Annotated in this window: 54 protein-coding genes and 2 tRNA genes; 19 read left to right on the top strand and 37 right to left on the bottom strand. The window is 75.3% G+C overall.

Annotated elements, in window-relative coordinates; translation table 11 throughout:
• Positions 1–58 precede the first annotated feature (58 nt).
• From orn to ACI8AF_RS11360, 4 genes are all read left to right on the top strand, one after another.
• A complete protein-coding gene (gene orn, locus ACI8AF_RS11375; RefSeq protein ID WP_456539813.1) occupies positions 59–718 on the top strand; it encodes an oligoribonuclease in 660 nt (219 codons plus the stop codon).
• Between the two features lie 58 nt (positions 719–776).
• Positions 777–852: transfer RNA gene (locus ACI8AF_RS11370), tRNA-His, on the top strand.
• A 664-nt stretch (positions 853–1,516) separates the two neighbouring features.
• The gene (locus ACI8AF_RS11365) at positions 1,517–2,869 is read left to right on the top strand and encodes an ANTAR domain-containing protein (RefSeq protein WP_456539812.1); all 1,353 of its coding nucleotides are present in this window, start codon (positions 1,517–1,519) and stop codon (positions 2,867–2,869) included.
• Positions 2,870–3,059: 190 nt separating this feature from the next.
• A complete protein-coding gene (locus ACI8AF_RS11360) occupies positions 3,060–3,338 on the top strand; it encodes a hypothetical protein (protein ID WP_456539811.1) in 279 nt (92 codons plus the stop codon).
• Positions 3,339–3,760: 422 nt separating this feature from the next.
• On the opposite strand, the gene ACI8AF_RS11355 is transcribed toward ACI8AF_RS11360, so the two are convergent.
• From ACI8AF_RS11355 to ACI8AF_RS11340, 4 genes are all read right to left on the bottom strand, one after another.
• Positions 3,761–4,735, bottom strand: a complete 975-nt coding sequence (locus tag ACI8AF_RS11355; RefSeq protein WP_456539810.1) for a helix-turn-helix transcriptional regulator — start codon at positions 4,733–4,735, stop codon at positions 3,761–3,763.
• A 34-nt stretch (positions 4,736–4,769) separates the two neighbouring features.
• Positions 4,770–6,182, bottom strand: a complete 1,413-nt coding sequence (locus ACI8AF_RS11350; RefSeq protein WP_456539809.1) for an AraC family transcriptional regulator — start codon at positions 6,180–6,182, stop codon at positions 4,770–4,772.
• A 289-nt stretch (positions 6,183–6,471) separates the two neighbouring features.
• Positions 6,472–7,749 (bottom strand): MFS transporter, encoded by a 1,278-nt coding sequence (locus ACI8AF_RS11345; protein WP_456539808.1) that lies wholly within the window; start codon positions 7,747–7,749, stop codon positions 6,472–6,474.
• Complete coding sequence (locus ACI8AF_RS11340; protein WP_456539807.1) at positions 7,742–8,791, bottom strand: AraC family transcriptional regulator; 1,050 nt, start codon at positions 8,789–8,791, stop codon at positions 7,742–7,744. The genes ACI8AF_RS11345 and ACI8AF_RS11340 overlap by 8 nt, the downstream gene beginning before the upstream one ends.
• Positions 8,792–8,995: 204 nt before the next feature.
• Between ACI8AF_RS11340 and ACI8AF_RS11335 the strand changes: the two genes are divergently transcribed.
• From ACI8AF_RS11335 to ACI8AF_RS11325, 3 genes are all read left to right on the top strand, one after another.
• The gene (locus tag ACI8AF_RS11335) at positions 8,996–9,226 is read left to right on the top strand and encodes a response regulator transcription factor (protein WP_456539806.1); all 231 of its coding nucleotides are present in this window, start codon (positions 8,996–8,998) and stop codon (positions 9,224–9,226) included.
• A gap of 176 nt (positions 9,227–9,402) precedes the next feature.
• Positions 9,403–11,910 carry an AAA family ATPase gene (locus tag ACI8AF_RS11330; protein ID WP_456539805.1) on the top strand — a complete coding sequence of 836 codons (2,508 nt, stop codon included), beginning with the start codon at positions 9,403–9,405 and terminating at the stop codon, positions 11,908–11,910.
• 7 nt (positions 11,911–11,917) lie between these two features.
• Positions 11,918–12,136, top strand: coding sequence for a response regulator transcription factor (locus ACI8AF_RS11325; RefSeq protein WP_456539804.1), 219 nt, complete (start codon positions 11,918–11,920; stop codon positions 12,134–12,136).
• 22 nt (positions 12,137–12,158) lie between these two features.
• Here ACI8AF_RS11325 and ACI8AF_RS11320 read toward each other — a convergent pair whose 3' ends face one another.
• Entirely contained in the window at positions 12,159–13,313 is a 1,155-nt protein-coding gene (locus ACI8AF_RS11320; protein ID WP_456539803.1) for an AI-2E family transporter, read from the bottom strand.
• 245 nt (positions 13,314–13,558) lie between these two features.
• Between ACI8AF_RS11320 and ACI8AF_RS11315 the strand changes: the two genes are divergently transcribed.
• The gene (locus ACI8AF_RS11315) at positions 13,559–15,187 is read left to right on the top strand and encodes a M20/M25/M40 family metallo-hydrolase (protein WP_456539802.1); all 1,629 of its coding nucleotides are present in this window, start codon (positions 13,559–13,561) and stop codon (positions 15,185–15,187) included.
• Positions 15,188–15,248: 61 nt separating this feature from the next.
• Here the strand turns inward: ACI8AF_RS11315 and ACI8AF_RS11310 are convergent, their stop codons facing one another.
• Genes ACI8AF_RS11310 through ACI8AF_RS11295 form a run of 4 tightly spaced genes read right to left on the bottom strand, consistent with a single transcriptional unit; the run spans position 15,249 to position 16,859 of the window.
• Positions 15,249–15,572: a YciI family protein gene (locus ACI8AF_RS11310; protein ID WP_456539801.1), complete on the bottom strand. Its 324-nt coding sequence runs from the start codon at positions 15,570–15,572 to the stop codon at positions 15,249–15,251.
• On the bottom strand, positions 15,569–16,093 hold the full coding sequence (locus tag ACI8AF_RS11305) for an SRPBCC domain-containing protein (protein ID WP_456539800.1): 525 nt from the start codon (positions 16,091–16,093) through the stop codon (positions 15,569–15,571). Before ACI8AF_RS11305 ends, ACI8AF_RS11310 begins: the two co-directional genes overlap by 4 nt.
• Positions 16,090–16,497 (bottom strand): ArsR/SmtB family transcription factor, encoded by a 408-nt coding sequence (locus ACI8AF_RS11300; protein ID WP_456539799.1) that lies wholly within the window; start codon positions 16,495–16,497, stop codon positions 16,090–16,092. The genes ACI8AF_RS11305 and ACI8AF_RS11300 overlap by 4 nt, the downstream gene beginning before the upstream one ends.
• Positions 16,498–16,502: 5 nt before the next feature.
• Positions 16,503–16,859 carry a VOC family protein gene (locus tag ACI8AF_RS11295; RefSeq protein WP_456539798.1) on the bottom strand — a complete coding sequence of 119 codons (357 nt, stop codon included), beginning with the start codon at positions 16,857–16,859 and terminating at the stop codon, positions 16,503–16,505.
• A 171-nt stretch (positions 16,860–17,030) separates the two neighbouring features.
• Between ACI8AF_RS11295 and ACI8AF_RS11290 the strand changes: the two genes are divergently transcribed.
• Both ACI8AF_RS11290 and nagA read left to right on the top strand, forming a co-directional pair.
• Positions 17,031–18,479, top strand: a complete 1,449-nt coding sequence (locus ACI8AF_RS11290; RefSeq protein WP_456539797.1) for a glycoside hydrolase family 3 N-terminal domain-containing protein — start codon at positions 17,031–17,033, stop codon at positions 18,477–18,479.
• Positions 18,476–19,612 carry an N-acetylglucosamine-6-phosphate deacetylase gene (gene nagA / locus ACI8AF_RS11285; protein ID WP_456539796.1) on the top strand — a complete coding sequence of 379 codons (1,137 nt, stop codon included), beginning with the start codon at positions 18,476–18,478 and terminating at the stop codon, positions 19,610–19,612. The genes ACI8AF_RS11290 and nagA overlap by 4 nt, the downstream gene beginning before the upstream one ends.
• Here nagA and nagB read toward each other — a convergent pair.
• The 7 genes from nagB to ACI8AF_RS11250 all read right to left on the bottom strand — a co-directional run bounded on the left by nagB (position 19,587) and on the right by ACI8AF_RS11250 (position 26,552).
• Positions 19,587–20,369, bottom strand: coding sequence for a glucosamine-6-phosphate deaminase (gene nagB / locus ACI8AF_RS11280; protein WP_456539795.1), 783 nt, complete (start codon positions 20,367–20,369; stop codon positions 19,587–19,589). The two genes, nagA and nagB, sit on opposite strands and share 26 nt — an antisense overlap.
• 1 nt (position 20,370) lies before the next feature.
• Positions 20,371–21,312 (bottom strand): ROK family protein, encoded by a 942-nt coding sequence (locus ACI8AF_RS11275; RefSeq protein WP_456539794.1) that lies wholly within the window; start codon positions 21,310–21,312, stop codon positions 20,371–20,373.
• Positions 21,309–22,160 carry a carbohydrate ABC transporter permease gene (locus tag ACI8AF_RS11270; protein ID WP_456539793.1) on the bottom strand — a complete coding sequence of 284 codons (852 nt, stop codon included), beginning with the start codon at positions 22,158–22,160 and terminating at the stop codon, positions 21,309–21,311. The genes ACI8AF_RS11275 and ACI8AF_RS11270 overlap by 4 nt, the downstream gene beginning before the upstream one ends.
• Positions 22,157–23,152 carry a carbohydrate ABC transporter permease gene (locus ACI8AF_RS11265; RefSeq protein WP_456539792.1) on the bottom strand — a complete coding sequence of 332 codons (996 nt, stop codon included), beginning with the start codon at positions 23,150–23,152 and terminating at the stop codon, positions 22,157–22,159. The genes ACI8AF_RS11270 and ACI8AF_RS11265 overlap by 4 nt, the downstream gene beginning before the upstream one ends.
• A 68-nt stretch (positions 23,153–23,220) precedes the next feature.
• A complete protein-coding gene (locus ACI8AF_RS11260; protein WP_456539791.1) occupies positions 23,221–24,552 on the bottom strand; it encodes an extracellular solute-binding protein in 1,332 nt (443 codons plus the stop codon).
• Positions 24,553–24,647: 95 nt separating this feature from the next.
• Positions 24,648–25,826 (bottom strand): ROK family transcriptional regulator, encoded by a 1,179-nt coding sequence (locus ACI8AF_RS11255; RefSeq protein WP_456539790.1) that lies wholly within the window; start codon positions 25,824–25,826, stop codon positions 24,648–24,650.
• Positions 25,827–25,910: 84 nt separating this feature from the next.
• Positions 25,911–26,552: a hypothetical protein gene (locus tag ACI8AF_RS11250; protein WP_456539789.1), complete on the bottom strand. Its 642-nt coding sequence runs from the start codon at positions 26,550–26,552 to the stop codon at positions 25,911–25,913.
• A gap of 165 nt (positions 26,553–26,717) precedes the next feature.
• Between ACI8AF_RS11250 and ACI8AF_RS11245 the strand changes: the two genes are divergently transcribed.
• On the top strand, positions 26,718–26,960 hold the full coding sequence (locus ACI8AF_RS11245; protein WP_456539788.1) for a hypothetical protein: 243 nt from the start codon (positions 26,718–26,720) through the stop codon (positions 26,958–26,960).
• Between the two features lie 84 nt (positions 26,961–27,044).
• On the opposite strand, the gene ACI8AF_RS11240 is transcribed toward ACI8AF_RS11245, so the two are convergent.
• The 13 genes from ACI8AF_RS11240 to ACI8AF_RS11180 form a co-directional block, all read right to left on the bottom strand.
• Positions 27,045–27,326, bottom strand: coding sequence for a ubiquitin-like small modifier protein 1 (locus ACI8AF_RS11240; RefSeq protein ID WP_456539787.1), 282 nt, complete (start codon positions 27,324–27,326; stop codon positions 27,045–27,047).
• Complete coding sequence (locus ACI8AF_RS11235; RefSeq protein ID WP_456539786.1) at positions 27,323–28,402, bottom strand: WD40/YVTN/BNR-like repeat-containing protein; 1,080 nt, start codon at positions 28,400–28,402, stop codon at positions 27,323–27,325. The genes ACI8AF_RS11240 and ACI8AF_RS11235 overlap by 4 nt, the downstream gene beginning before the upstream one ends.
• A gap of 55 nt (positions 28,403–28,457) precedes the next feature.
• Positions 28,458–28,895: a hypothetical protein gene (locus tag ACI8AF_RS11230; protein ID WP_456539785.1), complete on the bottom strand. Its 438-nt coding sequence runs from the start codon at positions 28,893–28,895 to the stop codon at positions 28,458–28,460.
• A 61-nt stretch (positions 28,896–28,956) separates the two neighbouring features.
• A complete protein-coding gene (locus ACI8AF_RS11225; protein ID WP_456539784.1) occupies positions 28,957–29,769 on the bottom strand; it encodes an N-acyl homoserine lactonase family protein in 813 nt (270 codons plus the stop codon).
• Between the two features lie 65 nt (positions 29,770–29,834).
• The gene (locus tag ACI8AF_RS11220) at positions 29,835–31,403 is read right to left on the bottom strand and encodes an ABC transporter substrate-binding protein (protein ID WP_456539783.1); all 1,569 of its coding nucleotides are present in this window, start codon (positions 31,401–31,403) and stop codon (positions 29,835–29,837) included.
• Entirely contained in the window at positions 31,400–32,041 is a 642-nt protein-coding gene (locus tag ACI8AF_RS11215; protein WP_456539782.1) for a cysteine hydrolase family protein, read from the bottom strand. Before ACI8AF_RS11215 ends, ACI8AF_RS11220 begins: the two co-directional genes overlap by 4 nt.
• Before the next feature lie 26 nt (positions 32,042–32,067).
• Positions 32,068–33,204 carry an agmatinase gene (gene speB, locus ACI8AF_RS11210; protein ID WP_456539781.1) on the bottom strand — a complete coding sequence of 379 codons (1,137 nt, stop codon included), beginning with the start codon at positions 33,202–33,204 and terminating at the stop codon, positions 32,068–32,070.
• 8 nt (positions 33,205–33,212) lie between these two features.
• Positions 33,213–34,208: an ABC transporter permease gene (locus ACI8AF_RS11205; protein ID WP_456539780.1), complete on the bottom strand. Its 996-nt coding sequence runs from the start codon at positions 34,206–34,208 to the stop codon at positions 33,213–33,215.
• 13 nt (positions 34,209–34,221) lie between these two features.
• Complete coding sequence (locus tag ACI8AF_RS11200) at positions 34,222–35,088, bottom strand: ABC transporter permease (protein WP_456539779.1); 867 nt, start codon at positions 35,086–35,088, stop codon at positions 34,222–34,224.
• Between the two features lies 1 nt (position 35,089).
• The gene (locus tag ACI8AF_RS11195; RefSeq protein WP_456539778.1) at positions 35,090–37,117 is read right to left on the bottom strand and encodes a dipeptide ABC transporter ATP-binding protein; all 2,028 of its coding nucleotides are present in this window, start codon (positions 37,115–37,117) and stop codon (positions 35,090–35,092) included.
• A 278-nt stretch (positions 37,118–37,395) separates the two neighbouring features.
• The gene (locus tag ACI8AF_RS11190; protein WP_456539777.1) at positions 37,396–38,433 is read right to left on the bottom strand and encodes an isopenicillin N synthase family dioxygenase; all 1,038 of its coding nucleotides are present in this window, start codon (positions 38,431–38,433) and stop codon (positions 37,396–37,398) included.
• Positions 38,430–39,110 carry a hypothetical protein gene (locus ACI8AF_RS11185; RefSeq protein WP_456539776.1) on the bottom strand — a complete coding sequence of 227 codons (681 nt, stop codon included), beginning with the start codon at positions 39,108–39,110 and terminating at the stop codon, positions 38,430–38,432. Before ACI8AF_RS11185 ends, ACI8AF_RS11190 begins: the two co-directional genes overlap by 4 nt.
• A 138-nt stretch (positions 39,111–39,248) precedes the next feature.
• A complete protein-coding gene (locus ACI8AF_RS11180; RefSeq protein WP_456539775.1) occupies positions 39,249–40,466 on the bottom strand; it encodes an Ig-like domain-containing protein in 1,218 nt (405 codons plus the stop codon).
• Positions 40,467–40,636: 170 nt separating this feature from the next.
• On the opposite strand from ACI8AF_RS11180, the gene ACI8AF_RS11175 reads away from it, so the two are divergent.
• Together ACI8AF_RS11175 and ACI8AF_RS11170 are read left to right on the top strand one after the other, a co-directional pair.
• Positions 40,637–40,709: transfer RNA gene (locus ACI8AF_RS11175), tRNA-Lys, on the top strand.
• Positions 40,710–40,858: 149 nt separating this feature from the next.
• Entirely contained in the window at positions 40,859–41,017 is a 159-nt protein-coding gene (locus tag ACI8AF_RS11170) for a hypothetical protein (RefSeq protein WP_456539774.1), read from the top strand.
• Between the two features lie 12 nt (positions 41,018–41,029).
• Here the strand turns inward: ACI8AF_RS11170 and ACI8AF_RS11165 are convergent, their stop codons facing one another.
• Positions 41,030–42,151, bottom strand: coding sequence for an NDMA-dependent alcohol dehydrogenase (locus ACI8AF_RS11165; RefSeq protein ID WP_456539773.1), 1,122 nt, complete (start codon positions 42,149–42,151; stop codon positions 41,030–41,032).
• 321 nt (positions 42,152–42,472) lie between these two features.
• Complete coding sequence (locus ACI8AF_RS11160) at positions 42,473–42,682, bottom strand: LuxR C-terminal-related transcriptional regulator (RefSeq protein ID WP_456539772.1); 210 nt, start codon at positions 42,680–42,682, stop codon at positions 42,473–42,475.
• A 136-nt stretch (positions 42,683–42,818) separates the two neighbouring features.
• Here ACI8AF_RS11160 and ACI8AF_RS11155 point away from each other — a divergent pair, with 136 nt between their 5' ends.
• Positions 42,819–43,847: an AraC family transcriptional regulator gene (locus tag ACI8AF_RS11155; protein WP_456539771.1), complete on the top strand. Its 1,029-nt coding sequence runs from the start codon at positions 42,819–42,821 to the stop codon at positions 43,845–43,847.
• 62 nt (positions 43,848–43,909) lie between these two features.
• Positions 43,910–45,253, top strand: a complete 1,344-nt coding sequence (locus ACI8AF_RS11150) for a diacylglycerol/lipid kinase family protein (protein ID WP_456539770.1) — start codon at positions 43,910–43,912, stop codon at positions 45,251–45,253.
• On the opposite strand, the gene ACI8AF_RS11145 is transcribed toward ACI8AF_RS11150, so the two are convergent.
• From ACI8AF_RS11145 to ACI8AF_RS11130, 4 genes are all read right to left on the bottom strand, one after another.
• On the bottom strand, positions 45,211–46,911 hold the full coding sequence (locus tag ACI8AF_RS11145) for a SulP family inorganic anion transporter (protein WP_456539769.1): 1,701 nt from the start codon (positions 46,909–46,911) through the stop codon (positions 45,211–45,213). The genes ACI8AF_RS11150 and ACI8AF_RS11145 overlap by 43 nt on opposite strands.
• Complete coding sequence (locus tag ACI8AF_RS11140; protein WP_456539768.1) at positions 46,908–47,111, bottom strand: three-helix bundle dimerization domain-containing protein; 204 nt, start codon at positions 47,109–47,111, stop codon at positions 46,908–46,910. The genes ACI8AF_RS11145 and ACI8AF_RS11140 overlap by 4 nt, the downstream gene beginning before the upstream one ends.
• 87 nt (positions 47,112–47,198) lie before the next feature.
• Complete coding sequence (locus ACI8AF_RS11135) at positions 47,199–47,864, bottom strand: CPBP family intramembrane glutamic endopeptidase (RefSeq protein WP_456539767.1); 666 nt, start codon at positions 47,862–47,864, stop codon at positions 47,199–47,201.
• Positions 47,861–49,579: an alpha/beta hydrolase gene (locus ACI8AF_RS11130; RefSeq protein WP_456539766.1), complete on the bottom strand. Its 1,719-nt coding sequence runs from the start codon at positions 49,577–49,579 to the stop codon at positions 47,861–47,863. Before ACI8AF_RS11130 ends, ACI8AF_RS11135 begins: the two co-directional genes overlap by 4 nt.
• Before the next feature lie 105 nt (positions 49,580–49,684).
• Here ACI8AF_RS11130 and ACI8AF_RS11125 point away from each other — a divergent pair, with 105 nt between their 5' ends.
• Together ACI8AF_RS11125 and ACI8AF_RS11120 are read left to right on the top strand one after the other, a co-directional pair.
• Positions 49,685–51,625 carry an alpha/beta-hydrolase family protein gene (locus ACI8AF_RS11125; RefSeq protein ID WP_456539765.1) on the top strand — a complete coding sequence of 647 codons (1,941 nt, stop codon included), beginning with the start codon at positions 49,685–49,687 and terminating at the stop codon, positions 51,623–51,625.
• 9 nt (positions 51,626–51,634) lie between these two features.
• Positions 51,635–52,126 carry a hypothetical protein gene (locus ACI8AF_RS11120; RefSeq protein WP_456539764.1) on the top strand — a complete coding sequence of 164 codons (492 nt, stop codon included), beginning with the start codon at positions 51,635–51,637 and terminating at the stop codon, positions 52,124–52,126.
• Positions 52,127–52,148: 22 nt separating this feature from the next.
• Here ACI8AF_RS11120 and ACI8AF_RS11115 read toward each other — a convergent pair whose 3' ends face one another.
• Entirely contained in the window at positions 52,149–52,991 is an 843-nt protein-coding gene (locus tag ACI8AF_RS11115; protein ID WP_456539763.1) for a class II glutamine amidotransferase, read from the bottom strand.
• 34 nt (positions 52,992–53,025) lie between these two features.
• Positions 53,026–53,673: a hypothetical protein gene (locus ACI8AF_RS11110; protein WP_456539762.1), complete on the bottom strand. Its 648-nt coding sequence runs from the start codon at positions 53,671–53,673 to the stop codon at positions 53,026–53,028.
• A gap of 113 nt (positions 53,674–53,786) precedes the next feature.
• On the opposite strand from ACI8AF_RS11110, the gene ACI8AF_RS11105 reads away from it, so the two are divergent.
• Positions 53,787–54,101: a hypothetical protein gene (locus tag ACI8AF_RS11105; RefSeq protein ID WP_456539761.1), complete on the top strand. Its 315-nt coding sequence runs from the start codon at positions 53,787–53,789 to the stop codon at positions 54,099–54,101.
• Entirely contained in the window at positions 54,098–55,177 is a 1,080-nt protein-coding gene (locus tag ACI8AF_RS11100) for a glutamate decarboxylase (protein ID WP_456539881.1), read from the top strand. The genes ACI8AF_RS11105 and ACI8AF_RS11100 overlap by 4 nt, the downstream gene beginning before the upstream one ends.
• Positions 55,178–55,326: the final 149 nt, after the last annotated feature.

Below are 55,326 nucleotides of genomic sequence, written 5' to 3'. Positions count from 1 at the left end.
GGCAGGTGGTGCGCTAGAGGCGGGCGAGCGGTTCCGGCGGTGCGTAGTCTCGCTCCACGTGGCTGACAGCGCGGGACACCTGGTCTGGATCGACTGCGAGATGACCGGGCTGGACCTCGGCAAGGACAAGCTGATCGAGGTCGCCGTCCTGGTCACCGACTCCGAGCTCAACCCCCTCGACCCCGGTCTCGACCTGGTCATCAGCGCCCCCGACGACGTCCTCGACGGGATGACCGAGGTCGTCGCCGAGATGCACGCGAAGTCGGGGCTCACCGACGCCGTCCGCGCCTCGACCCTCCCCCTCGCCGAGGCCGAGCAGCATCTGCTCGCCTACATCAAGCGGTTCGTGCCCGAGCGGCGCAGCGCGCCGCTGTGCGGCAACTCGATCGGCACCGACCGCGGCTTCCTCGCCCGAGACATGCCCGAGCTCGACGACCACCTGCACTACCGGATGGTCGACGTCTCCTCGCTCAAGGAGCTCGCCCGCCGCTGGTTCCCGCGGGTGTACTTCGCCCAGCCGCCCAAGGGCCTGGCCCACCGGGCGCTGGCCGACATCATCGAGTCGGTCCGCGAGCTGGCCTACTACCGCCGGACGCTGTTCGTGCCGCTGCCGGGGCCCACCACCGACCAGGCGCAGGGCGCGGCGGCGGAGGTGGTCGGTTCCTACGCCGGCCTGCTGGCCGCCGGCGAGGCCCGGGAGGCCGCGTCGGAGGGCTGAGTGCCTCCGGTATCCTTGCCCCTGGATCCCCGTCAGGCCCCGGCCGCGCGAGGACGTGGTGGGTGTAGCTCAGTTGGTAGAGCACCAGGTTGTGGTCCTGGGTGTCGCGGGTTCAAGTCCCGTCACTCACCCCACGCGGTGGAGGCCCTGGTCAGTTCGCTGACCAGGGCCTTCATCCGTTCCGGCGCCGTCCGCGACGGCAATCGGGACGCCGCTGCCCCCTTCCCTGGGGGCAGGTCTCCCGGTCCAGCTCGCCGGTGAGCGCGATCCGCCCGGCCGGGATGTCGAGAGCCACCAGCAGTCCGGTCACCGACGGCGTAGGCCGGGTGGGCAGGGCTTCCGGTGGGGCGGTGAGGATCATCGTCGGCGGCACGGCCCGTCCTCGACTCGAACGCGCGCCGCGACCATCGCCCAGGCACCCAGCGACCATCGCCGAGGCATCCCAGTCCGCAGCGTCACGCACGGAGCGGGCCGGGCCTTCGACCCATCCTCACGGTAGCCCTCTGGCCGGGGCGGCGCCCGCGGCCGCTCAGGTCGGCCGCATCGCGCGGGGCACCGGCGGGCACGGCCCACGCTGCGCCGGTATGCGATGCCCGACCGAGGTGGCCGGTCCCCGCGCCGCCTCCACCGGCGGTGCTCCGGCGCCGGTGAGCCGGTGCGGCCGGCGAGCCGCCGATGCGCCGAGTCGCCGGGTCGATGCGGTGGGCTCGACGGCGCTCTCCGCATCGGCACCGGCGGCCGTACGCTGCGGTGGCGCGCGAGCTCCGCGCGGACATCCCGCCTCGCGGGGAGGGCACCGTGGCCGAACCGCCGACGCAGGTGGACTCCGCCGTCATCGCCGCCGCGCTGGGACGGCTCCGGGGCGCTCCGCCGGCACGGGAGGAGCAGCTGTCGGAGGCGCTGGGCGAGCTCGAGGTCGCCTACGAGGAGCTGCGGGTCGCCGAGGAGGAGCTGCGCACCCAGCAGGAAACGATCGCAGAGCTCCTGGCCACCGACCAGCGGCGCCGGGAACACCAACTGGCCGACACGCTGCCGGTAGCACTGCTGCAGACCGACGCCGATGGGCGGATCCTGCACGGCAACCCCGCCGCGGCGCAGCTGCTCGGCCTGCCCGCGGCCCGGCTGGCCCGACGGGTGCTGCTCGCCTCGGTCGAGCTGGCCGACCGCGGCCCGCTGCGCCGGGCGCTGTCGGTGCTGGCCACCGGCGAGCGCGGCGAGGTCCAGGTCGACGTCACCTTCCACGGCCGCGACGGGCGGGCCCGGCCGGTTCGGCTGTTCGGCTGGCCGGAGGGCACCTCGCCGGGGTCGGCGGTGCTGCGCTGGCTGGGCATCGAGGCGCCTGCCACCGGCAGCCCGGCCGCGCTGTCCCCGGCCGGTGAGGCGGCGGCCACCGAGCCGGTGGCCGCGGAGCCGGCGGCCGGCGAAGCCGGCGGCGCGGGGATGGCGATGGCCCAGGCGTTCGCCGAGCTGGTCCTGCTGCCGCTGGACGCCGGGGACGAGCAGCGGCTGCTGCACCGGATCGTCACCGTCGTCCGCGGCGCGGTACCCGGCGCCACCGCGCTGAGCATCAACGTCGGCCCGCCGATGGAACCGCAACTGCTGGCCAGCGACGACACCGTCGCCCAAGTCTTCGACGGCCACCAGATGGTCGCCGGGGAGGGCCCCTGCCAGGACGCCTACGAGCAGCGGGCCGTCGTCGTCACCACCGACGTCACCACCGACGACCGCTGGCCGCGGCTGCGCGGCCAGCTCACCGACGCCGGCGTGCGCAGCGTGCTGGCCGTGCCGGCCCAGCTGCCCGACCAGCGGTGGATGGTCCTCAACGTCTACAGCGACCGCCCGGGCGTGTTCACCGGCGGCAGCGTCCGGCTGGGTGAGATGGTCGCCGCGGCGGTCGCCGCGATCCTGCGGGAGGTCGCCGAGCGGGCCGCTCTTTCACAGCTGGCGGCCAACCTGGAACGGGCGCTGACCTCCCGGGCGGTCATCGACCAGGCCAAAGGGGTGCTGATCGCCCGCACCGGCGGCTCGGCCGACGACGCGTTCGACCGGCTGTCCCGGCTCAGCCAGGCGCTCAACGTCAAGCTCCGCGACCTGGCCCCGATGGTGGTCGCCGGCCACCCGGACGTGCTGACCATCCTCGACCGCATCTGACTGGGCCGCAGGCCGCCTCCGTCTTCCCCACCTCGCCGAGTCCCCGGCACTGAGCGCTGTGGCGCGGCCTCGCCCGAGTCGGCGGCCTCGTCCGACGTCGGCGGCGTGCTTCGTTTCCGGGCGAGTCCGCGCGGTGTGCCGTTCGCCTCAAGGGATAGCCGGCCGGTGGTCGGCCGCGCACGCTCACCCCATGACGGCGGCACCCCAGCGGTCCCCGCTCAGCTGTCGGCGGACTGCGGCCGGGCGCCAGTCCGTCGAGGCGATCCGGGCGGCCGCCGCGACCGCCGCGCTGGTGGCACTGACCTACGAACACGTCGCGTTCACCGCGGAGCACGCCGCCGGCACCGCCGATGCACCCCAGCGGTACCGCGACCGGGCGGCGTGGGTGCGCCGGCTCGCGGCTGAGGAACGCCGGGAGGCGCTGCACACGTGGGCGCGGGCAGCTGCGCTGGAGGCCGCCGTCGACTGACCCCCGGGGTCGCCGGGACGCGAACCGACACCCCCACGGTGCGCAGCGAGCACCCCCATCCGTGGCCCGTGCCGGCGGCCGGCCGTTGAGTGGCAGCCGGTGCCGAGCGCGGCCGGCGTGCGAGCGCGGCCGGTGCTCCAACCAGTGGGCGTCGCCCAGGGCAGGTGCGCCCGGCTGCGCTCGGCACCGTCGAGGGACGGGGCCGGAGAAACCGGGTGGGTGCGATGAGCGAGTGCCGGATGCCGGGCGAGCGTCCCGGCTGGCCGTCAGCCGTCCGGCCGGCCGCCCGCCACGCCGAGGCCGAGCGGGCCCACCGGCGTGCGCGCGAACTCGCTGCCGAGGCCGGCGCCTGCCAGCAGCGGGCAGAGGTGTTGCGCCGGGGCGTGGAGGCCCGCCGGCTGCGGGCGGCCGGCGGCCACCGCTCAGGTGCGCAGGGTGGAGCTGGGGGTCACCCCGTAGGCAGCGCGGTAGTGCGCGGTGAACCGGCTGGGCGTGAACCCCCAGCGGGCGGCGACGGCAGTGACGGTCACTCCGTCCCCGGGGGTGGCGTCGCGTAGCTGACGGTGCGCCTGGGCCAGCCGCACCTGGCGCAGGTAGGCGGTCGGGGTGGTGTCCAGGTGCCGGCGGAAGGCCAGCTGCACCGCCCGCGGGGTGACGTAGGCGGCGCGGGCGATGTCGGCGACGCTGATGTCGAGGTCGGGGTGCGAGTCGATGAACTCGGTCGCGCGCCGCAGCGTGCCGGGGTGGGCGTCGAGGCTGTCGGCGGCCGCCGGCTCGGCGACGGCGGTGTTCGGGAAGATCGTCAGGGCGGTGGCCGCGAGGAGCCGCGCGGCCGGCCCGAGCAGCAGCGGCGACGCGGCGGTCTCGGGCTCGGCGAGCAGGTCGTCGACGAACCGGGTGGTCCGGCGCCACCGTCCGTCGCCGCCGTCGACGGGCCGCAGGGACAGCAGCTCCCACGACGAGCCGTCCTGCGCGGGGTCAATGCCGGCCACCTCGGTGAGCAGGGAGGCCGGCAGGCCGACCGTGTGCAGGTGCAGGGCGTGGGATCGGGCCACCAGGTCCTTCATGTGGGGGTGGTTGCCGATGCCGACGTCTCCGGGCCGGAAGCCGTGGCCGGCCTTGCCGCTGTCGTAGACCATGCTCCCGTCGAGGACGGTGTTGATCATGACGTCGTCCTGGCCCGTGGCCTCGAAGACGAGATCGGACGCCAGCCGGAAGTTGACGAGGGTGAGCGCTCCGGCCTGTACCTGGTCGAGGGCCACCAGCGGGCCGGTGTCAGGAAAGCCGCCCAGCCGCAGCCGTGCCCCGTAGGCGCGGTCGAGGAAGTCGCTGGCCTCCATCCGGTCGGCCGTGGCGAACCGGAAGCGCCGCGGTGGGATGGGGGTCCCGGTGGCCATGACGCGTTCCTCCGATGGGCTCATGCCCCGGCGCTCAGGTGCGCAGGGTGTGGCTGGGCAGGACACCGTAGGCGGCGCGGTAGGCGACGGTGAACCGGTCGGGCCTGGCGAACCCCCAGCGCCGGGCGATCGCCGCGACGGTGTCGCCGGTGGTGGGGTCGGCGGCCTGCAGCTCCCGGTGCGCGCACTCCAGCCGCACCCGCCGCAGGTACGCCGTCGGGCTCAGCCCGAGGTGGCGGGCGAAGGCCAGCTGCAGCGCGCGCGGACCGACTCCGGCGGCGCGGGCGATGTCGGTGACGGTGATCGGCAGCGAGGCGTGCCCGTCGACGAACGCCACCGCCCGGCGCAGCACCGCCGGCGCCACCGCACCGGGGCCGGGGAGGTGGTCCGAGGTCATGGAGGTGTTCGGGAACGTCGCCAGCGCGGTCGCGGCCATCAGTTCGGCCAGCTGCGCGGCGACCAGCGGATGGGTCACGCCGGAGGTGGGGTCGGTGACCTGCTGGTGGACGAAGCGCATGAGCCCGAGCCAGGTGCGGCGCATCGGCTCGGACACCGGGCTCGTCCCGTCGAACCGCAGACCGGCCGCGGGTACGCCCAGCTGTTCCTCGGCTACCCGCTCCACCACCGCCAGCGGCAGCCGCACGGTGCTCATGTCCACGTCGTCCCAGTCGTTGGCGAACGGCACGCCGGTCGGGCACCGGAACAGCACACCGGGCCGCATGGCGACCTGCTCCCGGCCGACGAGGTACCGGCTCGCCCCGGCCACCGGACTCGCCACCATGAAGACGTCCAGCGGGGGCACCGCGCAGCGCAGGGCCGCCGAGAAGCGCAGACGGTCAGCGCCCAGGTCCCCGGCCGCTGCGAAGCGGATCTGGCACGAGAACGACCGGTCGACCCCGGAGAACCCGAGCGGGCGCTCCAGCCGGTACAGCTCGGTCAGCACGGCCTGGGCCACGTCCGGCTCGCGGGTGGACAACTCGAAGGTGTCGACGGGCACGATTCGGCTCCTGCGGTTCCCGCTCGTGGGCCGTGGCTGACCCGCCGGCGGCAGCACCGGCTCCGCCGACGCTAGCCCGCAACCCGTCAGGAGCGAAGGCCTCGCCGGGTGGAGCCCCTGTCCGCGCAGACCGATGCTGGCCCACCTGTCGAGTACGTCGTCGGTGAGCGGCTGCGCCGCGTCCGGCGCCGCGGAGTGCGCGTCGGCGGCCGCAGCCCGCTTCGCCTGACGCTCCGTCATGAGCTCCGGCAGCATCTGGCCGATCGCCAGGATGTCGTCCCAGGTGAACCACACCCCGCGCTGCTGGACGCCGTCGGGGTCGCCGCTGCGCTGGTGCGGGATGCACCGGGCGGTGACCCACCTCTTCGGCCAGGTCTCCTTGATGTTCAGGATCTGCGACACCTCGGCCCGGTCGTAGCGGCGGAGGGTGGCGAGTTGCTCGTCGATCACCCGCGGACCTGTCCGGCGGCCCGCACCGGGGGCAATCACCGGCGGGTGCTCACCTGCCCCGGTGGCACCGGGACGGGCCGGCTCGGGCTCCCCTGCCGTCGCTGCAGGCACTCGGGCGCTGGGGGGCGGATCGGGGGGCAACTGACCGCTCCGGACCGGTCGAGACCGCTCAGGACCGCTCCACGACGTCCGAGGAAACGCATAGCCTGCGCATTCGTCGGGCCACCAGGCCCGGGACCGGCCTCACTCGCGGGTTCGACTCCCGTCACTCACCGCATGCCGGCGGGGGTCAGGTGGCGGGGGCGACGCCGCGCCCGCCGGCGGCGTGGGCGCGACGCCCGACGAGGAGGACGCCGACGGCCAGGACCGAGACCACCGGCGCCCACCGCAGCGCGGCGGGCAGGCCGAGCCGGTCGGCGAGGGCGCCGGTGACCACCGGGCCGGCGGCCAGACCGAGCAGGTTGTTCGCCATCGCGAGCACGCCGAGAGCGCTGGCGCGCACCGACGCGGGGGCCATCTGCGCCACCAGGGCACCGGCCGGTCCGACGGTGCCGGCGGTGAATAACGCCCCCGCGCCGATCAGGACCAGCTGCGCCGGCCCGGCAGGCAGGGAGAAGCCCGCGCCGAGGAGGACCAGCGACGTCGCGGCGTAGCAGATGGCGCTCGTCCAGCGGCGCGCGGACCGGGTGCGACCGAGCCGGTCGGTGAGCAGTCCGCAGGCGATCATGCCGACGCCCATGAGCAGCAGCAGGGCGGCGGCGAGCCCGGCGGCGGTGCCGGCCGGCAGCGCGTAGGCCCGCTGGAGGTAGCTCGGCAACCACGCGACCAGGGATCCGGCGAGGAACAGCTGCAGCCCGCTGCCCAGGTAGACCCAGAGCACGGCCGGAGGGGACAGCACCGCGGACAGCGGCGCCCGCGCGCGCCCGCCCGCCGGGCCGTCGGCCGGATCGGGCTGGGCGTGGCGGGCGAGCCGGTCGTCGGTGACCAGCACCTTGAAGGCGATGAGCAGCACGAGGCCGATCGCGGCCATCGCCGCGACGGCCGGGCGCCAGCCGAAGCGCGCGGCCAGCACCCCGCCGAGGAAGATCCCGAGGACGGCGCCGAACGAGCCGCCGGCGGTGAACGCCCCCGCCAGGACGGCGCGCCGGTGGGAGGGGAAGACCGCCAGCACCATGGCCAGGCCGACGCTGCCGTAGGCGGCCTCGCCGACGCCGACGAGCACGCGGGCGCCGAGCAGCTGCCCGTACCCGGCGGCCAGTGCGGACCCCAGCGTGGCCAGGCTCCACAGCCCGGCCATGAGCAGGACGGCGCGGCGGTGGCCGCGGCGGTCGGCCAGCACCGACAGCGGGACGGTGAGCAGCGCGACGGTGAGCGCGACCACGCTGCTGAGCGCGCCGAGCTCGGTGTCGTTCAGCGCCCACTCGGCCTTGAGGAGCGGGAAGACCGCCACGAAGACCTGCCGGCACATGAAGTCCGACAGCAGCAGGGCGAACGCCAGCGCGAAGACCGCCCACGGGAACGCCGACCGGCCCGCCCCGGTTGCCGGCGGGTCGGCGGCGTCAGCCACGATCCCCGACCTCGTCCCGCAGCGACGGGCGGGGCAGCGGTCCCGGATGCGTGCGCTGGCGCCACTCGGTGGCGGTGGTGCCGAACTGCCCGCGGAACCAGACGGAGAACGCGCTGGGGGTGGCGAAGCCGAGCAGGTGCGCGATCCGGGCCAGCGAGTAGGTGTCGTTCGCCAGGTACCGCTCGGCCCACCGGGCGCGGGTGGCCTGCACGATCGTCGAGAATGTCTCGCCGTCCTCGGCCAGGTGCCGTCGCAGCGTGCGCGGTGGGACGTTGAGCGAGCGGCTGACGTGCACCAGCGAGCAGCGGCCGGTGGGCAGCAGGACCTCCACGATCGAGCGGACCTGCTCGGACGGGCCGGCCGGCCGGGGGGCGGGCACGGTCTCGAGCAGCCGGCGGGCGTAGGCCCGCATGTTCGGGTCGGCGGTCACCGTGGGCAGGTCCAGGTCGCGCGCCGGGAAGACCACGCCGGTGAACGGCTGGTCGAACCGCAGGCCCGGGCCGAACACCTGGTGGTAGCGGCCGGGATCGGCCGGCGGGCCGTGGGCGAACACCACCGACAGCGGCTGCCAGTCGGCCCGCGCAAGGCCGCGGATGACGTTGACCACGACGGCGGTGGTGCCGTCGAGGAACTGCCGGACGGGGACCGGCGCGCCGAAGTCCAGCCAGACCTGCACCGTGGCCAGCCCGTCGGCCTCGACGAGCCGCAGGTCCATGACGCCGGTGTAGGCGCGCTCGTAGCGGATCAGCAGGTCCAGCGCGCTGCGCAGGTCGAGCTCCTCCCGCACCACCACGCTGAGCGGTCCGAGCGCCGAGAGCCGCCGGTAGCCCACCATCCGGAGGGCGAAGTCCTCGCGGCCGGACTCCGCCGCCGAGCGCTCCAGCAGCCGGGCCACCGGGACCGCGGGGATCCACCGGTCCTGGTCGGCCAGCGCGTCGAGGTCCAGCCCCTCCTCGGCCATCAGCCGTGCCGGGTCCAGGCCCACGGAGCGGGCCACTTCCGGGTAGCCGGTCAGCGCGGCGTAGCGGACGAGGCGGTCCACCCCGGCTCCTCCCGCTGGTGGCCCGGATGCGCAAGCGGAGCGGCCGCATCGGGAAAGCGGTCCGACCTGCGACTTCCTACCGTGGCGGCACCCCGGACCGCGCCGCCCGAGCCGGCCGCCGGTTCCCGGGGTGCTGCAGAGGATCCCTCGCACCGGACCGGGAGCGGCCGGCACCGGCGCGGGCGCGAGGAACGGAGCGCACCGATGCACGACCCGCCCGCGGACGGCCACCACGACCGGAGGCCGGTCCTCTCCGCCCGGGATCTCGACGCGCTGCGCCTGATGGCCGCGGGCCGGTCGACCGCGCAGATCGCCGCGGCCCTGTCGGTCTCCCCGAACACCGCGCGCACCCGCATCCACCGCCTCCGCGCCAAGCTGGGCGCCACCGACCGGAAGCACGTGGTCCCCCGCGCACGAGACCTCGGGCTGCTCTGACCGTCCCACCCCCGAGGGCCTGGCCACCGGTCCAGGGTCTCCTGCCCCGCGTCCACCGCCCTGTGTCGAATCGACTCGGTTGTGGCCGAGATTACAGGGCACCGCCTGACCGCACTCCCCTTCGAGCAGCGCCCGTCGCAACGGCCGTCCGGTGCGGCGGGCAGTGGAGCCGACCGATGTCCCGACCGCCTGATCCGACCGGCGGGGCGCGCCGCCCCCGGCCCGAGCACCACGTCGCCGACCGGACGGGGAGCGTGCTGCTGCCGAGCAAGCTCTCCCCACCGCAGCTGGGCTTCCCACCGCTGCTCCGACCGCGGCTCCTGCAGGCGCTGACCCACGGGGTGGCGACCACGCCGGTGACCCTGGTGGCCGGACCCGCCGGTTCGGGCAAGTCCGTCCTCGCGGCCTCGTGGCTGCGGGAGCAGCAGGGCGGCCGCGTGGCCTGGCTGTCGCTGGACGCCGGCGACGACGACCCCGCCGCCTTCCGGGCGCACCTCGTGGCGGCGCTGCGGCAGACCGGGGTGGACCTGGCCGGGGCGGGCCCGGCCGGACTCATCCCGGGGGCCTGGCCGTCGCAGGTGGCCGCGGCGCTGACCGCGCGAGCGCAGCCGGTGGTGCTCGTCCTGGACGCCGCCGACAGCCTCACCGACCGTGAGCTGATCCGCGACCTCGACCTGCTCGTGCGGCACGCCGGCGCGCGGCTGCGGCTGGTGCTGTGCGCCCGCGCCGACCCGCTGCTGCCGCTGCACCGCTACCGGCTCGACGACCGGCTCACCGAGATCCGCACCGACGCGCTCGCCTTCACCGCGGAGGAGACCGGGAGGTTGCTCGCCTCGCTGGGCGTTCCCGTGCCGGCCGAGGTCGCCGCGGCGCTCCAGCGACGCACCGAGGGGTGGGCGGCCGCCCTGCGGCTGGCCGCTTCCGCTCTCGCCCGGGGCACGGAGCCCGACCGGCTGCTGGCGTCGCTCGCCGCCGACGAGGGCAGCGTCGCCCAGTACCTGGTCACGGAGGTGCTCGAGCGGCAGCCGGCCGGCGTCCGCAGGTTCCTGCTCCGGATCAGCGTCACCGACCAGCTGTGGCCCGACCTGGTGGACCGGCTGGCCGGTCGGTCCGGCAGCGGTCGCGTGCTGACGCCGCTCGCAGCGGCGAACGCCTTCGTCGAGCGGGCACCGGGCGCTCCCGGTGGCTTCCGCATCCACAGCCTCTTCCGAGAACTGCTCCAGGCGCAGCTGGCCCACGAGGACCCCGGTGCGTACGCCGCCGGACACCGGACGTGCGCGGCCCGGTACGCCGCGGCCGGCGACCTGCCGGCCGCGGTGGACCACGCTCTCGCCGCCGGCGACGAGGCGCTCGCGGCCCGTCTGCTCGTGGACGACCTGGCCGTCGCCCGCCTGCTCGGCGAGGGCGCGGGCGCCGCACCGCGACCGGCAGCCGCCGGCGGGCCCGATGCGGCGGTGCTGCGCGCGGCCGCGGCGCTCGGCGGGCACCGGCCGGCCGAGGCCGCGGACGTGGGCACGGCCGCCGCTGCCGCCGGCGATCCCCGCACCCGCCCCGCGCTGCGGGCCTGCGCGGCGGTCGTCTGCGCCGTCGCGGCGGCCGCCGGCCCCGTCCCCTCCCCGGTGCGCGCCGCCGCGCAGGCCGCGGAGACCCTGGTCGCGGACCTGCCCGCCGCGCGGGCCCTGGAGCGGTCGCAGCTCGCCGCCGTGCTGGCCACCGGCCACGCCACCGCCCTGCTGCACAGCGACGCGCCCGAACGAGCGCTGCGCGACGCGGTCGGCCGCGCCCTGACCGCCGGACTGGCCGCGGACGCCCCGGGGCCGAGCGCCCGCTGCCTGGCCGAGCTGGCCCTGAGGGAGGCGCTGGCCGGGCGGCTGCGCCGGGCGGCGCAGCTGGCGGCCGATCACCAGGCGCTCGCCGACGGACGCCGGGTGCCGGAGGCCGACCGGGCCGCCGCCGCTGCCGTGGCCGCCGCCTGGGTCCACCTCGACCGGCACGAGCTGGCCCCGGCCCACCGCTGGCTCGCCCGGGCCGCGCAGCGCGCCGGCGACGCCGTCGTCACCGGCCCGCTGCGTGCCGTGCTGGAGCCGGCTGCGGCGCACCCGCGGCGAGCTCGACGCCGCCGCGCGCCTCCTCGGACCGTCGCTCGACCTGCCGGGGGTCCCGGGCTGGGTGCGCGAGCACGTCCTCGCCGAAGCCGTTCGGCTCCACCTCGCGCGCCGCGACGGCCCGACGGCGCTGGCCCTGCTCGCCCGACTGCCTGCGGAGGTCCCGCGCGCGGCGGTCCTGCGGTCCACCGCCGCGGCGTGCGGCCTCCTCTCCGACGACGGGGGCGTCGCCGACGGGCGGCCCGACACCGGCGGCCCGCTGCCGCTCGGGCTTGCGGTCGAGGACGCCGTGGCCCGCGCCTGCTGGTCCGCCGCCGTCGGCCGGACCCCCATCGCCGTCGCCACGCTCGAGCAGGCCCTGCGGACGGCGGCGCCGGAACGACTGCGGCGGCCGTTCCTCGACGCGCCCGCGCAGCTGCGGCCGCTGATGCGCGCCCATCCCGCGCTGGCCGCCGCAGGCGCCTGGCTGAACCCCACCGCAGCGGCGATCCCCGCGCCGCGCCGTCCTCCCGATCACGCCGTCGGGTCGGCCGCGCCGGCGCGGCCACCGGCGGCTGTCGCCGAGCTCAGCTCGCGTGAGCTCCAGGTGCTGCAGCACCTGGCCGAGATGCTGTCCACCGCCGAGATCGCCGCCGCGCTGTTCGTCTCGATCAACACCGTGCGCACGCACGTCCGCGCCATCCTGCGCAAGCTCGGCGTCACCCGCCGCAACGAGGCCGTCCGCCGGGCCCGCGAGCTGCACCTGCTCGAGCCCGCGCACGCGGCCACCGCGGGGACCGGCGTCCCGGCCCGCACGGCGGGGTGACGGTCGCCGGGCTGCCGGGCGTTCACTCGCGGGCCGGCGTCGGTTCCCCGCTCTCCGCGGGAGCCCCGGTCGGCGGCTCGGCGGGGGACTCCGCCGTCCTCGGCCGGTGCGTGCGGCGGGTGCGCGGTGGTCGCCCTCCCGACACCCCGGCGAGCAGCACCGCCGCCCAGCGGCGCTCGGGGTCCTGCACGACGAGCACGGCGTGCACGAAGAGGGTGAGCGGGACCGCCAGGACGGCGCCCATCGGCCCCAGGACGAGGGTCCAGACGATGACCGACAGGAAGGTCAGGGTGACCGAGAGGCCGACCGTGTCGCCGACCACCACCGGCTGGACCACCGACTGCAGGACGAAGTTCGCCAGCGAGTAGATGAGCACGACGAGCAGCGCCGTGCCGGGGCCGTCCACCAGGAGCGCGAGCAGGGTCGGCGGGGCCAGCCCCAGGAAGAACCCGATGTTGGGCACGTAGTTGGTGAGGAACGACAGCAGCCCCCACAGCAGCGCCAGCGGGATGCCGAGGACCAGCAGTGCGATCGTGTCGACCACGGCCACGGCGAAGCCGAACACCGTCGTCACCACCAGGTAGCTCCGGGTGTTCCGCGCGAACTCGCCGAGCGCCGCGCGCAGCCGGCTCGTGCCGGGCACCTGGGCGAGCCGCTCGGGCAGCCCGGCACCCTCGACGGACATGAACAGCGCCGTCGCCAGCACGAGGACGAACGCGCCGAGCCACCCGACCACGGTCCCGAGGAACCCGCCCACCACGTCGACGACGTCGCTCAGCTGGATCGACGAGAGCGCCTGCTCCACCTGGTCGCGGCCGATCCCCGCCGAGCTCAGGGCCGACCGGAGGCCGTCGAGCATCTTGTCCCACTCGTCGGCGTACTGCGGCAGCACGGTCGCCAGCTGGCCGACCGAGACGACGACGGCGAGCGAGAAGGCGATGAGGCCGCCGTCGACGACGAGCACCACCGCCGCGACCGCGAGGCCGCGCCGCACCCCCCGTCGGGCCAGCACGCCGACGAGCGGCTGCGCCACGACGGTGAGCACGAACGCGAGCAGGACCGGCGCCAGGACCGGCGCCCCGGCCCGGATGCCCCACACGGCGACGGCGGCTCCGGCCACGCCCAGCACGACGGTGAGCCACAGCGGGAGGGCGCGCCGGACCTCGGGGTCGGTCATCCCCCCACGCTGGACGACGCCGCGCCCCTCGGCGTCGTCTCCCGCGGGTGAGCGACGGGTCAGGACGCCACCGACACGCCGGGGCGGCGCGAACGTGACCTGCGCCGTTCAGGAATTTCACCCGCACCCCTTGAGCTTCCTCACAGCCGGCGCACAGGATGACGGCGTTCCTCCGGCGACAGCCTCCGGAAGAACGGGGGCGGAAGGGGGCTGCCCGCCGGGTCCACCCAACGGCGGGAGAGAACGTGCCACGCACCAGCAGGACGCTCGCGGTCGTCACCGCGGCGACGGCCATGATCACCGTGACGGCGACCAGCGCCACCGCGGCGCCCGGGACCGACACCTCGCCCCTGACCGACCCGGAGTCGGCGAGCGTCGTCATGGAGCACCTGGAGGAGCTCCAGAAGATCGCGGACAACAACGGCGGTACCCGAGCCAGCGGGACGCCCGGTTACGACGCATCGCTGACCTACATCTCAGATCTGCTCGAAGACGCGGGCTACGTGGTCACCCGGCAGGACTTCACGTTCAACTCGTTCCGACAACTGTCCGCCCCGGTCTTCGAGCGGCTCTCCCCCACCACACGCACCTACGCCGAGGGCACGGACTTCTTCACCGCCGAGTACTCCGGCAGCGGCGACGTGACCGCCCCGGTCGTGCCGGTGGACCTCGTCGAGCCGACCGCGACCGCCAGCACGTCCACCAGCGGCTGCGAGGCGGCCGACTTCACCGGCTTCCCGGACGGAGGCATCGCCCTGGTCCAGCGGGGCACCTGCGACTTCGTCGTCAAGGCGGAGAACGCCGAGGCCGCCGGGGCGGACGGCGTGATCATCTACAACGAGGGCACGATCGGCGTCGCCGACCGGAACGACACGCTCAACCCCACCCTCGGCGACCAGGCTGACGTCGCCATCCCCGTCGTCGGCACGTCCTACCTCATCGGTGACGAGCTGTGGGACCTGACGAAGACGGCCGAGGTCCAGGTCCGCCTGCGGACGGAGACGGAGATCGAGCTCGACGTCCCCACGTCGAACCTCATCGCCGAGACGCCCACCGGCCGGGACAACCAGACGGTGATGGCCGGCGCCCACCTCGACTCGGTGCCGGAGGGGCCGGGGATCAACGACAACGGGTCCGGTTCCGCCGTGCTGCTCGAGATCGCGCTCCGGATGGCCGAGCTGGGCATCCAGCCGACCAACACCGTCCGGTTCGCGTTCTGGGGCGCCGAGGAGGCCGGCCTGGTCGGCTCCCAGCACTACGTGGACAGCCTGTCCCGGCCGCAGCTGAACCAGATCGACCTCTACCTCAACTTCGACATGGTGGGCTCGCCGAACTACGGCCGGTTCATCTACGACGGTGACGGCTCAGGCTTCGGGATCACCGGCCCGAACGGCAGCGAGTCGATCGAGGCGGTCTTCGAGTCGTGGTTCGCGGCGGAGGGTCTGGCCACCCTGCCGACGGCCTTCGACGGGCGCTCGGACTACGACGCCTTCATCTCGGCCGGGATCCCCGCCGGCGGCCTGTTCACCGGGGCGGAGGACATCAAGACCGAGGAGGAGGCCCAGTTGTTCGGCGGGGTCGCGGGCGTGGCCTTCGACCCCTGCTACCACGCGGCCTGCGACAGCCTCGATCCCGTCGGGGACGGTGCCGACGCCGCCCTCTACCAGTCGATCAACGCGGCGTACGGCGGGGCCCTGGAGTGGAACGGGACCACCTCGAACGTCAACCGGACGGCTCTGGAGGAGATGTACGACGCCACGGCGCACGCGATCCTCACCTTCGCCATGGCGACCGCCTCGGTGAAGAACAACGCCCAGGGCGCGGCCAACCCGGCCGGTCGCGGGGACGCCCTCGGCCACCACGACCGCCGCTGATCCGGGCACTGCCGGCGGACGGCCCCGCGGCGAGAGCCGCGGGGCCGTCCTCGTACCGGGGTCAGGACGACGGTGCGACGTCCGGGCGGGGCCGGACGAAGGCCGAGATCATGGGGTGCACCTCGGCCGTGCAGGTGCCGGAGGTGACCGCCGGGTCGGCCTCCCGGATCCGGTGCAGCTCCGCGACGTCGTCGGCCTCGACGACCGCCATCCCCCACGCGCCGGTCGGCTCGGCGACGGGGCCGTAGACGACGACGCTGCCGCCCTCGAGCAGACCGGCCCAGTAACGGCCGTGCTCGGCCATGACCGCGGCCTCCTCGGGCGCCATGGTGAACGCGAAGTCCGGCCGCGGCGGGAGGAGCTTGTAGAGGAAGTGCTGCGTCACCGTGCCCCCTCCAGCGCGTCGGCGAAGCGGCCGAGGATCGTGGCCCAGCCCTGGGTGAAGGCGCCGCCGGTGTAGCCACCGGGCAGCGCGCAGTCCGCCGACAGCTCGGCGCGGTCGAGCGCCTCCCAGCCGCGGTGCTCCACGGCCACGCGGGTCACGGCCGGCGACAGCGCGGTGAAGGTGAGCTCGACCTCGGTGGCCGCGCCGGTGACCAGCCAGGTCATGACGAACCGGTGGGGTGGTTCCCAGTCGAGGACGGTCCCCCAGTCGACGGTCGTGCCGTCGTCCCAGGTCTCGTAGACGCGCCCGCCGGGCTGCGGCTCGAAGGTCACGTCGCGCACCCGGTCGCCGCCGCCGGAGAAGGGCTCGACCGGCCACCAGGTGCCGATCGTGGCGACGAAGACGTCGAAGGTGTGCGCCTGGTCGCTGCGCACCACCGTCGACTGCCGGACCGGCGGGCGGCGCAGCGGCAGCACCGTCGCGGGGGCCGGGTCGTCCGGGAGCTCGGCGGGTCGGGTCATCGGGTGCCCTCTCTGCGCGCCGGACCGGTGCCGGTCCGGGTCGGTCGCGGATCCTGCCGGACGTCGCCGCCGGAGGTGCGGTCCTCCTCCACGAGACGGCGGGCGACGTCCAGCGAGGAGCCCCACATCTCCTCCAGGAACTCGCGGAGCCCGGCCAGGCCCTCGGGCCGGGCGCGGTAGAGCCGCCGGGTGCCGTCGCGGCGCTCGGTCAGCAGGCCGGCGGTCTTGAGCACCGTGAGGTGCTGGCTGACCGCCGTCCGGGTCACGTCGAAGGCGGCGGCGATCTCACCGGCCGCCAGCTCGTCGTGGGCGACCAGCCGCAGGATGGCGCGGCGCCGCGGCTCGGCCAGCGCGCGCATCGCCTCGTCCAGCGGCTCGGCCGCCGCGGCGTCCCCCCGGGCCACGGCCGTCAGCCCCAGAGCCCCACGGCGTTGCCGTCGGGGTCGGCGAACATCGCGAACGTCCCGTAGCCGCCGGGCAGGTCGGTCGGGGGCACCAGCCGGGTGCCGCCGAGCTGCTCGGCCCGCTGCAGGTAGGTCTCGAGGTCGTCCACGCGGACGTAGATGCGCACGCCGGGGCTGTCCTGCTCCTCGACCGGGCCGATGCCGCCGCCGATGGCCCCCTCCCCCGCGGCGGTGTCGACCAGGCCGTAGCCGCCCATCCCGGGGTCGGCGGCGACCTGCCAGCCGAACAGCTCCCCGTAGAACCGCTGAGCCCGCTCGTGGTCGGGGCTGGTGACCTCGAAGAACGCGACCGGTGCACCCATGGCTGTCTCCTCTGCTCGTTCCGTCGGTGTGTGCTAACGTTAGCCTCTGCTGACGCTACTCGTCAACCCCATGAGCACGAGCCGCCCTCCTGCGCTTCCCCGCCCATTCCTCGTCGCATTCGTGCGAGGATTCCCACCGGTCCCGGAAATGGACGACGGAGAGCAGAGGGCATGTCCGATCTCGACCGGCTGGTGAATTCCTGCCTCATCCCCGGATTCGACGGCGCAACCCTCCCGGAATGGGTGCGGAAAGCGCTCGACGAGGGGCTCGCCGGGATCTGCGTGTACGGGCAGAACCTCCCGCCCGGTGTCGACGGGAGCGACCAGGTGGCCGCGCTGAGCGCCGCGGTGCGCGCGGTGTCGCCCGACGCGCTGGTGTCCCTGGACGAGGAGGGCGGCGACGTCACCCGGCTCGAGTACCGGGTGGGCAGCGGGTACCCGGGCAACCTCGCCCTGGGGGTGGCCGACGACGAGGCGCTCACCGAGGCCGTGGCGACGGCGATCGGCGCCGACCTGCGCCGGGCCGGGGTGACGCTCGACCTCGCGCCGTCGGTCGACGTGAACAGCGACCCGCGCAACCCGGTCATCGGCGTCCGCTCGTTCGGCGCCGACCCCGGCCTCGTCGCGCGGCACGGCGCCGCGTACGTCCGGGGGCTGCGCGCCGCCGGCGTGGCCGCCACCGCCAAGCACTTCCCCGGCCACGGCGCCACCACCGTCGACTCGCACCTCGGGCTGCCCGTCGTCGACGTCGACGAGGCCGGCTTCCGCGCCCGCGAGCTGCCCCCGTTCCGGGCCGTGGTCGAGTCCGGCGTCGAGGCCATCATGACCTCGCACGTCGTCTTCCCCGCCCTCGACGACCGCCCGGCCACGCTCAGCCGCCGGCTGCTGGTCGACGTGCTGCGCGACGAGCTGGGCTTCGCCGGGGCCGTCGTCACCGACGCCCTCGACATGGCCGGGGTCCGGGCCCGGCACGGCATCCCCGAGGCCGCCGCGCTCTCGCTGGCCGCCGGTGCCGACCTGCTGCTGGTCGGGGCCGAGGACGGCGCGGAGCACTGCGCCGCGATCCGGCGGACGGTCGAGCGGCACCTGCGCGAGGGCCGGCTGACCGAGGACCGGCTGGTCGAGGCGGCCGGCCGGGCGGCCGCCCTGCGCGCCCGGGTCGCCGGCCCCGCGCCCCGGCCCGATGGCGGGGTCGGGCTCCGCGCGGCGCGGGCGGCCCTGCACCGCCGCGGCGAGGTGGCGCTGCCGGCCCCGGCCGTGGTCGCCGAGCTGCGGGCCGGGGCCAGCATGGCCGTGGGCGCCGCGGCGTGGGGCCTCGCCGGCCCGCTGGCCGACCTCGGCCTGCTCGCCGAGGTGGTCGCCGTGCGGGAGGGCGAGCCGCCGGTCGAGCAGGTGCTCGCCCGCGCCGAGGGCCGACCGCTGGTGGTCGTCGTCCGCGACGCCTACCGCAGCCCCTGGCAGGAGAAGTGGCTTCGCCGCGCCACCGAGGCCCGGCCCGACGCGGTCACCGTCGCCGTCGGCATGCCCGACGACCTGGCCCTCGTCCCCGGCCCGGCGCTGGCCACCCACGGCGCCGCCCGGGTCTGCACGCAGGCGGCCGCCGAGGCGCTGCACCGGTGACCACGGCGCTCTCCGGGGCACGCCTGCTCGACGCCGGCGGGCGGGTCGACGACGCCTGGGTGCTGCTCGACGGCGCCCTCGTGGCCGCCACCGGCACCGGCGCTCCGCCGCCGGCCGACGAGACCGTCGACCTGGCCGGGGCGTGGCTCGTGCCCGGCTTCGTCGACCTGCACGTCCACGGCGGCGGCGGGCACGCGTTCGACGACGGCGCCGACGCGGTGCGGGCCGCGCTCGCCGTGCACCGCGGGCACGGCACCACCCGCTCGCTGGTCAGCCTCGTGTCCCGCCCGGTCGAGGAGCTGGAGGCGTCGCTGGCCGCCGTCGCCGCGCTCGACGACCCGCTCGTGCTCGGCGCCCACCTCGAGGGGCCGTTCCTCGCCCCGGCCCGCTGCGGCGCCCACGACCCCCGCCACCTGCGCGCGCCGACGCCCGAGGTGGTCGACCGGCTGCTCGCCGCGGGGCGCGGGGTGCTGCGGTCGGTCACCCTCGCCCCCGAGCTGCCCGGCGGCCTCGACGCCGTCCGGTGGTTCGCCGACGCCGGCGTGACCGTCGCCGTCGGGCACACCGAGGCCGACCTGGACCTGACGGCGCGGGCCGTCGACGCCGGCGCCCGGCTGCTCACCCACGCCCTCAACGCCATGCCGGGCCTCGGCCACCGCGCGCCCGGTCCGGTCGGCGCGGCGCTGGCCGACGAGCGCGTCGTCCTCGAGCTGGTGCTCGACGGGCACCACGTGCACCCGGTGGTCGCCGGGCTGCTGTTCGCCGGCGCCCCCGGGCGGATCGCGCTGGTCAGCGACGCGATGGCCGCGGCCGGCGGCCCCGACGGGGAGCACCGGCTGGGCGGGCTCGACGTCACCGTGCGCGACGGCGTCGCCGTCCTGGCCGGGACGACGACGCTCGCGGGCTCCACGCTCACCCTCGACGCCGCGCTGCGCACCGCGACCCGCGCGGGCGTCGACCCGGTCGCCGCCGTCACCGCGCTCACCGCCACGCCGGCGCGCGTGCTGGGCCTCGACGACCGCCTGGGCCGGCTGGCCCCCGGCCACGCCGCCGACGCCGTCGTCCTCGACGACGGCTGGAGCGTCCAGGCCGTCTGGGCCGCCGGCTCTAGGGTCGCTGCCAGTCCGGCTTGAGCGCGTAGGTGTGCCGGTAGTAGTCGGCCAGCCGCAGCCGTGACCCGGCCGCCTCGTCGACGACCACGCTCACCCGCGGGTGCAGCTGCAGCGCCGAGGCCGGGCAGACGCCGGCCAGCGGCCCCTCCACCGCGGCCGCGACCGCGTCGGCCTTGGCCGCCCCCTGCGCCACCAGCACCAGCTCGCGCGCGTCGAGGATGGTGCCCAGCCCCTGGGTGAGGCAGTGCGTCGGCACCTCGTCGGGCGAGGCGAAGAAGCGCGCGTTGTCGCCCCGCGTGCGCGGGGCGAGCGTCTTGATGCGGGTGCGCGAGGCGAACGACGACGTCGGCTCGTTGAAGCCGATGTGCCCGTTGGCGCCGATGCCGAGGATCTGCACGTCGACGCCGCCGGCCGCGGCGATCGCCTCCTCGTACCGCCGCGCCGCCGCGTCCAGGTCGGCGGCGCGGCCGTCGGGCACGTGCACCTTCCCCGGGTCCAGACCCAGCGGCCCGACCACGGTCCGGCGCAGCACCGCCGCGTAGCTCTGCGGGTGGTCGGCCGGGATGCCCACGTACTCGTCGAGCGCGAAGCAGATGACGCGGGAGAGGTCCAGCTCCCCGGTGGCCACCTGCCGCGCCAGCTCGGCGTAGATGCCCTCGGGCGAGGAGCCGGTCGCCAGACCCAGGACCGCGGCGGGCCGGCGGCGCACCACGGCCGCCACCTTCGCCGCCGCCAGCCGGCCGACCGCCCCGGCGTCGGGCAGCAGCACCACCTCCACGTCAGGTCCCCGCGGGGACCAGCCCGCGGACGGTGAGCGCGGCCCCGATCGGGGCCACCGGCACCTCCTGCGGCACCACCTGCAGCCGGTCGGCCAGCGCCAGGCTGCGCAGGAACGCCGAGCCCGCGGCCTGCCGGCGCACCGAGGCGGCGACCGCGTCGAGCAGCGGCGTCCCGACCTCGGCCACGCCCCCGCCCAGGACGACGTGCTCGACGTCGCAGGTCAGCACCAGGAGGCGCACCGCGGCGGCGACCGCGTCGGCGAACGCGTCGCGCACCCGCCCCGCCCGCGGGTCGCCCTCGGCGGCCGCGGCGAACAGGTCGACCGCGGTGGGCCGGCCGTCGCGGTTGGGCCAGGCCGCGTCGATCGCCGTCCCCGAGGCGTAGAGCTCCAGGCAGCCGCGCTGCCCGCACGGGCACAGCGGGCCGGCGTGGTCGACCGGTACGTGCCCGATCTCCCCAGCTGCGCCGCGGTGCCCGCGGCGCAGCTCGCCGCCGAGCAGCAGGCCGGCGGCCACCCCGGTGCCCAGCGCCAGGAACGCCAGGTCACCGGCCAGCCCGAGCACCCGCGCGGCACCGACCGCGGCGACGTTGAGGTCGTTCTCGACGACGACGGGCACGCCGCCGAGGCGGGCACCCAGCGTCGGCGCGAGCTCGACCTCCTCGTCGGAGATGCCGAGGTTGACCGCGTGCGTCAGCCGGCCGGTGACCGGGTCGACCAGGCCCGGCACCCCGGCGCCGACGCCGGCGAGGGCGGCCGGCTCCAGCCCGGCGCCGGCGCACAGCCGGGCGACCACCTCGGCCGCGGCGGCGACCACGCCGTCAGCGCCGGGCCGGGTCGAGACCCGGGCGGTGGCGCGCACCCGCGCGTCGTCGTCGAGCAGCACCCCGAGGACCTTCGTGCCGCCGATGTCCAGGCCGGCCGACCAGCGGTCCGCGGTCACCCCTTCACCGCCCCGGCGACGAGCCCGGCGCTCATCCGCTTCTGCACGACCAGGAAGAAGACGATCACGGGGACCGAGATGAGGGTGGCGCCGGCCATGACCACGCCCCAGTCGGTGGCCCGGTTGGCCTCGACCAGGCCCTGCAGCCACAGCGGCAGCGTGCGCTGCGCCGGGTCGGTCATGACCACCAGCGCCAGCGTGTACTCGTTCCAGGCCTGCAGGAACCCGTACACCCCCGAAGCCACCAGCCCGGGCGCCAGCAGCGGGAACGTGATCCGGAAGAAGGCCGCCGTCCGCGACAGGCCGTCGACCATGGCGGCCTCCTCCAGCTCGACCGGGACGCCGCTGACGAAGCCGCGCAGCATCCAGATCGTGAACGGCAGGATCGCCGCGACGTAGACCAGCGACAGCCCGGCGATCGCGTTGACCAGGTGCCACCCGTCGAGGACCTGGTACTGGGAGATGAACAGGCCCTCGGCCGGGATCATCTGCACGACCAGGACGAGCACGATGAACGACTTGCGCCCGCGGAAGCGGAAACGGCTGATCGCCAGCGCCGCCAGGAATGCGAACAGAATGGCGGCGACGAGGGTCAGGGCGGTGACCGCGAGGGACACCCGGAAAGACGCGAAGAATGTGGAGTCGGTGAGGACCTGCCGGAAATTCCGGAGAGTCCCGTCGAGCGGGAAGAAGGTCGGCTCCGGGGTGCGCAGCCGATTGGTCGGCAGAAACGCGGAATTGACCATCCAGTAGATCGGGAAGACCCAGACGAGGGCCACGGCGACGGCAAGCACGCCGAGCAGCCGGCGGCCGGCACCCCGCCGTCTCCCCCGGACGGCGGTCGTCATGCGTCCTCCTCCCGCAGCATCCGGCGGATGTAGAAGACGGTGAGGACCAGCGTGATGGCCAGCATGATCGTGGCCATGGCCCCGGCCATGGAGAACTCCTTCGCCAGCGAGTAGATGAAGGTGCCCAGCAGGTGCGTCTCCCGGGTGGGGGCGCCGGCCTTCTGCAGGACGTAGATCTGGGTGAACACGCGCAGGTCCCAGATGACCTGCAGCAGGGCCACGACGGTGAGGACCGGCCGCACCATCGGCAGCGCGATGTGCCGCAGCCGCTGCCAGGAGCTGGCGCCGTCGAGCTCGGCCGCCTCCATGCACTCCTCCGGCACCTGCAGCAGGCCGGCGTACACGGAGAAGACCACGAACGGGACGCTCATCCAGACGACGATCACCGTGGCCAGCAGGTAGAACGACCACGGCTCGATCAGCCAGGAGTGCTGGCGCATGCCGTCGAAGCCGAGCACCTCGGCCAGCACCCAGTTCACGACGCCGTACTGGGAGTCGAACAGCCACTGCCAGACGGTCAGCGTGGCCAGCACCGGCGTGCCCCACGCCAGCAGCAGCCCCACCTGCAGGGTGATCCGCGAGAACCGGCCGACCTTGGTCATGAGGACGGCGAGGCCGAACCCGATGCCCATGGTGAGCCCGGCGTTGACCAGGCAGAAGGCGATCGAGCGGCCGATCACGCTCCACACGTAGGAGTCGGTGAGCAGCTCGACGTAGTTGTCCAGCCCGACCCACTCGGCCGGCCGGCCGAACTGCTGGGCCAGCCCGTACTCCTGGAACGAGAGCACGAACTGCCGGGCGAGCGGGTAGCCGAGGCCCACCGCGATCGGCACGAGCGCGGGGACCAGGAGCAGCCAGGGCCCCAGCCGGCGGCGCACCGGACGGCGGCGGGGTGCCGCCGCGGCCGGGGCCGGGGGCGGCGCCGGGACGACGGGGGCCCGCGGGGGTGCCGGCGGGACGAGCGTCGCCGGGGTGCTGCGGGGAGCGGGCATGGGGCACTCCGGGGTGCGGGTCCGGCGCCGGGGGCGGGGCGTCCCGCCCCCGGCGCCGGACCGGGCGGTCAGTTGAGCGTCTGCGTGATCAGCTCGTCCGCCCGGGCCGCCGCCTCGGCGAGGTCGGCGCCGGCGGCCACCTCCTGGAAGAAGTCCTCCAGGATGCGGTCACCCTCGACGTCGGCCCAGTTCTCCGCCGCGGGGGTGAGCTTGGCGGTCAGCGCGGCGTCGAGCGCGGCCTGGGCGTAGGCGTCGTCGCCGAGCGCGTCGGCGTAGGCGCTGTTGCCCGGGATCAGGCCGTTCTCGGCGAGCATCGTCTGGTACTCCTCGCTGAAGATGATCTCCAGCAGGTTCCGGGCCAGGTCCTGGTTCTGCGACAGCGCCGGGATGGCGATGTTGGAGCCGCCGGCGAACACCGTGGCGGGCTCGCCCGCCGTCGGGCCGGGCAGCGGGAAGACCCCGGTGAGCTCCTCGTTGCAGGCCTGCTGCTCCTCGAGCAGCGCCTCGGCCTCGGGCGAGGTGTCCTCCGGGTCGACGCCCTTGTTGCACTGCGGCAGGTCGATGCTCCACCGCGCCCAGGTCGGCGCCGAGAACATCGCGGCCTCGCCGTTGTTGAACGGGACCCACGGCTCGTTGGAGTCGGCGTCACGCGGTGCCGAGGTTGCGTTGGTGAACAGGTCCTGGACCTGGGCCAGGCCCTCCATCGACTCGGGGCTGGACAGGTTGCCCACCCACTGGTCGCCCTCCTGCACCGCGAGGTCGCCGCCGGCGCTGTAGACCCAGGCGATGCCGTTGTACCAGTCCTGGCCGGGGAACCAGAAACCGGAGAAGGTGGCCGCACCGGTCGGGTTGGCCTGCTGCAGCGCCACCGCGGCGTCGCGGAACTCCTGCATCGTGGTGGGCACCGCGACGCCCGCCTGCTGGAAGATGTCCTTGCGGTAGAAGACCGCGCGGGCGCCGGAGTAGTACGGCACCGCGTAGACGGCGTCGTCGGCCGTGCCGGCCTCCAGGAAGCCCTGGAGCAGGTCGTCGCCGCCGAGGTCCTCGACCATGTCGGTGATGTCGGCGAACGCCCCGGCGTAGGTGAACGTCGGGCTCTGCGTGTTGCCGATCTCGACCAGGTCGGGGGTCTGGTCCTCCGAGGCGAGCGCGGTCTGCAGCCGCGGCACCAGCCCGCTCCAGTCCTGCTCCTCGATGACCAGCGTGGCGCCCTCGTTCTGCGCCTCGAAGGTCTCGACCAGGTAGTCGCGCAGCTCCTGCGGGGTGTCGGTGCCGTTGAGCCAGAGCGTGATCGTCTCGTCGCCGCCCTCGGCGGCCTCGGACCCGCCACCGCACGCGGCGACGGCGAGCAGCAGGCCGACGCCCACGGCGGCGAGCCCTCCCGTGCGTACCCTCTTCATGTCGGGGTTTCCTTCCAGTGCAGCTCAGTCGGTGCCGGACAGCGCCGCTGACGGGGATGTGGTTCTCCGACTTGCAACTGGCCGGCTCGGGGTCGTCACGTGACCCCGAGCTGGCCGGACAGCACGAGGACGGCGGCCCCGGACAAGGCGCCGTCCTCGCCGAGCGAGGTCACCCGCAGCTGCAGGTTGCTGCTGACGACCGGCATGGTGCGTTCCCGGAGGGTCGCCAGCGCCGCCTCGCGCAGGGGGCCGTCCAGGAGCTCCCGAGGTCCGCTGAGCACGACCTCGGACAGGTTGAGCGTGCTGACCACCGGGGCGAGCACGATCCCGAGCCGCCGCCCGACCGCGGCCAGCGCCGTGGTGGTGGCGGCGGCGTCGAGGCCCTCGGTCCGGCGGCGCAGCGCCGGCACCGACAGCACCGTCTCGAGGCAGCCGCTGCGGCCGCAGGCGCAGGGCTGCGGGCGGCCCAGCGGCGCGCCGTCGATGTCGTCCCGCTCGTCGACGGCGGTGACGTGGCCGATCTCGCCGGCCGCGTGCTCGTGGCCCTGGACCAGCGCGCCGTCGAGGACGATGCCGGCGCCCACGCCGCCCCCCACGGTGAGCACCAGCAGGCCGCCGCCGGAGGCCCCGCCGAAGGTGAACTCGCCCAGCGCGGCGGTGTTGGCGTCGTTCGCGACGTGCACCGGCAGGTCCAGGGCGGCGGAGAGCTGGTGCGCGAGGGGCAGGTCGTACCAGCCCCGGTTGGGGGCCTGGAGCACGGTGCCCGAGGGGTCCACGACGCCCGGCGAGCCGACGCCGACACCGAGCAGCGGGCGGGTGGCGGCGGCGACCAGCTCGCGGCAGAGCTCCAGCAGCGCCTCGACGGCGGCCGCGCCGGTGCGCCCGGCGGCGGCGGCCGAGCGGCGCTCGCGGACCTCGCCGGTCAGGTCGAGGACGGCGCCGTGCATCCGCTCGTCGTCGGCGAGGTCGACCGCGACGACCTGGAAGGCGTCGGTGCGCAGGCCGACCATCGTGGCCGGCTTGCCCGGCCGGCCCTCGGCGCGCGATCCCAGCTCGTCGACCAGCCCCTCGGCCAGCAGCGAGGCCACCAGGTCGGAGATGGTCACGCGGGTGAGCCCGGTGGCGCGGGCCAGGTCGGCGCGCGAGCGGGGGCCGGAGTGGAAGAGGTGCTGCAGCACCATCGAGCGGTTGTGCACCCGGGCGTGCTCGGGGAGGACCTTCGCGGTCGGGCGCAGCAGCCGCCGCTGCACCAGGCCCTCGCTCGCCGCCGTCATGGTTTGTTAGGACACCGTCCTTACATACCAGTGTCAAGAGGCCGTCCGCAGCGTGACCTTCTTGTGATCTGGATCGCTCCCGGCTCAGAACGCCCATTCCCAGCCGGGCTCCGGCTCGCCGAGGTCGAGGACCGGTCGCCAGACCACGGTGCCGCTGGTGCTGGCGCTGTCGAGGACCAGCACGCCCTCGTACCGCTCGCCCGGCGCGACCGCCTGGGTCCAGATGTCGTTGCCGTCGGCGGTGCAGGAGAAGGTGCCCGCCGTGCCCGACACGTCGTCCTCGACCACGCCGTCGCGTCCCACCACCGAGAAGACGCCGTTGTCGAGCAGGGTGAAGGTGCCGGCGCCGAACGGGTTCTGGAACCCCGCGAGGCCGGGCAGCGCGGCGATCTCGAGCTGCACGGCGACGAAGTGCCCGTTCTCGGGCTCCTGCACGAGTTCCGGGTCGGCGGTGCAGGCGAAGTCGCCCTCGATCGACACCACCGTGAGCTCGACCAGCTCGGCGCCGTCCGGGCCGGTCACGGTCACCGGCGTGCCGGTCGTCGCCGCGGTGTTGCCCCGGTCGCCGGCGCTGCCGGCCTCCCCGGAGCCGTCGGCCTCGTCCCGGTCGCCGTCCAGCGCCTTGCCGGTGTCGGCGGCGGCCTTGCCGTCGCTCGGCGGGGCGTCGGAGCCGCACCCGGCGACGAGCAGGGCTGCGGCCAGGAGCACGGGCAGGCAGCGGCGCACGGCGACCTCCGCGTCGACGGGTGGTGCGCGACGGTACCGAGGACGGTCACGCCGCGGTCACGTCCGACCCCTCCCCCGTGGCCCGTGGTGCGACTGGGGCCGGTGGGCAGGACACGCCGGGGTCGGTGCTGGTCCGGCGCGCGTGGTCTTCGGACGCTGTCCGGTATGACGAGCACGTACGCCTACGGCACCGCCCATGCGGTGGTGATGGTCGGCTCCTTCAGCTCGGAAGGCCTGGCCCCCCGCCAGATCGGCCCGGCGCACGCCACGATCGGCCGGGTGAACGGGCAGAGCCGCAAGGCGCTGTGCGGCGCCTACGTCGCCCAGGACGAGCAGCTGCCCTGGCCGCCGGAGGGCTACGAGCCCGACCAGCTGTGCCCCGCCTGCGCCGAGCTCGCGACCCTCTGACCCACCCGTCCCCTCAGCCGCCGGCGCGGGAGCGGTGTGCGTCGCCGGCGCACGTCCGGCGCCCGGGTGCGCCGGATCCGCGGCTCAGCCGCCGGCGATCGACGGCAGCACGTGCACCTGCGTCCCCGCCGGCAGCGTCGCGGCCAGGCCACCGGCGTAGCGCACGTCGTCGCCGTCGACGTAGACGTTGACGAACCGCCGCAGCGCGCCGGTCTCGTCGCGGATCCGCCGGGCCAGCATGGGGTGGTCGGCGGCGAGCGCGTCGAGCAGGTCGGCCAGCGTGCCGCCGTCGACGGCCAGCTCGAGGTGCTTGCGCCCGCCGGCCAGGTCGGCCAGCGAGCCGGGCAGCACCACCTCCACGGTCACGGCAGCCCGGCCGCGCGCACGGTGAGGACGTCGGGCAGGTGCTCGACCACCGTCGTGAAGGTCTCGCCCTCGTCGGCGCTGGCGTACACGCAGCCGTCGCGGGTGCCCAGGTAGACGCCGGTGGGGTCGCCGGTGTCGGCGCAGAAGGCGTCGCGCAGCACCGACGTCCACGACCCGTCGGGCAGGCCGCTGGTGCTCGCCGTCCACGTCTCCCCCGCGTCGCGCGTGCGCTGCACCCGCAGCCGGCCGTCCGGCGGCACCCGCTGCATGTCGGCGACCAGCGGGATCACCCACGCCGTCCCCGGGGTGCGCGGCGAGCTGACGATCGGGAAGCCGAAGTCGGCCGGCAGGCCGCCGGCGATCGACGTCCACTTCTGGCCGCCGTCGTCGGTGCGGAAGACCCCGCCGTGGTTCTGCGCGTACATCCGCTGCGGATCGCCGGCGTCGATCGCCACCTTGTGCACGCACTGCCCGTACTCGGGCTCCTCGGGCAGGAAGCCGGCCGAGATCCCGCGGTTGCGGGGCGTCCAGGCGCCGCCGCCGTCCTCGCTGACGTAGACCCCGCCGGCGCTAATCGCGACCACGACCCGGTCCGACGCCGGGTCGGGCAGGATCGTGTGGATCGCCGCTCCCCCGCCGCCGGGCTCCCACGTAGGGCGGTGCGGGTGGTCCCACAGCCCGCGCACCAGGTCGAAGCTGCGGCCGCCGTCGGCGCTGCGCCACAGCGAGTGCGGCTCGCAGCCGGCCCACACCACCCCGGGCCGGTCGGCGGAGTCCGGGCGGAGCTGCCACACCCGCGCGAGCGCCGCGCCGGTGTCCTCCGGGAAGCGGATCGCTCCCTGCTCGGTCTCCTCCCACGTGGCGCCGAGGTCGTCGGACCACATGACGGTCGGGCCCCAGTGGCCGTACTGGATGCCGGCCAGCACCCGCGGCCGGTCGCCGCGGGTGTCGATCGACACCGCGGCGACCTCCTGGGCCAGCAGGTGCGGGCCGTCCAGCGTCCAGGTGCGACGGTCGTCGTCACTGCGCGCGAGCCACAGGCCCTTGCGCGTGCCGATGGCGAGCAGATGGGTCATGACGCCCTCCCGGAGTCGACGGTCTCACGCGTTGGACCGTCCGGAGGACGGGAACTCAGCGGCGGGTGGCCCCGCCGTCGCCGGGCTGCTCGGTGGGGACGGCGTGCCGCCCGTGCGTGCCGTCGACCGGGCCGGTGTGGGTGCCGTTGTGCGACAGGTCGGGCGCCAGCTTCTCGGCCTTGGCCCGCAGCGAGTCGGCGGCCGAGCGGTCCTGGTCGGCCTGCGCCCGGATCTCGGCGGCCTCCTGCTCGGCGCGGGCCGCGCGCTCCGCCGCCTCGGCCTGCTCCCGGCGGGCCCGCGCCGCCTGCTCCTCGGCCAGCGCGTGCTGCTGCTCGGCGCGGGCCGACCTGACCTGCGCCTCCTGCAGGTGCTCGCGCGCCTGCTCGCGGTTGCGCGCCTTGGCCACGCGGCTGCGCTTCTGCGCCATGAGCGCGAGCAGCAGCAGCACGACCACCACCACGACGACGATCAGCACGATCAGCCAGGTGTCCACGACCGTCCCCTTCCTAGAGAGCTGTTGGGAGGGAGGTTCCCGGCGCCGGAAGATCGGAAACTCAGCGCGCCCGCGCGCGGCCGAAGCGGTCGGCGAGCTGCCGGGTCAGCTCCGGCCACACGACGGGGTCGTGGCCGGGGACGAGGGGGTAGCCGCGTGCCGCGGCGAGCGACTTGAGCCGGCGGATCTGCTCGACGCACTCCTCCGGCGTGGCGGCCACGCGGCCGCCGACCGACACCTCCTCGTCGATGTTCTCGGTGAGGTCGGCGGCGTCGAAGGCGAGCACGAACCCGCCACCGCCGACGCTGTCGTCGAGGTCGACGACGAAGCTCTGGTGCCCCGGGGTGTGCCCGGCGGTCAGCACGGCGGTGACGCCCGGGGCGATCTCGGCGTCGCCGTCGGCCAGCCGCCAGTCGTGCCGCGGGTCGTCGAAGTCGATGCGGAAGATCGCGTGCTCCTCGGCCTCGGGGGTGAGCCCGAACTCGAGCTCGCGGCGCTGGCAGTGCACCGGCCGGCCGGTGAAGTGCCGCAGCCCGCCGGCGTGGTCGAGGTGCAGGTGCGACAGCCCGACGGCGTGCACGTCGTCGACGTCGATGCCGGCGTCGGCCAGCGCCTGCTCCAGCGGCTCGCCCTCCGCGGGGATCACCGCCGACAGGTGCGGGTCGAACCGCCGGCGCAGCGCCGGGTCGCGCAGGTAGGCGGTGTTGAAGCCGGTGTCGAGCAGCAGCCAGCCCCCGTCGACCCGCAGCAGGACACCCGGCACGGGCTCGCGCATCCGCGCCTCGGGCGGGGCGCCCTCCACCGACACCGACTTCGGCAGGTCCTCCCAGCCGAGGGTCAGCAGGACGATCTCGCGCACTCCGGTGCGGGCCATGCGGTTCCTCTCTCGAGCGGACGGGAGGGCCGGCGGCGGGCTGCCGCCGGCCCTCCCCGGGTGTTCTAGGCGGACAGCCCGGCCAGCCGCAGGCTGGTGGGCGCGGCGATGTCCTTCGACTCCTCCATGCCCTGCAGCCAGGTCTGGGCCACCATGAAGTCCTGCCGGTAGGCGACGTTGGTCCAGCACCCGGTGGCCGACGCGAGCTCGCCGATCCGGGCGTAGACCGCGTCGTCGCCGGTGGCCAGCGCCTGCGGCAGCAGCTCCTCGATCTGCGGGTCCGAGCAGCCCAGGTAGTTCAGGCCCCCGTCCGCGGCGTACAGGATGTGCGCCGAGGTGTAGGGGTCGGCGGCGTCGGGCCAGTAGCTGGCGACGTACACGTTCGGCGCGCCGTCCTGGTTGCCGATCCAGCCGAACACCTGCGAGGTCGTGTAGCCCTGGACCTCCGGCGTGAACCCGAGCTGCTGCAGGTTCGCGCTGATCAGGTTGGCCAGCTGCTGGTCGTCGGGGGCGCTGGTGTCGTAGCCGATGACGATGGTCCTGTCCTCGGCCGACGCCGACTGCCCGATCTCCTGCAGCGGGGCGGTGTCGTGCTCGACCGCCTGGGTGTCGGTGCCCTCCGGGAGCATCCCCTCGGGGTAGTTGCCGGTGGCCTCGCGGCTGCGGCCGGCGAAGACCTGCTCGCGCAGCGTCTCCAGGTCCAGCGCCTGCTGGAACGCCTGCCGCGCCGCCGCGTCGGCCAGCAGCCCCGTGTTCGGGTTGACGTAGACCTGCTCGGTGATGAACGAGGGCAGGTCGTAGGTGGCGACGGCGTCGTTGCCCAGGTAGTCCTCGACCGCGGGGGCGTTCAGGCCGTGCAGGATCGCGTGCAGCTCGCCGTTGTCGAGCATCAGCTGCTGCGTCGACAGGTCGGTGATGACCGGCAGGTCGATGGTGTCGAAGTGCACGTCGCCGCCCCACCAGTCCTCGTAGGCCTGCAGCTCGTAGTGCTCGCCGATGTCGGCGCGGGTGAGCGTGTACGGCCCGGTGCCGGCATCGTGCGTCTGCAGGTAGGTCTGGGCGAAGTCGTCGCCGGCCTGCTCCGACAGGATCGTGGGGCTCATCATCTTCGGCCCGTACGGCGAGGCGAGGTAGTCGAGGAACGCCGAGTTCGGGGCCGCGAGCGTGATGACCACCTGGGTCGGGCTCGGCGTCTCCACCGAGGCGACGTCGGCGACCATGTACGCCGGCCCCTGGTCGACCGCGAGCCGCCGGTCGAACGACGGCTTGACCGCCGAGGAGTCGAACGGCGTCCCGTCGTGGAAGGTGACCCCCTCGCGCAGCGTCAGCGTGTAGACGGTGTTGTCCTCGTCGACCTGCCAGTCGGTGGCCAGCGCGGCCTCGATCTCCGGCTCGGTGGTGCCCGCCCGGTACTGCAGGAGACCCTCGTAGGTGTTCTGGGTCAGCAGGAGCCCCTGGCCGGAGTAGTAGATGTCGGGGTCCGGCGGCTGGCCCGGGTCCTGCAGGAACGACAGGCGCAGGACGCCGTCGTCGGGCGCCGAGCTGGTGACCTCGGGCTGGCCGTCCCCGCCGCACGCGGCGAGCGACGCGGCGAGGACGACGGAGGCCACCGCCCCCAGCAGCCGGCGGTTCACGCGCCCACCCCGGCCAGCTCGGCCGTCGTCGCCAGCGCGGTGAACGCCTCGACGATCTCGTCGGTGCTGCGCCGGGCGCCGGACTGCAGGTACTCCATGGCGTTCAGCGAGGCCTCGTGGGCGGGGAAGGACGACCCGCCCACGCAGTCCTCCACGACGCGGACGTGGAAGTCGCGCTGGTGGGCGTCGGCGAAGGTGTAGTGCACGCAGACGTCGGTGAGCCCGCCGATGAGGATCAGCGTCCGGGCCTGCAGCGCCCGCAGCACGATCTCGAACTCGGTGCCGATGAAGCCCGAGTAGCGCCGCTTGACGATGTGGAACTCGCGGTCGTCGGCGGCCGGGTCGGGCAGCAGGGTCGGCCACAGGTCGGTGCCGGGAGCGCCGTCGACGCAGTGCCGGCCCTCGGCGCCGTCGAGCTCGCGGCCGAAGTCGATGCCGCTGGGGCGGTGCACCTCCTGGAAGAACACGATCGGGACGCCGGCGGCGCGGGCGGCGGCGACCAGCCGCTCGGCGCGCGCGACGCGGCCCTCCGTGCCGGGCATGTGCGCGATGCCGACCACGTCGGCGGGCATGGCGCCGCCCTGCTGGATGTCGACGACGACCAGCACGGGCCGGCCGACGATCATGGGTTGCTGCACGGTTCTCTCCTCGGTCGTGAAGGGGGTCAGGCGTCCCGGAAGGTGCGGGCGGCGCCGGTGCCGGCCGACCGTGGGTCGACGTAGTCGGGCTGGGTGAGGCCGATGCGGCGCATGGCCATGCCGGTCATGGCCTCGCGGACGGCGCGGTGGGCCAGCAGCGCGGTGATGCCGGCGGTGCCGTCGTAGGGCGGGCTGACCTCGACGACGTCCATGCCGACGATGCCGACCTCGGCGGCCAGCCGGCGGACGGTGCGCAGGATCTCCCAGCTGGTCAGGCCGCCGGGCTCGGGCGTGCCCGTGCCGGGCGCGAACGCCGGGTCGCACACGTCGACGTCCAGGGAGATGTAGAGGTGGTCGGCCTGGTCGAGCGCCTCGTCGATGGCGCGCTCGAGCACCGCCTCGAAGCCGTCGCGCCGGATCTCGGCCATGAAGTGGGTGCGGAGCTGGTGCTCCTCCATCCAGTCGAGGATGGGCTCGTCCGGCCAGTAGCCCCGCAGGCCCACCTGCACGAAGTTCCTGCCGGGGACCGCGCCGCTCTCGATCAGCTTGCGCATCGGCGTGCCGTGGCTGGCCAGCGAGCCGGGCGAGTCCGGCGCGGTGTCGGCGTGCGCGTCGAAGTGGATGATGCCGACCTTCCCGTGGCCGAAGTGGTCGGCCACGGCGGTGGCGCACGGCCAGGTGATGGCGTGGTCGCCGCCCAGGACGATCGGCACGACCCCGGCGTCGACGACGCCGCCGACGAACTCGCGGACCAGGTCGAAGGTGCCCAGCGTGTTGCCGACCAGCACCTCGGCGTCGCCGTAGTCGCAGGCGCGCAGGTGCTCCAGCGGGTCCACCCGCACGTCGAGGTGCGGCAGGCTCGACCCGTAGCCGCCGATGTAGTCGGTGGAGCGGATCGCCATCGGGCCCAGGTGGGTGCCGGCGCGGCCGGTGACGGTGCCGTCCCACGGCACCCCGAGGACGGCGACGTCGATCTCGCCGGCGGTCAGGTCCTCCGGGGTCAGGCAGACCGGCAGCTTCATGAACGTCTGGATGCCGGCGAAGCCGCGTTCACCGCGGGGCCGGTTGACCTGCACCGGGCCCGGCGGGCGCGGGGGCAGCTGCCAGTGCGGGAAGTCCTCGGCGCCCTTGAGGACGTGGCTGTGGGAGTGGTCGTGCGACACGGGAGGGTCTAGGCCTCGATCCGGGGGTCGGCGGCGGCCTGCAGCAGGTCCACCACGGTGTTGATCAGGACGTAGGCCACGCCGAGCAGGAGCATCACGCCGGCGATGGCGGGGAAGTCGTTGACCGGGATGCTCTGGGCCGTGTACTGGCCCAGACCCGGCCACGCGAAGATCAGCTCGACGACGAGCACGCCGGCGAACATCAGGCCGACCTGCAGGCCGGTCATCGACAGCGCGGGGCCGAGCGAGTTGCGCAGCACGTGCCGGCGCAGCACCTGCCCCTCGGACAGGCCCTTGCTGCGGGCGGTGCGCGTGTGGTCGGTGCGCAGCGTCGTGCTCAGCGAGGAGGCGAGCACCCGGCCGATCGCGACGGCCGGCCCGATGACCACCGCCAGGCCGGGCAGCACCAGGTGCTGCAGCGCGTCGCCGAGGACGTCGAACCGGAAGCCGATCAGCGAGTCGGCCAGCAGCAGGCCGGTGGGCCCGTCCGGTGCGTCGGCGACGCTGGTGCGGCCGGTGGCCGGCAGCCACCCGAGGGTCTTGTAGAAGAGGATGATCCCGCCGATCCCGAGCAGGAACACCGGCGCGGCCGCCCCGGTCATCAGCACCAGCCGGAACACCCGGGCCCCCGGCCAGCGCAGCGTCGTCGCCACGGCGAACAGGACGCCGAGCACGATCGCGAGGAACAGGCCGAAGGCCGCCAGCTCCACCGTGGCCGGCAGGTAGGTGCCGATGTCGGCGCTGACCTCGCGGCGGGTCCGGTAGGACTCGCCGAGGTCGCCGGTCACCAGGCCCCCGACGTAGCGGAAGTACTGCGTGGCGATCGGGTCGTCCAGGCCCAGCTCCGCCCGCTCGGCCTCGACCGCCTCCTGGGAGGCGTTGGCGCCGAGGCTGGCCCGGACGCCGTCGGCCCCGGAGGCCTGCTGCAGGCCGAACAGCACGGCGGTGAGGACCAGGACGATGACGACGGCGGCGGCGAGCCGCTTGGCGATGAGGAGCAGCACGGGTCCTCCCCTTTCAGCGGCCGGACATGAGGTTGCGGATGCCGTCGCCGGCGACGTTGGCCGCCAGCGACAGGAGGAGGACGGCGATGCCGGGCATCACCGGGATCCACCAGTCCTGCAGCAGGTAGCTGAGGTTGCGGGCGGTGTCGGCGCCGAGCTCCGGGGCCGGCGCCGACTGGCCCAGGCCGAGGAACGACAGCCCGGCGAGGGTGAGCACGAGGGTGCCGATGTCGAGGCTGGCCGTGACGACGGCGGCCGGGACGGCGCCGGGCAGGAGGTGGCGCAGCGCGATCCGCACCGACCCGGCGCCGGCCAGCCGGGCCGCCTCCACGTGCGGCCGGGCGGCCAGCGAGCGGATCTCGCCGCGCAGGATGCGGGCGTAGAACGGCCACCAGACGATCGAGACGGCGAGCAGCGTGTTGAACAGCCCGCTGCCGAGCGCGGCGACGACGGCGATGGCGACCACGGGGGCCGGCAGCGCCAGGAAACCGTCGGTGACCCGCATGAGCAGGTTGTCGACCCAGCGGCCGCGGGTGCCGGCGACCAGCCCGACCAGGCCGCCGACGAGCACCCCGAGCGCCACCACCGCGAGCGCGGCCAGCCAGCTGGAGCGCAGGCCGTAGAGCACGCGGGAGAGGACGTCACGGCCGACGCTGTCGGTGCCGAGCAGGAACCCGTCCTGGCCGGGCGGGGTGGACGGCATCCCGGCCGGGTCGAGCGGACCGTACGGCGCGAGCAGCGGGGCGGCCACCGCGATGAGCGTGATCAGCCCGAGCAGCCCGGCGGCGGCGAGGTCCCACCGCCCGCGGCTGCGGGCGGCGGGGCGGCTGCGGCCGGTGCGGGTGGGCGCGGTGGGGGCGACTGCCTCGGCGACGGCCATCTCAGATCTCCTTCTGGCGGATGCAGGCCACGCGCCGGGAGTCGGCGTCCATGAGCAGGTCGGTGCCGGTCCGCAGCCGCTCGAGCGGGACGAACAGCTGCGGGTCGGCGCAGGTGTCGATCGCGAACGGGCACCGCGGGTGGTACTCGCAGCCGGCCGGCGGGGACAGCGGCGAGGCGGGCTCGCCCTTGAGCGCGGGCGGCTCGACGCCGAAGTCGGGGACGGCGGCCAGCAGCGCCTTGGTGTACGGGTGCTTGGGCGAGCGGATGACCTCGTCGGAGTCGCCGACCTCGACGATCCGGCCGAGGTACATCACCGCGATCCGGTCGGAGACGACCCGGGCGACCGACAGGTCGTGGGTCACGAAGACGACGGCCATGCCGAGGTCGCGGCGCAGCTCCTGGATCAGGTTGAGCACGGTGGCGGCCAGCGAGACGTCGAGGGCGCTGGTCGGCTCGTCGCAGAGCAGCACCTCGGGCGGGACGACGGTGGCGCGGGCCAGCGCCACGCGCTGGCGCTGGCCGCCGGAGAGCTCGCTGCCGCGGGCGTCGTAGACGGCCTCGGGCAGGCCGGTGCGGCGCAGCGCGGCCAGCGCCCGCTCCCGCCGCTGGGCCTTGGGCAGCTTCTCGGTGCGCAGCCGCTCGTCGAGCAGCTGGCCCACGGTCAGCCACGGGGTGAGGGAGGCGCCGGAGTCCTGGAACACCATCTGCGGCCGGCCGCCGCGGCCCAGGACGACGTCCCCCTTCGACTGCTTCTCCAGGCCGGCGAGGACCCGCAGCAGGGTGGACTTGCCCGAGCCGCTCTCCCCCACCAGCGCGACGCACTCGCCCTCGCGGACGTCGAGCGAGACGCCGCGCAGCGCGCCGAGCTCCGCCTTCCGGCCGCGACCGGCGCGGACCCGGAAGACCTTGTGCACCCCGCCGGCGCGGGCCGCCCAGCCCTCGGCGGCCGCCTCCTCGGCGACCGCCACCGGTGGGAGGGGCGGGGGCGGCGGCGCGACGGCCAGGCCGGTGACCGCCCGCGGCTCGGCGATGCACGCCCGCAGGTGGCCGCCGGCGACGGGCAGCGGGTCGGGCAGCAGCGTGGTGCAGGCCTCGGTGGCCACTGGGCACCGGGGCGCGTACGCGCAGCCGGGCGGCAGGGCGGCCGGGTCGGGCGCGCCGCCCTCCAGCGCCCGGATCGGCCGGGTGCGGTCGGTCGACAGCGACAGCCGCGAGCGCATCAGGCCGACGGTGTAGGGGTGGGCCGGCTCGCGCAGCACGGTGCCGGTCGGTCCCAGCTCGGCGACCCGGCCGGCGTACATGACCGCCACCCGGTCGCTGACCTGCGCGGCGACGCCGAGGTCGTGGGTGATGAGCAGGACGCTGCAGCCGACCTCGTCGCGCAGCCGGCCCAGCAGCGCGAGCACCTGGGCCTGGACGGTGACGTCGAGCGCCGTCGTCGGCTCGTCGGCGATGACCAGCGCGGGGTCGCCGGCCACCGCCATGGCGATCATGACCCGCTGGCGCAGCCCGCCGGAGAGCTCGTGCGGGTAGCTGTCGAGCCGGCGCTCGGGCTCGGGGATGCCCACGGCCTGCAGCAGCCGCAGCGCCTCCTTCATCGAGCCCGCCGCCTCGGCGACCTGCCGGCCCACCTTCATCGTGGGGTTGAGCGAGGTCATCGGGTCCTGGAAGACCGCGCCCATCGACACCCGCCGCACCGTGCGGCGCACCTCCGGGCCGGCGGTGAGCATGTCGGTGCCCTCGACCAGGGCCAGGCCGCTGGTGCGCGGCTGCGAGGCCTCGGGCAGCAGACCGAGCAGGGCGAGGCTGAGCACGCTCTTGCCGGAGCCGGACTCGCCGACCAGGCCGACGATCTCGCCGCGGCCGATCTGCAGGTCGACGCCGCGGACGGCCTCGACCTGCCGGCCGCCGCGGGTGAAGCCCACGTGCAGGTCCTGGACGTCGACGACGAGGTCGGTGGCCGGCGCGGCGTCGTGCTGGACGACGCCGGCGAGGTCGTGTGCTGCGGCTGGGGCCGAGCGCGGCATCCCGTCACCTCCGTGGGACGTGCCGGCCGCGAGGCAGCCGACGACGACTGTCTCCCGGGCTTTTGTCCCGCCGTGGCACGGACGCGCGCACCTGGACGGCACGAGCCCCGCTGCACCTCTCGGACCAGCCCGCCCGCAGGCGGCGGAACCCTAGGTGCGCCCCACCGGAGTGGGTCGGGCACCAGTGAACTGGCGGTTCGTGACCCGCCGTTTCCGCTCGTGTTCCTTTCGTGTGACACGGGGCCCCACCTGCGTGGTCTCGGTCACGGGACGCGCGATCAGGCGACGCGCCCCTGCAGCGCCTCCTGGCCGAACGACGACAGGGCCAGCGAGCCCTCGGGCAGCACCAGCTCGCCGCTCTCCAGGCGGCGGCGCAGGTAGCGGAAGCTCTGCGCGGTCTGGGCGAAGAGGTGGTCACCGGCGACCAAGGGCGTGCGCGCGGGCTCGCCGTCGGCGACGAACTGCGGCAGCGGTGCGACGAGGGTGTCGTGGTCGACGTTGAAGAACAGCGGGAAGGAGTAGCGCTCCTCGACGACCTTGCGCACCCGGTGGGTGGTGGCGACGAACCGGCCGTTGGTCCAGGTCTCGAGGATGTCGCCCACGTTGACCACCAGCGTGCCCGGGCGCGGCGGGACGTCGATCCACTCCCCCGCGCCGTTGAGCACCTCCAGCCCCGGCGCGGTGGGCAGCAGCAGCGTGAAGCACTCGTAGTCGGTGTGCGCGCCGATGCCGACGGCGTCCACGGCCGCGGGGTCGTGCGGGTAGTGGATCAGTCGCAGCTGCGACGGCGGCTTGGTGACGAACCGGTCGAAGGCGTCGGCCGGCTCGCCGAGGGCCAGGGCGAAGCCGCGCAGCAGGGCGCGGCCGAGGGCCAGCACCGCGTCGTACCAGGCGCCGACCGCCTCGCGGAAGCCGGGCAGGTCCGGCCACTGGTTGGGGCCGAGCATCCGCCCGGCCAGGAAGTCGGGGTCGTCGGCCGGCAGGTCGGCGGAGAGGTCGAACGCCTCCTTGAGGTCGCGCGTACCGCCGGCGAAGACCTCCTCGCCCTCGGGCACGTAGCCGCGGTGGTTGGTGGAACGCCCGATGTAGGTGCGCATCTTCTCCTCCGGCGGGAGGGCGAAGAACGCGGTCGTCACGCGGAGCAGGTCCTCGGCCAGCGCCGGGTCCAGGCCCGTGCCGGTGATGTAGAAGAACCCCACGTCGCGGGCGGCGCGGCCGAGCTCGTCGGCCACCCGGTGGTGCTCGGCGGGGTCGTCGCCGAGCAGGCCCGAGACGTCGACGACCGGGACCTCGGTGAAGTCGGTCAGGCTGCTCACGCGGTGCGGACCTCCGGGCCGACGGGGCGGGGACGGCGGACGGGCAGCGCGGCGGCGGAGCCCTCGGTGGCGACGACGGACCACTGGCGCAGCAGCGGCGTGCCGGCGGGGTCGGTGGTGATCTCCCGCAGCCCCGCGCCGTCGGCGACCAGGTCGAGCGAGGCACCCGCACGCGCCGGCCGGCTGGAGGCGGTGCGGACGACGGCGCCGTCCGCACCCACCGTGCCGAGGGCGACCTCGGCGTCGGTGGCCCAGGCGACGTCGTCGCCGACGCGCACCAGGACGGCCGGTGCCCCGGTCGCCGCGTCCCGCAGCTCGACCGCGCAGCAGAGCAGGTCGGGGCCGGTGCGGCGGGCCCAGCGCTCGACGTAGGCCTCGTGCCGACCGGTCTCGACCAGCGCGTCGGCGCCGTCGGGCTCGAGCAGGCCCTCGTCGGGGGTGGGGCCGGGCCGGAGGTCGACGACCCGCTCCCAGCAGGTCCACGGCCCGTCGGCGCGGAGACGCCCGGCGAACCCCTCGGTCGCGGCGGGATCCACCGGCAGCCGCAGGTCGACGTAGTAGCTGCCGGCCTGCAGCCAGGTGACCGCGGTCGACGTGTCGCAGGTGCCGTCGCGTCGGATCAGCAGGGTGCGCTGCCAGCGACCGCGCAGCGCGGGATCGGGCGGGACGACGGGCACGGCCACCCCCGGGCGTCGGCCGGGCGGGGATGCCCGGCGACCACGCCGCTCGGCGGGTCCCGCTCATCCCAGCCGACCGCTGTGTCGGGGGGAGGGCCGCGCCGTGACGTCGGTGTTACCCGGCTGCTCCAGCGCCCGTCACTTGAGCGCGCTGCCGGCCTGCCACTGGTCCCACGGGATGGCCCAGTCGTAGATGTCGCCGTCGGCCGCCGACAGGGTCGGGCCGATGGAGTTCTTGATCTCCACGACGTCGCCGGGCTGGCTGAAGTTGAAGAACCAGGCCGCGTTCTCGGTGGACATGTTGATGCAGCCGTGCGAGACGTTCTCGCGGCCCTGCTGCGCCACCGACCACGGGGCGGCGTGCACGAACTCGCCGTTGTTCGACAGCCGCACCGCGTACTCCACCGGGGTCCGGTAGCCGTTGGGGCTGTCGACCGGCACGCCGTAGGTGCTGGAGTCCATGACCCGGTCGCGGTTCAGCTCGGTCACCACGTGCGGGCCGTTGCGGCTGGGGAAGTCGGGGCCGCCGGCGCTGATCGGGAACGTCTGCACCAGCTGGTCGCCGTCGTACACCTGCATCTGGTGCGTCCCGGCGTCGGCGATCGACACGTGCCGGTCGCCGATGCGGAAGGACACCACGCGGTCCTTCTCGCCCCAGATCCCGCCGCCGAAGCTGACGCCGTACAGGTCGGCGTGCAGCGTGACGTCGGTCTGCGCCGGCCAGTAGGTGGACGGCCGGAAGTGCACCTCGGAGTCGGACAGCCAGCTCCAGACGCCGTCGGTCGGGGTGGAGCTCTGGACGAGGAGGTGGCTCTCGACGGCGGCCTTGTCCTCGACCGGCTCGTCGAAGTAGACGCGGATCGGCAGGCCGACGCCCACCGTGGTGCCGTCGAGCGGGCCGATCGACGGGGTCGACAGCGTCTCGGGGGTGGCGGTGGTGAAGGTGGTGGCGGCGGAGACCTGCTCGTCGTCGCCACCGGTCGCGGTGGCGGTGAGCGTGTAGGTGGTGCCGTAGGCGAGATCGGTGTCGGGGGTCCAGACCTCGGTGACCGCCTGACCCTCGGCGGGCTCCTCCTCGCCGGCGGCGTCCTCGGCGAGCTTCCCGGTGACCGGCGTGCCGGCGGCGTCGACGAGGGTCACCTCGCCGATCTCGCCGTCGGTGACCGTGATCTCGAGGGGGACGACCGGCGAGACGTCGGCCGACCCGTCGGCCGGGGCGACGGCGAGCTGGGCCGGCCGGGCCTCGGCGGACGACGACGGCGACGGCTCGCCCGACGCGTCGGGTTCCTCCGCCGTGTCGGTGCAGCCCACGAGGAGCAGCAGCGCCCCGGCCACCAGTGCAGCTGTGCGTCGCACCCGCCCCGTCCCCTTCCGCCGCACCCGTCGCTGGATGCCTTTTCCGCTGGTCCGCGTCCAGTGTCCACGCCCGGACGACGGAAGGGGGATCTTGAGCGGCACCCGCCCGGACCCGACCCGATCCGCGCTGGTATCGTTCTCCTCCGGTCGCCCGGCACACCGGTCGACACGCGCCATTAGCTCAATTGGCAGAGCAGCTGACTCTTAATCAGCGGGTTCGGGGTTCGAGTCCCTGATGGCGCACCCCTTCCGACCAGCGGCTCCCCCCCTCCGGGGTGGGGCCGCTTCGTCGACCCGGGCCCCGACTCACCCCCTGCAGACGAGGCGCGGCTCCGCGCCGGGCAGGACGCTCGCACCTGCTCAGGGACGAGCAGCCGTGTCGGGGAGGCGTCATGCGGGAGCTCAGCAGCCGGTCGAGGACCAGGACCGACATCCCCGAGGACCCCCCGGAGGACGAGCCGGTCCCGGCGCCCACGGGATGGGTGTTCGCCGCGGTGCTCGGCCCGCTCGTCGTGCTGGTCGTCCTCGCGTGGACGATGCGCGGCCTCTGAGCGCAGACCTCCTCAGTCGAGGAGGACGACGCCGCGGATGTTCCGCCCGGCCTTCATGTCGTCGAAGCCCTCGGCGACCTGGTCCAGCGAGTAGGTCCGCGTCACCAGCTCGTCCAGCTTCAGCGTGCCCGCCGTGTACTGGGCGAGCAGGTTCGGGACGTCCCACCGCGGGCTGCAGCCGCCGAACAGCGCGCCCTGCAACCGCTTCTGGAACACCGTGAACATGGTGTGGTTCACCGGGATGCCCGCCTGGCGCATGCTCCCGGTGCCGGTGAGGACGACCGTGCCGGCCTTGCGGATGCAGTTCACCGCCTCGGCGATGTGCTCGCCGGTGACGACGCCGACGGCCACGACGGCGGCGTCGGCGCCCTGCCCGTTCGTGAGGGAGCGGGCCAGCTCGGTGGCCTCGGCCATCGAGCCGGTGGCGTGGGTCGCGCCGAACTGCTTGGCGGTCTCCCGCTTGAACTCGACCGGGTCGACGGCGATCACCGCGCGGGCGCCGATGGCCCGGGCGGCCTGCACGCTGTTCATGCCCACCCCGCCGACGCCCATGACGACGACGACGTCCCCCGCGCGGGCGTCGGACATGTTGGTGACCGACCCCCAGCCGGTGGGGACGCCGCAGGCGACGAGCGCGGCCTTGTCCAGCGGCAGGCCGGGGTCGATCTTCACCGCCGACCGGGCGTCGACGACGGTGTGCTCGCTCAGCGCCGCGAGACCGTAGGCCTGGGCCACCGGCCGGCCCTGGTACGACATGCGGAAGCTGGTGGGGTCGTCGATCCGGGCGCCGGTGAAGAGCTTGGCGCCGAGGTCGCACAGGTTCTGCCGGCCGGTCGAGCACATCCGGCACCGGCCGCAGACCGCGACGAAGCTGAGCACCACGTGGTCCCCCTCCGCCCAGCCGGGCGTGGCGGGGCCCACCCCGACGACGACGCCCGCGCCCTCGTGGCCGCCGGCGAGGGGCAGCCGGAGCGGCGGGGCCGACCCCGGTGGGACGTCGTGGTCGTCGGTGTGGCACAGCCCGACGGCGGCCATCCGGACGAGCAGCTCCCCCTCGCGGGGTCCGTCGAGGTCGACCTCGGTGACCTCGTACCGGCCGGGCTGCGTGTGGAGCACTGCGCTGCGGGTCTTCACGGCGTGGACCTCCCGGGGCTCGGAGGCTGCGCGGCCCGCGCCGAGTGGTCGAGCCGCCAGACGGGGGAAGGACGGCGAAGGGTTCGTGGACGCTGGAGTGCCGGATCGTAGCGGCGATCCCCTGCGCCGCGGGGCCCGCGCCGCGCACCGGTTCCGCCGACGAGCACGCCGGTGTCGCACGGTGACCGGCCGGTCACGCGGCCCCGCCAGGCGGGCGCACCCCGGGCACGGAGGCCCTCTGTCGCCCGCCTGACGAGGTGGGCCCAGTGTGGGGCATCGGGGCGCGGACCGCCGTCCCGTGCGGCCCCCCGGAGCCCGACGTCAGACCAGCCCGTGCTCCCGGGCCGCCGCGACGGCCGCGGCCCGGCCGCGGGCGTGCAGCTTGCCCTCGACGCGCCGGATCCGGGTGCGCGCGGTGTTCGTCGAGACCGACAGCGACGCGGCGATCGCCGCCGTGGACCGGCCGTCGGCCAGGTGTCTCAGGACCTCGAGGTCGCGGCTGCCCAGGGTCACCGCTGCGTCGGGGAGCATGGCCGCCTCCTGCTGGGCACGGCGGCGGTCGACCGCGCGACGCCGCGTCCCGAACGCTAGTGACGGGAGCTGCGCAGGGCTTTACCGTTCCCGCACCGGGTCTTACCTCTTCGCGCACCGGCAGGAGGGTCCGGCGATGCGCCCACGGATCCAGCGCGCCGCGCTCACGGGGTACGCCGGGCTGGCCGCGTCGGTGGGCCTGGACCCGGCCGAGCTCCTCGCCGGCGCCGGCCTCGCGCCGGCCGACCTCGAGGCCGGCGACTGGCTCCCGGCCGTGCCCGCCGCGCGACTGCTGGAAACCTCGGCCCGGCGCTCCGGCTGCGAGGACTTCGGGCTGCGCCTGGCGGGCCTGCGCCGTCTGGGCACGCTCGGCCCGATCGCGGTCGCGCTGCGCGACGAGCCCGATCTGCGCGGGGCGCTGTCCCTGCTGCTCTCCTACGAGCGCGTCTACGAGCAGGCGGTGCACCTGCGGCTCCGCGAGGACGGCGGCACGGGGAACCTCGACGTGTGGCTCGAGCTCGGTGAGCCGACGCCCCATGGGCAGCTGCTCGACCTCGTGCTGGGCGCGGTGGTCGGCATCGTCCGGGCGCTGCGCGGCACCGCCTGGACCCCCTCGGCGGCATCCCTCACCCGCCCGGAACCAGCCGACCCGGCCCCGTGGCGGCGGTTCTTCGGTGCGCCGGTCACCTTCTCGGCGCCCTGCAGCGGCCTGGTGTTGCCGGCGGCCGAGCTGGCGGCGCCGCTGCTCACCGCGGACCCGTCGCTCCGCCCGTACACCCGGCAGTTCCTCCGCGCGGTCGCCGCCCCGCCGACGGCGACGACGGCCGCCCGGGCCGCCGAGGCGGCGGAGGTGCTGCTGCCGCAGGGGCGCTGCGACGCGAGCCGCGTCGGCCGGGCCCTCGGCCTCGGCCCGCGGGCGCTGCAGCACCACCTGGCGGAGGAGGGCACCAGCTTCTCGTCGATCGTGCACGAGACCCGGAAGCGGCTGGCCGAGCGCTACGTGGCCGCCGAGCGGTACTCGCTGACCGAGGTGTCGCAGCTGCTCGGGTTCGGCGCGCCGAGCGCGTTCACCCGGTGGTTCCACCGGCAGTTCGGCGTCAGCCCGAGCGACTGGCGCCGCGCCGCTCGGGCGCGGACCGCGGCCCGAACCGTCCGGAGCGGGTGATCTCCCGGGCGACGCGGCCCGGGCAGCCTGGCACGGGGATCCTCCCCGAGGAGGTGGCGAGCGTGGAGTCGGTACGTGCCCGCCGCTGGACGGCCCGGGGCGCGCTGGTCCTGCTGGTCGCGGCCCTGGTCCTCCTGCTGGGCTTCGCCGTGGACGGCGGGTTGTGGCTGCTGGTGCTCACCAGCGTGGCGTCCGCGCTCGCGATCGCCGGCGTGTTCTGGTTCCTGCTGCACCGCGGCGCGGTGCGCTGGTTCGCGCTCGGCCTGGCGATCTGCGCGCCCCTCGCGCTGCTCGTGGCCTTCGTCGCGGACGGCCTGCTGTGGATCGCGCTGCTGGCGGCCGTGCTGCTCGCGGCCGCCGCGGCGGCCGGGCGGTACGCCCTGCGGCCGGACCGCTCGGCCTGGGCGCTGCCGGCGACCGAGGTCCCGCCGGCCCGGCAGCCGTTCGTGATCATGAACCCGCGCTCCGGCGCCGGCAAGGTCGCCCGCTTCTCGCTGCGCGAGCGGGCCGAGGAGCTCGGCGCCGAGGTGGTGCTGCTCGACCGGCCGGGCACCGACGTGCAGCAGCTCGCCCGGGACGCGCTCGCCCGCGGTGCGGATCTGCTGGGGGTGGCCGGCGGCGACGGCACCCAGGCCCTCGTCGCCCAGGTGGCCGCCGAGCACGACGTGCCGCTGCTCGTGATCAGCGCCGGCACGCGCAACCACTTCGCCCAGGACCTCGGCCTCGACCGCGCCGACCCGGCCCGGTGCCTCGACGCCCTCCGCGACGGGGTCGAGGCGCGCATCGACCTCGGCACGGTCAACGGCCGCCCGTTCGTGAACAACGCCTCGTTCGGCGCGTACGCCGAGATCGTGGAGCACCCCGGCTACCGCGACGACAAGACGCGGACCGCGCTCGACGCCCTCCCCGACCTGCTCAGCCGCCGGCAGGGTGCGCACCTGGTGGCCGAGTTCGACGGCCAGACCGTCACCGGACCGCAGGCCCTGCTGGTCAGCAACAACCCGTACGAGGCCACCGACCTCGCCGGGATGAGCCGCCGCGCCCGGCTCGACCGCGGCGTCCTGGGGGTCGTCGCGGTGCGGGTCGACACCGCCCGCCAGGCCGTGGGCCTGCTGCAGGGCGCCCACCGGCGCGGCCTGCTCTGGGCCGAGGCGGCCGAGGTCGTGGTCAGCGCCGACGTGCCCGAGGTGCCGGTCGGCATCGACGGGGAGACCGTCCGGCTGGCCGCGCCGGTGCGCTGCGCCGTCCGCCCCGGCGCGCTGCGCGTGCGGCTCCCCCGCGAGCGTCCGGGCATCCGCCCGCCGCGCGGTCAGCTGGTGTGGGCGCGGCTGTGGTCCCTGGCGCTCGGCCGCCCCGACCCCGCTCAGGCCGGGGTCTCCCAGGTGGCCCCGGTGCGGGCGCGGTAGGCCACCACGGCCGCCTCGACGGTCGGGAAGAAGTGGCGCGGCTCGATCGCCTCGGTCAGCCCGTAGCGCTCGATCTTCCGGCGGACGGGGTCCTTCATCTCCGCGAACGCCAGCGTCACGCCGCGCTCGTCGAGCCGCTGGTCGAGCTCGAGCAGGACGTCGGCGGCGGTGGTGTCGACGTCGGTGATCGGCTCGGCGGCGATCACGATCCACCGCGGCGCCGGTTCGCTGCGGGCGAGGGCCAGGACGTCGTCGCGGAAGGTCTTGGCGTTGGCGAAGAACAGCGGCGCGTCGAACCGGTGCAGCACCAGCCCGGGCAGCTGCGCGGCCTCCGGGTAGGAGCGGACGTCGTGGTAGCCGGGCAGCCCGTCGACCAGCCCGAGCGTCGCCTGGTAGGGCCGCCAGGCGCGGCGGAAGACGTTGAGGATGGACAGGCCCACCGCGATGCCGATGCCCGGCAGGACGCCGAGCAGCGCGACCCCGGCGAAGGCCACCAGCGACAGGCTGAACTCGACCCGGCGCTGGCGCCACAGCCGCGCCGTCGCCGGCAGGTCGGCCAGCGAGATCGCCGCGGTGATGACGACGGCCGCCAGCGCGGCCTGCGGCAGGTCCTGGAACAGCCCGGGCAGGAGGACGATCATCACGATGACCAGCGCGGCCCCGACGATGCCGGTGAGCTGGGTCTTGGCCCCCGCGCGCTCGGCCACCGCGGTGCGGGAGGCGCTGGTGCTCACCGGGAAACCCTGGAAGAGGCCAGCGGCCAGGTTCGCCGTCCCGATGCCGATCATCTCCTGGCCACCCCGCACCTCCTGCCCGGTGCGCTCGGCGAACGCCGAGGCCGTGGAGATGGTGTCCGCCAGCGACACCAGGGCGATGGCCAGCGCGCCGGCGACCAGGGCGGCGAGGTCCGACCACTCGATCGACGGGATGGTCAGGGGCGGGAAGCCCTCGGGCAGCACGCCGACGAGGGAGACGCCGCGGTCGCCGAGGTCGAGGAGGCTGCTGAAGGCGATCGCCAGCACGACCATCACGAGCACCGCCGGCACCTTGGGCCAGAACCGCTGCAGCCCGAGGACGACCACGATCCCGCCGAGCCCCACGGCGGCCGCGGCCGGCACGACCTCCCCCCGCGCCACGCCCTGGACGAAACCGACGACCTCGCCGATCAGGCCGTCGCCGTCCACCGAGAACCCGAACAGCTTGGGCAGCTGCCCGACGACGATCGTCAGTGCCAGCCCGTTGAGGTAGCCGATCATGGTCGGCTTCGACAGCAGGTCGGCGACGAAGCCCAGCCCGGCGAACCCGGCCGCGATCATGATGACGGCGGTCAGCAGCGCGAGCATCGACGCCAGCGCGACCGCCCGCTCCGGGTCCCCGCCGGCCGCGACCAGCGGCAGGATCGTCGCGGCGATCATCGGGCCGAGCGACGAGTCGGGGCCGAGCACCAGGATCCGAGACGGCCCCACCACGGCGTAGGCCAGCAGGCAGGTGATCGTCGTGTAGAGCCCGGTGATCGGGGGCAGCCCCGCCAGCTCGGCGTAGGCCATGCCCTGCGGCACGAGCAGGGCCGTCAGCACCACGCCCGCGACGAGGTCCTTGCGCAGCCAGGCCGCGCGGTAGCCGCGGAGGCCCGCGAGACCCGGGGGGAGACGGGTCACGCGGTCCTCCGGTAGGCCTCCCGCAGCTTCTTCTCCACCAGGATCGGGACGAACGCCTGCACGCGGGCGCCGGCGAACGCGGCCAGCGCGGACTCCGCCCGTGCGCGCACCTCGTCGGGGTCCGCGCCGTACTGCGCCGCCAGCCGCAGGGCGAGGGCGTCGACGAACGTCGCAACCGGCGCAGCCTCGACCAGCGTCATGGCGAGCCCTCCTCGTCCGGAGCCACCAGCGGTGCCGGAAGGGTCGCGGGCCGCGCGAGGACCCGGCATCACCCGGGCCGGATGAGGTCAGGTGTCCAGGTACCGGGCCACGAAGCCGAACAGGACGCCGAGCGAGTTGGTGGCCCAGTGGGCGCCGATGCTCGCCAGCACGCTGCCGCTGCGCCGGCGCAGCTCGCCGAACACCAGCCCGCCGACCGTGGTGAGGACGACGGTGCCGACGGCGAGCAGGGCCCCGCCCGCACGCGTGGCGGGCACCGCGTGCCACAGCCCGAAGAGGCCGGACGTGATCACCAGGACCTGCCACGGGGGGCAGTGGCGGGAGAGCACGCCCCAGAGCACCGAGCGGAAGGCGAGCTCCTCGAACACCACCGTGCCGAGCGGGATGACCACGAGCGCGGTGCCCAAGGCGTCGAGCACCGGCAGGTCGTAGCGCGGGTCGTCGAAGGCCGGCCGGCTCAGCGGGAGCGCGACCCCCACCGCGTAGACGAGGGCGACGGCGCCGACGGCGCCCAGCGCCCACCGGCTGCCCGACCCGAGGCGGTCGCGCCCCAGGCCCAGCTGCGCCCACGTCAGCCCGTCGAGACGGGCGACGGCGAGCAGGCCGAGGCCGGCCAGCGCGCGGGCCCACCAGGGCGGGCGCAGGAGGGAGGCACCCAGGTTGACCGCGACGAGGACCAGCAGGACCACCCCGGTGGCCACCAGGTCGCGGCGGCGGACGGCGGGGCCGGTCACCCCTGGGCGAGCAGCTGCCGGAGCCGCTCGGTGTCGGCGTCGGCCCAGCCGGGCGGCTGCGCCAGCTCCGCCCAGCCGTCGGCGTAGTCGGCCGAGTAGCGGTGCCCGTGCCCGTCCGGCGCGTCGACGGCGAACGCCATGTCCGCCGTGACCTGCCAGAACGTGACGAAGGGGATCCAGAACATGTCCGCCGAGACGTCGGGCGCGGGCTCCTCCTCCAGCCAGTCCGGGCGGGTCAGGATCAGCTGCGGGGACCACCACACGATCGGGTCGGAGGCGTTCTGCAGGTAGACGACCCGCGGCTCCTCCCACTCCCCCGCCGGGCGGGCGAGGTCGAGTGGCTCGTCGGCCCAGCGCACGGTGCGGCCGTCCTCCAGCACCGGCAGCCACTCGGGCGTGTCCTCCTCGCGGTCGGCGACGAGGTCGCGCCACAGCGGGTTGAAGTTCGGCGGGCCGGCCCACAGCACGCCGTCGGTGCGGTTGCGGATGTCGGAGAGCCCGCTGAACGCGGCCTCGCCGGCGAACGTGCCGAGGCTCTCACCGAACACGTAGAGCGCGGGCCGGTCGTCCGGGGGCAGGTCGGCCCACACCCCGTACACCGCGTCGAACAGCGCCCGCCCGGCGTCGCGCGCCTTGGTCTGGTCGACGAGGAAGGAGATCCAGCTCGGCAGGTAGGAGTACTGCACGGCCACCATGGCGGTGTCGCCGTTGAACTCGTACTCCAGCGCGTCGCTCGCGGCGGGGTCCACCCAGCCGGTGCCGGTCGTGCTGATGACGACCAGAACCGCCCGGTCGAACCCACCGGCCCGCTCGAGGTCGCGGACGGCGAGGGCGGCCCGGTCCTCGACGTCCTCCGCCGACGCCAGCCCGGCGTAGGCGCGGACCGGCTGCAGCGCCGGCCGGCCGGAGAACGCCTGCAGCTCCTCCGGCGTCGGCCCCGTCCCGACGAAGTTGCGCCCCTGCAGCCCGAGCTCCTCCCACGGCACCAGCGAGTCGGGGCTGCCCGAGCGCTCCGGCGCCGTCGGCTCCACCGCGCCGGCCTCCGTGCCGTCGTCCTTGACGCTGAACGCCGAGTTGAGCGCCTCCACCAGGCCCCGGAAGAGCACGCCGTTGAGCAGCAGCAGCACCAGGACGGTGACGACGGCGACGCCCAGCGGGCGGGCGACCCGGCGGGGCAGGAACCGGCCGAGCAGCCGGACCAGCCAGCGGGCCAGCCGCCGGATGGCGCGCCCGGTGCCCACCACGGCGGCGAAGACCAGCAGGGCGACGACGACCAGCCCGGCGACGGACCACCCCTCCGGCGGGTCGGCGCCCATGAGCTCGTGGAGGTCCCGCTGCCAGCCCGAGCCCAGCCAGAGCATGACCACGACCAGGACGGTCCCCAGGACGGCGAGCACCTGCCAGGCCCGCCGGCGGAAGGCGGCCGACATCCGGCGATCGGTGACCTCGGCGACGAACCAGGCCCCCGTCGTCCCGACCCCATAGCCGATCGCGGCGGTGATCCCGGCGATCAGGCCCTGGAGCAGCCAGCCGCGCGGCAGCAGCGACGGGGTCAGCGAGCTGCAGCCGAGCAGCAGCGCGCCCAGCGTGCCGCTCCAGGTGTAGCGCGGGAGGTGGCGCCGCCACCTCGGGCGGCGAGGTGGACGCGCGGCCGGTGCGGCCGGGGCGGTCTCCTCGGTGGGGGCCGGGGGCGCGGTGGCAGGCTCCGCCGTCATGGCGTCCTCCGCGGTCGGGGACCCCGAGGGTAGCGACGCCGGGCGGCGCGGAACTCGTACCGGGAGGATGAGCCGCGCCCGGCTGCCCGGCGGCACGATCCGGCCATGGCCAGAACGAGGGCCCGCATGCCGGAACCGGGCGCCGCGCCGGACGTCGGTCTGGTGGTCGCGGCCGCCACCGCTCCGGGCACCTTCACCCCGTCGCTGTCCTCCCGCAGCGCGCTCGACCAGGGCCTGGTCACCGGCCTGGCCACGGGTGTGCAGTACCTGCTGTCGGTCGCCACCGGCGAGGCGCTGACGGCGGCGGCGGGCTTCCTCGCCGGCGACGACGCGCCTCCCGCCCGGCGGCGCGCCGTGGCGCTGGCCGTGGACTGCGCCGCGGTCCCGCTCGGGCTGGCCGTGGTGCGTGCGCTGCCGCCGCGGCCCGGCGACCCGCTGCTGCGCGGCGCGGCCCGCCAGCTCGCCTGGCGCAGCGGCGCCACCGGGCTCGCCGGTGCCGCCCTCCGCACGGCCCAGGCCGGGACCCGGGCCCTGGACGCCCGGCTGGGGCTGGCCGGCCGCCTGGCCGCGGTGCCGCTGGCGGTCCCCGTGGGCCTCGCGCTGTCGTACCTGCTCGACCGCCGGCGCCCGCAGGCCGGCGACGACGTCCTGGGCCGGGCCGACGTGCCCCCGGCCCTGCGCTCGCTGCTGGTCGCCGGCGGCGTGGTGGGCGGGCTGACCGCCGGCGGCTACGGCGAGCACGCGCTCGCCGACCTGGCCGGCCGGCGGCTGGCGGCCGTGCTCCCCGGACCGGCCGGGTTGTGGCGCGCGGCCGGGCACGCCGGCAGCCTGGCCGGGCTCGCGGCGGGCGCGTCGGCGCTGTGGCACCGGGCGATGCGCCGGATCGAGGCCGGTACGTCCGCCGACGTCCCCGTGCTCGAGCGGGACGAGGCGGAGCGCTGGGTCCCGGCGACGATCAGCGGCGGGCCGGGCAGCGTCGTCCCCTGGGCGAGCCTGGGCCGGGAGGGGCGCCGGCACGCGCTGGCCACCGTGCGTCCCGAGCCGCTGCCCACCCGTCCGGACGGCACCCCCGACCTGTCCGTCGAGACGGTGATGGGGACGCCGGCCCGCGCCGCGCCGGTGCAGGTCTACGTCGGGCTGGACAGCGCGCCCACGGCGCGCGAGCGGGTCGACCTGGCGCTGGCCGAGCTGGAGCGCACGGGCGCCTTCGACCGGTCGCTGCTGGTGCTGGTCTCCCCCACCGGCACCGGCTACGTCAACTACGTCGCCGTCGCGGCGCTGCAGTACCTGGCGCTCGGCGACGTCGCCACCGTGGCCATGCAGTACTCGCGGCGCCCGTCGCCGCTGTCGCTGGGCATGGTGGCCGGCGCCCGCGAGCAGAACCGGCTGCTCTGGCTGCGCGTCCTCGAGCGGGTGCGGGAGCGGTCCCCGCGACCGCGCGTGGTGCTGTTCGGGGAGAGCCTCGGGGCGCACACCAGCCAGGACGTCTTCCTGCACTGGGGCACGCTGGGCCTGGACGCGCTCGGCATCGACCGCGCCCTGTGGATCGGCACCCCCTACGGCAGCGGCTGGATGCACCAGGTGACCGGCGCGGACCGGCTGGACGTCGACCGCGAGCGGGTCGCCGTCGTCAACGACGCCGCCCAGCTGGAGTCGCTGCGACCGCGGCCGCGGTACGTGCTGCTCAGCCACGACAACGACGGGGTGACCCGGTTCGGACCCGACCTGCTGTGGTCACCGCCGGCGTGGCTGGGCCCCGACCGGCCGCATCCGGAGCTGCTCACCGACGCCAGCCCCCGGGGCATCCCGGAGGCCCTGCGCTGGCGTCCGGTCACGACCTTCTTCCAGAGCCTCGTGGACATGAAGAACGCGCAGGTCCCCGGGTCCTACCGGGCCTGGGCGCACGACTACCGCGCCGACCTGCCGCGGGTGCTGGCCGAGGTGTACGGGCTGCCGGCGACCGCCGAGCAGCTGGCCCGGGTCGAGGAGGCGCTGCGGCTGCGGGAGAGCGTGCGCGAGCGGCTGTTCGCCGGGGCGCCGGCCTGAGGCGACGGCATGCGCACCGGTCTGCAGGAGCACCTCGGGTCACGGCAGGTGACCAAGGTCGTCTACGGCGCCATCATCGGGCTCGCGCTCGTCGTGGCCCTCCAGGCGCACCCCCCGGGGCCCGCCGCCGTGATCGCCTCGCTCGGGGGGACGGCCGTCGCGGTCGCGCTGGCCGAGGTCTTCAGCGAGGTCGTCGGGGCCGAGACGAGCAGCCGGCGGCCGGTCACCCGGGCGCAGCTGGGCCACATGGCGGAGGACGCCGGCTCGGTCGCGTTCGGCGTCGCCTTCCCCGCCGTCTTCTTCCTGCTCGCCGCGCTGGGCGTGATCGAGAACGCCACCGCCTTCTCGGTCGCCAAGTGGAGCGGCCTGGGGCTGATCGGCTTCTACGGCTACTGGGCATCCCGCTTCGCCGGCGCCACGCGGACGCGGGCGGTGGTCCGCGGTGCCTCGGTCGCGCTGGTGGGCGCGGCCCTCATCGCGCTCAAGGCGCTGGTCCACTGAGCCCGGCCCGGCCGGCCGCGGCTCAGCCGGCCGGCTGGAGGACCGACGGCGCGAACGGGCGGATCTCCTCCTGCCCGTGCCGGACGACGACGCAGCTGGACTCGGGCACCTCGCGCCACGCCCCGCGGAGGTCTCCCATCGGCTCGGACACGACCATCCGGGCGTCGTCGGAGAGCCGGTGCAGCACCGGGTTGTCCGGGTACTGGTGGCGCAGGGTCGCGACGTCGGTGCTGTGGAACAGCGACCGCGACCGCCCCTCGGTCGAGTACCGGAAGGCCCACAGGGTCTCGCCGTCGGTCGTCGCGACCGTCATCTGGATCGGGAACGGCTCGCCGTGGTGCCGGCCGGTCTCCTCGATGAGCCCCACCGCGCGGGCGACCGCCGCCGGCGGGTCCTGCTGCAGCCCGAAGGTCAGGGCGAGGTGGAAGAAGAGCTCCGAGTCGGTCGAGCCCTCGATGCTCGCGAACAGCTCCGGGTCCACCGCCAGCGCGAGCTCCCGCTTGACGGCGGTGAAGCGGCTGATGGCCCCGTTGTGCATCCACAACCAGCGCCCGTGGCGGAACGGGTGGCAGTTGGTCAGCTGCACCGGCGTCCCCGTCGAGGCGCGCACGTGCGCCAGCACCATCCGCGAGCGGATGTGCCCGGCGACCTCGCGCAGGTTGCGGTCGTTCCAGGCCGGCTCGGTGCTGCGGAACAGCCCGGGCAGCTCCCGGTCGTCGTACCAGCCGACGCCGAAGCCGTCGCCGTTGGTCGGCTCGACGCCGAGACGGGCGCGCAGGCTCTGCACGATCAGGGAGTTCTCCGGTGCGTACAGCAGGTCCTCCACCAGCACCGGGGAGCCGGTGTAGGCGATCCATCGGCACATCGGGGACCTCCGGTGGTCGTGGGGGGTGCCGGTGTCATCCCAGGGGGGCCGCCTGCTCCCGGCGTCGTCCCGCCCGGATGAATCCGGACGTGACCAGCACCCCGAGCGCGCAGGCCAGGAAGCAGGCGGCGCCGGCCGCGGTGGTCCAGGTGGCGGCGGCCAGGTCGAGCACCGACCCGGTGTCGGGGACGACGTAGCCGGCGACCGCGGCGACGGCGAACAGCACGCAGCCCAGGAGGTTCACCGCCGGCTGCCACCACCCGCGGCCGCCGCGCCGCGGCAGCAGACCACGGCGCGCCGACGCCCGGTAGGCGATCAGCCCGGACACCAGGAAGCAGACGGAGCCGAAGGCGTCGGGGCGCCAGACCAGCCGGTCGTACGCCGGGTCCTCGACCGCCGTCTGCAGCGCGCGGAACGTCGTCACGTCGAAGAACAGCGTCCCGAGCGACTGGACCACCGCCGTCCACCAGGCGGCCCGCGCGGCGCCCGGCTCGCGGCGCCGGGGGGCGGCCAGCCAGGTGTGCAGCCCGCCGCCGAGCGTGAACAGCACCGACCCCGCGAAGAAGGTGATCGCGTCGGCGGTCGGGCCGACCAGCTGCAGGTAGCCCGGGAAGGGGCCGACCAGGAAGCAGACCGACCCGAGCGCGAACGCGACAGCCGTCCACCGCTCGCGCGCCGCCATCGCTCGATCGCACCAGCGCGACCGGTGGCCCGGCGTCATCCCCGTCGGGTGAGGCCGCCGGACGGCCCGGCCGGGGAGCGTGGCGACCTCTTCCGAGCAGAGGACGGTGCGCGATGGGCGTGTACAGGAGCCGGAAGGCGGTCGACGACGGCGACCGCGACCTCCTCCCCCGGTTCACCCGGGCCGGGATGGTGCAGGTGCCCCGGGAGCGGATGCCCGAGGGGCCGATGCTGCCGGAGACGGCCTACCAGATCGTGCTGGACGAGGTGATGCTCGACGGCAACGCGCGGTTCAACCTGGCCACCTTCGTCACGACGTGGATGGAAGAGGAGGCCGACCGCCTCTACCAGGTCACCGCCGACAAGAACATGGTCGACAAGGACGAGTACCCGCAGACGGCGGACATCGAGGCCGCTGCGTGCGCATGATCGGCGACCTGTGGAACGTGCCGGACGCCGTCGAGAGCGTCGGGACGTCGACCACCGGCAGCTCCGAGGGCTGCATGCTGGCGGGGCTGGCCATGAAGCGCCGGTGGCAGCAGGCCCGCCGCGCGGCCGGCCGCCCCGCGGACCGGCCGAACCTGGTCATGGATGCCAACGTGCAGGTCGTCTGGGAGAAGTTCGCCAACTACTGGGACGTCGAGCCGCGGTACGTGCCGCTCGAGGGCGACGTGCTGCACCTGACCGCCGACCGCCTGCTCGAGCACGTCGACGAGAACACGATCGGCGTCGTGGCGGTCCTCGGCTCGACCATGGACGGCAGCTACGAGCCGGTGCAGGAGATCTGCGCCGCCCTGGACCGGTACGAGGCGACGAGCGGGGTGTCGGTGCCGGTGCACGTCGACGCCGCCTCGGGTGGCTTCGTCGCCCCGTACCTGCAGCCCGACCTGGTCTGGGGCTTCCGGCTGGAGCGGGTGGTGTCGATCCAGGCCTCCGGCCACAAGTTCGGCCTGGTGTACCCCGGCATCGGCTGGGTGCTGTGGCGCTCGGCGGAGCACCTGCCCGAGGACCTCGTCTTCCACGTGAACTACCTGGGCGGGGACATGCCGACGTTCGCGCTCAACTTCTCCCGGCCCGGCGCCCAGGTCGTCCTGCAGTACTTCCAGTTCCTCCGGCTGGGCCGCGAGGGGTACCGGCTGGTCCAGCAGACCTGCCAGGACGTCGCCGTGCACGTCGCCCGCACCCTGGGCGCGATGCCGCAGTTCGAGGTGGTCTTCGACGGCCGTGATCTACCGGTGGTGACCGTGCGCATGGCCGACGGGGTCACGGCCTACGACGTGTTCGAGGTCTCCCGGGCGCTGCGCGAGCACGGCTGGCTGGTCCCGGCCTACACGATGCCGCCCAAGCGCGACGACCTCGCCGTCCTGCGGATCGTGGTGCGCAACGGCTTCAGCCACGACATGGCCGAGCTGTTCCTGCGCGACGTCGGCCGCGTCGTCGACCGGCTGGACGGCCTGGCCGGCGACGCGCCGCAGGCCGCCCGGCCCAGCGGCTTCCACCACTGAGCAGCAGCGGGGGGGGGGGGGGGGGGGGGGGGGGGGGGGGGGGGGGGGGGGGGGGGGGGGGGGGGGGGGGGGGGGGGGGGGGGGGGGGGGGGGGGGGGGCCGGGGCGCCCCCCCCCCCCGGCCCGTGGACCGGTCGCCGTCGGGACGGC

This window comes from Blastococcus sp. SYSU D00669, assembly GCF_054050715.1.
Note: the sequence above shows the minus strand (reverse complement) of the source record. Positions and strands in the feature narration are given on the sequence as shown.

Coding starts and splice junctions, on each gene's coding strand:
- ACI8AF_RS11360 (WP_456539811.1), top strand. CDS start 3,060: ATGACGGCGGCACCCCAGCGGTCCCCGCTCAGCTGTCGGCGGACTGCG.
- ACI8AF_RS11355 (WP_456539810.1), bottom strand. CDS start 4,735: ATGGCCACCGGGACCCCCATCCCACCGCGGCGCTTCCGGTTCGCCACG.
- ACI8AF_RS11335 (WP_456539806.1), top strand. CDS start 8,996: ATGCACGACCCGCCCGCGGACGGCCACCACGACCGGAGGCCGGTCCTC.
- ACI8AF_RS11330 (WP_456539805.1), top strand. CDS start 9,403: ATGTCCCGACCGCCTGATCCGACCGGCGGGGCGCGCCGCCCCCGGCCC.
- ACI8AF_RS11320 (WP_456539803.1), bottom strand. CDS start 13,313: ATGACCGACCCCGAGGTCCGGCGCGCCCTCCCGCTGTGGCTCACCGTC.
- ACI8AF_RS11305 (WP_456539800.1), bottom strand. CDS start 16,093: ATGACCCGACCCGCCGAGCTCCCGGACGACCCGGCCCCCGCGACGGTG.
- ACI8AF_RS11295 (WP_456539798.1), bottom strand. CDS start 16,859: ATGGGTGCACCGGTCGCGTTCTTCGAGGTCACCAGCCCCGACCACGAG.
- ACI8AF_RS11290 (WP_456539797.1), top strand. CDS start 17,031: ATGTCCGATCTCGACCGGCTGGTGAATTCCTGCCTCATCCCCGGATTC.
- ACI8AF_RS11270 (WP_456539793.1), bottom strand. CDS start 22,160: ATGACGACCGCCGTCCGGGGGAGACGGCGGGGTGCCGGCCGCCGGCTG.
- ACI8AF_RS11265 (WP_456539792.1), bottom strand. CDS start 23,152: ATGCCCGCTCCCCGCAGCACCCCGGCGACGCTCGTCCCGCCGGCACCC.
- ACI8AF_RS11260 (WP_456539791.1), bottom strand. CDS start 24,552: ATGAAGAGGGTACGCACGGGAGGGCTCGCCGCCGTGGGCGTCGGCCTG.
- ACI8AF_RS11255 (WP_456539790.1), bottom strand. CDS start 25,826: ATGACGGCGGCGAGCGAGGGCCTGGTGCAGCGGCGGCTGCTGCGCCCG.
- ACI8AF_RS11245 (WP_456539788.1), top strand. CDS start 26,718: ATGACGAGCACGTACGCCTACGGCACCGCCCATGCGGTGGTGATGGTC.
- ACI8AF_RS11235 (WP_456539786.1), bottom strand. CDS start 28,402: ATGACCCATCTGCTCGCCATCGGCACGCGCAAGGGCCTGTGGCTCGCG.
- ACI8AF_RS11225 (WP_456539784.1), bottom strand. CDS start 29,769: ATGGCCCGCACCGGAGTGCGCGAGATCGTCCTGCTGACCCTCGGCTGG.
- ACI8AF_RS11200 (WP_456539779.1), bottom strand. CDS start 35,088: ATGGCCGTCGCCGAGGCAGTCGCCCCCACCGCGCCCACCCGCACCGGC.
- ACI8AF_RS11195 (WP_456539778.1), bottom strand. CDS start 37,117: ATGCCGCGCTCGGCCCCAGCCGCAGCACACGACCTCGCCGGCGTCGTC.
- ACI8AF_RS11170 (WP_456539774.1), top strand. CDS start 40,859: ATGCGGGAGCTCAGCAGCCGGTCGAGGACCAGGACCGACATCCCCGAG.
- ACI8AF_RS11160 (WP_456539772.1), bottom strand. CDS start 42,682: ATGCTCCCCGACGCAGCGGTGACCCTGGGCAGCCGCGACCTCGAGGTC.
- ACI8AF_RS11155 (WP_456539771.1), top strand. CDS start 42,819: ATGCGCCCACGGATCCAGCGCGCCGCGCTCACGGGGTACGCCGGGCTG.
- ACI8AF_RS11140 (WP_456539768.1), bottom strand. CDS start 47,111: ATGACGCTGGTCGAGGCTGCGCCGGTTGCGACGTTCGTCGACGCCCTC.
- ACI8AF_RS11130 (WP_456539766.1), bottom strand. CDS start 49,579: ATGACGGCGGAGCCTGCCACCGCGCCCCCGGCCCCCACCGAGGAGACC.
- ACI8AF_RS11125 (WP_456539765.1), top strand. CDS start 49,685: ATGGCCAGAACGAGGGCCCGCATGCCGGAACCGGGCGCCGCGCCGGAC.
- ACI8AF_RS11120 (WP_456539764.1), top strand. CDS start 51,635: ATGCGCACCGGTCTGCAGGAGCACCTCGGGTCACGGCAGGTGACCAAG.
- ACI8AF_RS11115 (WP_456539763.1), bottom strand. CDS start 52,991: ATGTGCCGATGGATCGCCTACACCGGCTCCCCGGTGCTGGTGGAGGAC.
- ACI8AF_RS11110 (WP_456539762.1), bottom strand. CDS start 53,673: ATGGCGGCGCGCGAGCGGTGGACGGCTGTCGCGTTCGCGCTCGGGTCG.
- ACI8AF_RS11105 (WP_456539761.1), top strand. CDS start 53,787: ATGGGCGTGTACAGGAGCCGGAAGGCGGTCGACGACGGCGACCGCGAC.
- ACI8AF_RS11100 (WP_456539881.1), top strand. CDS start 54,098: ATGATCGGCGACCTGTGGAACGTGCCGGACGCCGTCGAGAGCGTCGGG.